The organism is Gemella sp. GH3 (assembly GCF_013415425.1).
In the GTDB taxonomy this organism is placed as follows: Bacteria; Bacillota; Bacilli; order Staphylococcales; family Gemellaceae; genus Gemelliphila.
This window is the reverse complement of sequence record NZ_JACBYC010000163.1, coordinates 1-57671: the sequence shown is the minus strand read 5'-3', so window position 1 is coordinate 57671 and position 57671 is coordinate 1. Positions and strand designations below refer to the sequence as shown.

Genomic DNA, 57671 nt, shown 5'->3' with positions numbered 1-57671 from the left:
GCTTAGTAAGTTATATAATTTTTAAGAGGATTTGTAAAATTACATTTATAGAACCTGTTGTAATTTCACTATTCCTATCATTTATAGTATTTTTAATTATTTCAAATTTATGTTACAATAGGTTGAAAGATAAGAATTTTAATTATGGAGGATATAAATAATGAAGCAAGTAAAAGTTACTAATGTAAATTCTAAGAAATTTACTGTGGAAAATGTATTAACAATTGGAAAAGTATATGATGTAGTTAATGAAACAGAAGAATATATTTTTATAAAAGATAATAGTGGAAAAATAGGGGGATTTTATAAAGAATATTTCGAGGTTGTAGAGCAGGTATGAAGAGAAAATTAAGAAATAGTTTAATAGGGATAGTTTTAATACTAATAACACCAGTTTTACTTTATTTGGTAACATTTTTGGGACAAAATATTAGTAAGAAAGCAGAGACTAAGACTAATACTTCTCAAAATGTAGCACAAGTACCTCAAGAGGAAAAGAAAGAACAACAAATTCCGAGTGCTACTACTAATTCTGTCCAAGAACAAAATACACAAAACAATAATAGTAGTTCTTTACAACAAGGACAAAGTACTTCACAAATAACTGTAGATTCTAATTATGTAGTTAAATCGGGAGATACTTTATTTGAAATTTCAGCAAAAGCTTATGGGGATTCTAATGCACAAGCAGGAGTATCTGCTATTAAGCAAGAAAATAATCTTAGTTCAGATAATTTAACAGTAGGACAATCTCTAAAAATTCCTAAATTAACATAAAGGATAGTATAATATTCAGTGTAGAGTAAAAAAATCTCTATGCTGAATATTTTTTATTTTAATCGCTAAATAGCAAATACATTAGTCTACAAAAAAAGTCCACTAATAAAAAAGTGAACTTTAAATGTTAGATTTTAATTATGTAATAATTAATTTTGAAGTAATAAATTATTTTTCATATGGAAATAGTTCGGGATGATATCCAAGTCTCAAACCACTATCAAGGCTATTTAATTTAATAATATCATCTTCAGACAAATTAAATTTTGTGCTTTGTATATTCTCTAAAATATGCTTAGGTGTAGCAGATTTTGGAATTGGATGATATCCTCTAGTTATATGCCAATTTAATAAAACTTGAGTAGCTGTAACATTATGTTTTTTTGCTATTTGTTTTACAATTTCATCATCGTTATACACTCCTCGGGCTGTAGGAGACCAAGATTGCAACAAAATACCTTCTTTCTCAAGATATCTACGTAATTCATTTTGTGCAAATTTAGGATGTGCTTCTATTTGATTTAGAAAAGGTTTAATATTAGCATTATTTTTCAAGTGTTCTAAATGTTTTATTTCAAAATTTGCAACTCCAATTTCTCTAACTACTTTTTCTTCTTTTAATTTTTCTAATGCTCTATATCCTTCTAAGTATTTATCAGGGTGAGGCCAATGTATTAGTAACATATCTATTTTACCATCTAATTTCTCATAGCTATTTTCAAATGATTTCATTGTATCATCGTAAGATAAGTCGCTCGGCCATATTTTTGTTAAAGTTTTTTATAGCTTTACCGATAATATGTTCGTTTTTATAATATGAGGCAGTATCTATAAGTTTATAATCATTTTCAAGTGCAAAGTTTATGGCATTTATTGTTTGTTCCTCATCAACTAGTTTATAAGTACCAAATCCTATTTTCCCTAAATTCATAGTATTCTCCTAATATTTAATTTTTCTTGGGTATTTTAGACTATTTAGTTTCTCTTCGAATATTGTTTTGTAAACTTCTTCTCCTCGTTTTTCGTATAGCAACAACGCCCAAGTGTACCAAAGTAAATCTGCAAATTTTAAAAATATATCTAATTTTTCAAAATTACACGCTTCTTCACTAAAGTAATTTTTTAAAAATGTTATAGTTTCTTGGTAATTTAGATTATTTTCTGATATAAAGCTAGCTATATCAAAATAATGGTCATTAAGTCCACAGTATTCAAAATCAATTAGATAAATTTTATTTTTTACAAACAAGAAATTTCCTTCTACTAAATCGTTGTGACACAGTCTATCAGGTTCATAAAACTTTTCAAATTCGTCTAATAAGTAAATATATTTATCTATATAGTTATTTTTATTTTCTATTTGTTCAAAATATTGTTTAAATTTTTTTGTAGGATTAAATTCGCTATCTACAATATATTCACTACTATGAAAATCTTTTAAAATATTTGCTATTTCAACTATTGTAGAAAGATTTTTATTAGATATAAATGTTTTAGCATTTTGCTGAAAAGGTGTTATTAATAAATTTTGGCTATAATAAATAGGTTTTAAAAAATACGATTTGTTTTTTAGTGTATTAAGTGCTTCTAACTCATTGTCTTTTTTTGATAAGAGTAAATTATCTTTAGGAATTCTACAAAAATATTTGTGTTCATTTGTTGTTATTATGTAGTTTACATTTGTTATTCCATAGCTAGTCTTTTTTATATCTATAACTTCTTCTTTTAAAATATTTTCTATTTTATTTTTAATATTCATAAAATCACCACCTACTTTAATTATATAACAGTCTTATATAAATGTAAATTCAGAAAGAACTAAAATGCTGTAATGTTTTATAATTATCTTAATTCAAATAAAATGATTTAATAATATAATTTATATAATTAATAATATGTAATTTAATTTACATTAGAAAGATAGGTTTTAAAAAATATAAAATTTAATTTAAAGGTTATACTTATTATCAAAATTGAAAAAAATACTTTCGTATGGTATAATTAATAGGTTAAGATGCAACTCTGCATCTAGTTTTAATTTTATGGAGGTTGTATGAAAAAAATTTTTATTGATAGTGAATTTATAACTTTAACACAATTTCTAAAAATTGAAGGATTTATTGGTTCTGGAGGAGAGGCAAAACATTTTTTAATGGATAATGGTGTTGTTCTAAACGGAGAATTAGAAAATAGGCGTGGAAAAAAATTGTACAATAATGATATTGTACAATTATTTGATAAAAAGTATTTAATTGTAAATGAAACTTAAGAATCTCAATCTCCTATATTTTAGAAATTATGATTTTATAAATATTAATTTACATCCATCATTAAATATTTTAGTAGGAGATAATGCTAACGGAAAAACTAATATTATTGAATCTATTTTCTTTCTATCTCTAGGAAGAAGTTTTAGAACAAAAAAGGATACAGAATGTATTAAATTTGGCGAAGAAGCTACTTGTATGTCTTGTACTCTTCAGAATAATCATACTGAGAAAGATATTATGCTTGCAATTAGTCAAAAAGGTAAAAATGCCAAAATTTCTGGAATAAAGAAATCAAAACTGACTGATTTTGTAGGGGAGTTAAATATCGTTCTTTTTTCTCCAGAAGATTTGCAGTTAGTTAAAGGATCTCCATCATTAAGACGTGATTTTATAGATAGAGAATTTTATCAAATATCTAGAATATACCATAAATATTCTTTAACTTATAAACATTTATTAAAGCAGCGTAATACTTTTCTAAAAGAAATGAGAAAAAATCGTAACGATGAAGTATCAAAAATGTATTTAGAAACTTTAACTTTACAATTATCTAAGTTGGCAATTTATATAACTAAAGAGAGAGTAAACTTTATAAAAAGAATTAATAGTTTTGCCTATGACACTATGTTAAATATCTCTGATAATAAAGAAAAATTAAGAATAATATATAAATCGTCAGTTATGGATGAGCTTAGATTAAACAATATAGAGAGTAGTGAGTTTAATGAAAATAAATTAACAGAAGCTATGATGAAAAAGATGCATGATGATATAAACAATGGTAGTACAAAAATAGGTATTCATCATGATGATTTAATATTTTTTCTAAATGATAAAGATGCTAAAAAATATGCTTCTCAGGGACAACAAAGAAGTATAGTATTATCGCTTAGGTTAGCAGAAATTTATTTTTTGAAAGAAAAAACAGGAGAATATCCAATTTTACTTCTAGATGATGTTTTAAGTGAATTGGATAAAAATAGACAAGAAAAAATGTTATCTATAATAAATAATGATGTTCAAACATTTATTACAACTCCATCAGTTAATGAGTTAACGAAAGATTTATTAGATAACTCTATAGTTTTTAGAATAAATAATGGAATTATTAGTAAAGATATGAATTAATATTGAAAGGATTCAAAATGACAGAAAAGAAATTTACACAAGAATATAATGCTGATCAAATACAAGTTTTAGAAGGTTTAGAAGCTGTTCGAGTAAGACCAGGAATGTATATAGGATCAACTTCACAAAAAGGATTACATCATTTAGTATGGGAAATTGTAGATAATTCTATTGATGAGGCATTAGCAGGGTATTGTGATAATATTACAGTAGCAATAGAAAAGGACAATTGGATTAGAGTTGAAGATAATGGAAGGGGTATTCCAGTAGACGTCCAAGAACAAACTGGGAAACCAGCGTTAGAAGTTATCTTAACAGTATTACATGCCGGAGGAAAATTCGGTGGCGGAGGATACAAGGTATCTGGAGGATTACACGGAGTAGGAGCGAGTGTAGTAAATGCATTATCTACTAATTTGGAAGCTAGAGTTCACAGAGATGGTAACATTTATGCCATGTCTTTTGAAAAAGGAGAAGTAGTAAAAAATCTTGAAATTATAGGTTCAACTACTAGTACAGGAACTACAATTAGATTTAAAGCAGATCCTACGATATTCCAAGAAACGACAGTTTATGAATACGATATACTTAGAACTCGTATAAGAGAATTAGCATTCTTAAACAAAGGTATAACAATTACTTTACGTGATGAACGTCTAGAAGAAGTAAAAGAAGAAACTTTCTATTATGAAGGTGGTATTTTAGAATATGTTGTTATGCTTAATGAAAATAAAGATCCAATCCATGAGGCAATTTATATTCAATCTGAAATGGACGGAAAAGAAGTAGAAATATCAATGCAATATAATTCAGGTTATTCTAGTAACATATTAAGTTATGCTAATAATATAAATACTCATGAGGGTGGTAGTCATGAGTCTGGATTTAAAACGGCTTTAACGAGAATTATAAATAGTTATGGTAAGAAAAATAATATTATAAAAGAAAAAGAAACATTAACTGGTGATGATGTTCGTGAAGGATTAGTTGCAATAATTTCTATTAAACATCCAAATCCTCAATTTGAAGGACAAACTAAAACTAAGTTAGGAAATTCGGAGATGAGTACAATAACTAATAAATTGTTCTCAGAAGAATTTGATAGATTTTTATTAGAAAATCCTAAAGTAGCCAAAATAATAATAGAAAAAGCAATTCAAGCTGCCCGAGCAAGAATAGCAGCCAAAAAAGCTCGTGAATCTACTAGGAGAAAAAATGCTTTAGAGTTTACTAATTTACCAGGAAAATTAGCTGATTGTTCTAGTAAAGATGCTAGTCAATGTGAATTATTCTTGGTCGAAGGAGATTCTGCTGGAGGTAGTGCAAAATTAGGGCGTGATAGTAACTTCCAAGCAATTCTTCCATTAAGAGGAAAAATTTTAAATGTTGAAAAAGTAAGAATTGATAGAGTATTAGCAAGTGATGAGATTCGTTCTTTAATAACAGCAGCAGGTATGGGTATTGGAGAAGGAATGAATGTAGATAAATTACGTTATCATAAAATAGTTATCATGACCGATGCAGATGTTGATGGAAGTCATATAAGAACATTATTGTTAACGTTCTTCTTCAGATATATGAAAGAATTAATAGAGGCTGGGCATATTTATATAGCAAGACCGCCTTTATATGGTCTAAAAGTTGGGAAAAAAGTTTATTATTCATTTAATGAAGATGAGCTTAAAAATGATATAGATAATTATGCTAAAGATAAAAAATATAGCGTTCAAAGATATAAAGGTCTTGGAGAGATGAATGCAGAAGAATTATGGGAAACTACTATGGATCCACAAACTAGACGTATGTACAAGGTTAGTATAGATGACGCTATTATTGCTGATGCAGCATTTGATACACTAATGGGAGAAAAAGTAGAACCTAGACGTAAATTTATAGAAGAAAATGCATTGAATGTTGTTAATTTAGATATATAATGAAAGGATAACAAATGGAAGAGAAAAATATTACACTACGAAATATAACTACAGAAATTGAAAATTCATTTCTAGATTATTCAATGAGTGTTATAGTTTCACGTGCATTACCTGATGTACGTGATGGATTAAAGCCTGTTCATAGACGTATATTATATGCTTTTAATGAATTAGGCCTTACATATGATAAATCATTTAGAAAAAGTGCTACTGTAGTCGGAGAAGTAATGGGGAAATATCACCCTCATGGCGACGCAGCAACTTACGGTACTATAGTACGTTTAGCTCAAGATTTTAACAGTAGATATCCTATGGTCGCAGGTCAAGGGAACTTTGGTTCTATAGATGGAGATAGTGCCGCAGCCATGCGTTATACAGAAGCGAAACTAAGTAGAATAGCTTCTGAAATGGTAAGAGATATAAATAAAGATACAGTAGATTATCAAGACAATTATGATGGTAGCTTAAAAGAACCTAAGGTTCTACCATCAAGAATACCTAATCTGTTAGTTAATGGAGGTAGTGGTATAGCGGTAGGTATGGCAACTAATATACCTCCTCATAACTTGGGAGAAGTAATAGATGGAGTTATATCTTTAGCTGACAACCCAGAAATATCTATAAACGAATTAATGACAAAAATAAAAGGTCCAGATTTTCCTACTGGAGCACTTATTTTAGGTAAAAGTGGTATAGTTAAAGCTTATAATACTGGACGTGGTTCTATAATTATGCGAGGAAAAACTTCCATTGAGAAGATGAAAAATGGTAAAGAACGCATAGTTATAACTGAAATTCCTTATCAAGTTAATAAATCTAAATTAGTGGAAAAAATAGCAGATTTAGCACGTGAAAAAAAAATAGAAGGTATTACAGACTTACGTGATGAAAGTAACTTGAAAGAAGGAATAAAAATTGTCATCGAGTTAAGAAGAGATATAAATAGTAACGTAATTTTGAACAATTTATTTAAGTTAACACCATTACAAAGCTCTTTTGGTGTTAATATGGTTGCGTTAGTAAATGGACGACCTAAAACACTGAATCTAAAAGAAGTTTTATACTATTATCTAGAGCATCAAAAAGAAGTAGTTGTTAGAAGAACTCAATTCGATCTAAAGAAAGCTAAAGATAGAGCACATATTTTAGAAGGATTAAGAATCGCATTAGATAATATAGACAAAATCATAGAACTAATTCGTGCATCACAGACTACTGATGAAGCAAGAACAGGACTTATGAGTGGTTTCAATTTAACTGAAATTCAAGCCCAAGCAATATTAGATATGAGATTGCAACGTCTTACAGGTTTGGAAAGAGGTAAAATTGAAGAAGAATACAAAAAACTTATAGAACTTATCAAAGATTTAGAAGATATTTTATCAAAAGAAGAAAGAGTAATCCAAATAATTAAAGATGAACTTTTAGAAATAAAAGGTAAGTATAATGATGATCGTCGTAGTACTATAATAGAAGGACAAATTGATGAAATAGAAAATGAAGATCTTATAGAAAAAGAACAGATAGTAATAACATTATCGTATAATCAATATATTAAACGTCTTGCTGCTAGTACGTACAAATCTCAAGGTAGAGGTGGTCGTGGAATAAACGGTATGACTACAAATGATGAAGATAACATTGAGTATATGTTGACTTGTTCAACACATGATCATATTTTATTCTTTACAGATAAAGGAAAAGTATATACGTTAAAAGGTTACGAAATCAACCAAATGAGTAGACAAGCTAAAGGTATTCCTATAATCAATCTATTAGAAATTGACAAAGAAGAAAAAGTAAACTCTATTATAGCAATTTCAGATTTGAACGAAAAAGATACAAGCTTAGTATTTGCTACGAAATATGGAGTTATAAAAAAATCTAATCTTGCAGATTATGCTAGCATAATGAAAAAAGGAAAAATAGCATTAAAACTTGATGAAAACGACACATTAATTGAAGTTCAGAAAATAACAAAAAATAATGATATAATGATTGTTACAGCGGGTGGACAGGCTATTAGAATAAATGAAGAAAAAGTTCGCCAAATGGGACGTGTTAGTAGAGGTGTTAAAGGTATCACTCTCGGACTAGACGATTATGTTATAGGAATGCAAGTTATTAATAAAGATAAAAAAATTCTTACTGTAACAGAAAATGGTATAGGAAAAATATCAAAAGAAAATGAATTTAAAGTTACAAATAGGGGCGGTAAAGGTATAAGAGTAGCCAAAGTAACTAAAAAAACAGGGAAAATAGTAGCTGTAAAAACTATAAGTGGTAATGAGGACTTGATGGTTATGACTGATCAAGGAATAATTATAAGAATAGATATATCTATGATTAATACGCTAGGAAGAACTGCAACAGGAGTTAAACTAATTAATTTAGTAGATTCTCAAAAAGTGGCTACTGTAACGTTAGCAGAAAAAGAAGAAATGACAGAAAACGAAAACTAGAATATATAATAATTATAGTGATGATATATTTGGAAGAAAACATAACTAAAACAACAAAAATAATATTTTCTTTCTTATCATCACTATTATTTATTAATTAGATTTGAAATATTTTATAGTTTGAGGTGAACTTTGGTGACAATAAAAAAATTAGAAAATAGTATGAATAAGGAAATTATAAATGAAGAAATAAATCTTCTTACTACACTTTTAGAAGAAGCTACAGAAAAAATGACATCAAAAGAAACATTGTTAAAAATTAAACATATAAAAGACTTAGCTAATAACAATGATTATGAAAAATTATATTCGGAAATAGAAAAATTAAATAATGAGGAAATAGATATAGTTTCTAGGTTTTTCTCTATTCTTCCATTATTAATTAATATTTCTGAAGATGTTGATTTAGCATATGAGATAAATTATAAGAATAATGTCAATAAAGAGTACTTAGGTAAGATTTCTAAAACTATTGATGATGTATATAAACTACCTAATGCCAAGGATATATTAGAAAAAATCAATGTTGTTCCAGTACTAACAGCTCATCCTACACAAGTTCAAAGAAAAAGTATGTTAGATTTAAATAATAAAATACATAATCTGTTAAGAAAACATAGAGATGTAAAATTAGGGCTTATAAACAAAGAAAAATGGCATAATGAATTAAAAAAATATGTAGAAATTATTATGCAGACAGATATAATTCGAGAAAAAAAATTAAAAGTTACAAATGAAATAAATAATGTTATGGAATATTACCATACATCTCTTATAGAAGCAATAATTAATCTAACTATTAAATACAAAAAACTAGCTTTAGAGAAAGGAATAAATTTGGATAAAGCTACTCCAATTACTATGGGAATGTGGATAGGTGGAGATAGAGATGGAAATCCTTATGTGACTGCAGATACTCTAGAAACAGCAGCAAAATTACAATTTGATGTTATTGTAAATTATTATAAAGAGAAATTAGATGAACTGTATCGTTCTTATTCTATGTCCAATTCATTAGTAAAAATATCTAAAAGACTAAAAGAATTAGCAAATCAATCAGATGATAATTCTGAATTTAGAGAAAAAGAATACTATAGAAAAGCAATTTATGAAATAAAAACTAAACTTAATAATACACATAAACAATTTAATAAAAAAGAAAATGTTGAAAATAAAAAAATTTATAATACTTCAAAAGAATTTTTGGCTGATTTATTAATAATAAAAGAATCATTAGAAGAAAACAGTGGTCTTGATCTTGTTGATGGAGATTTTGAACAATTAATTCAAGCAGTAGAAGTATTTGGTTTTTATTTAGCAAGTATTGATTTGCGTCAAGATTCTAGTGTTCATGAAGAATGTATAGCAGAGTTATTAAAATCTGCCAGCGTAGTTTCTAATTATAGTAATTTGTCTGAAAATGAAAAATGTAGTATTTTATTAAATCAATTAATTAATGAACCTAGATTATTATCATCTACTAACAATGAAAAGTCAGAATTGTTAATAAAAGAGCTTACTATATTAAAAACAGCTAAGATGCTAAAGGATAAATTAGGTGATGATATTATAAAACAAAGTATAATATCTCATACAACTAGCGTTTCTGATTTGCTTGAATTAGCCGTTATGCTAAAAGAAGTTGATTTGATTGGTAAAGATTTTTCTAGAATTCAAATTGTACCTTTGTTTGAAACTATTGAAGATTTAGATAATGCAGTGTCTATTATAGAAAATTATTTAGAATTAGATATAGTTAAAACTTGGGTAGCTAGTAACAATAATTACCAAGAAATTATGCTAGGTTATTCGGATAGTAATAAAGATGGGGGATACCTATCTTCTGGTTGGGCTTTATATAAAGCTCAAAACGAATTAGCAGATGTTGGAGAAAAGTATAATATAAATATTACATTTTTCCATGGTAGAGGTGGTACTGTGGGTAGAGGTGGAGGACCAAGTTACGAAGCTATTATCTCGCAGCCTCTTCGAAGCGTTAATGACAAAATTAGAGTTACTGAGCAAGGAGAAGTAATAGGAACTAAGTATGGTAATAAAGATGCAGCTTATTATAATTTAGAAACTATGATATCTGCAACTATTGATAGAATGACAGGTTCTATTGAAAGAACTAGAAAAAAAGAAGAATATATGGCAATTATGGATGAAATTGTAGAAAAAAGTCACAAAGTATATCGTGAGCTAGTTTTTGAAAATAAAGACTTCTATAATTATTTCTTTGAAGCGACACCTATAAAGGAAATTTCTAGTTTAAATATAGGATCACGGCCAGCAGCTAGGAAAGTTATTACAGATATAGGAGGACTTAGAGCTATTCCTTGGGTATTTTCTTGGTCTCAAAATAGAGTTATGTTACCTGGTTGGTATGGCGTAGGATCAGCGTTTAAAGAATTTATAGATAAAAAAGAAGGAAATATTATAATTTTACAAGAAATATACCAAAAATGGCCATTTTTCAGAGCGTTATTGTCTAATGTTGATATGGTATTATCGAAAACAGATATGGATATAGCAAGAGAATATGCTAAGTTAGCCAGTGATGAAAAAACTAGAAATGTTTTTGATGTTATCTATAATGAATGGAAAATAACTAAAGAGGTTATTTTAGAAATAGAAAACAATAGCGAATTGCTTGCAGATAATGAATATTTAAAATATAGTTTAAAAAATAGATTACCTTATTTTAATACTTTAAATTATATTCAAATAGAATTAATAAAACGTGAAAGAACTAATGCTATTTTGGAAAGTTATCAACAAATAATTCATACAACTATAAACGGAATAGCTACAGGATTAAGAAATTCAGGATAATATAAAAAAATAAAGTCAATTATAATTAATTGACTTTATTTGACTTTTATTAGAAAATATCATATTATATATTTTATAAAAAATGGCAAAGTAAGATATTATTTAGATAGGAGAATAAAATGATTAGACCAGTATTTGATAACGTAATAGTAAAGAAAATAGAAGAAAAACAATCAACGCTAAGCGGAATAGTACTAAATACTAATGATACTGATGCAAATATAGGAGAAATCTATGCTATTGGTGAAGCTAGCGTACTTTCTGTAGAAAATGGAGGAGAACTAACTAAAGGAAGTAAGGTTATTTTCTCTGATAATTATAAAAAAGTAAATTACAATAACGAAACTTTTTATGTTGTAAACGAAGAAGAATTATTAGCAATATTAAATTAATTTATAGGTAGGAATAAAAATATGGTTAAAGAAATAAAATTTTCAGAAGATGCACGTCAAACGATGAAAAAAGGTGTTGACAAACTAGCTAACGCAGTAAAAGTTACATTAGGACCAAAAGGAAGAAATGTTGTTTTGGATAGAAAATTTGGATCACCATTAATTACTAACGATGGAGTATCTATTGCTAAAGAAATAGAATTAGAAGATCCTTATGAAAATATGGGTGCAAAATTGGTTGCAGAGGTAGCTAATAAGACAAATGAAATAGCTGGAGATGGTACTACTACTGCAACAATATTAGCTCAATCAATGATAACAGAAGGATTAAAGAATGTTACTTCTGGAGCTAACCCTATTGGAATTAGAAAAGGTATGGAAAAAGCTGTTAAAGTAGCCGTAGAAAAATTAAAAGAAATAAGTGTAACAGTAGATTCTAAAGATAAAATAGCACAAGTAGGTGCTATATCTGCAGCAGATGAAGAAATAGGAAAATTTATATCAGAAGCTATGGAAAAAGTAGGTAATGATGGTGTAATTACGATTGAAGAGTCACAAGGATTAGAAACTACTTTAGAAATAGTAGAAGGAATGAAGTTTGATAGAGGATATATTTCACCTTATATGGTATCTGATACAGAAAAAATGATATCTAATTTAGAAAATCCTTATATATTAGTAACTGATAAAAAAATTACTAATATTCAAGAAATTTTACCCTTATTAGAAGAGCTTGTTCAAGCTTCTAAACCTTTATTAATAATAGCAGACGATTTTGAAGCAGAAGCTAGTCAACAATTAGTAGTAAATAAACTTAGAGGAGTTTTTAACGTAGTTGGTGTTAAAGCTCCAGGATTTGGAGACAGAAGAAAATCTATATTAGAAGATATAGCAGTTTTAACAGGAGCAACTCTTATTACCAGTGATTTAGGATATGAATTAAAAGATGCTAATATTACTATGTTAGGAACTGCTAACAAAGTTTCGGTAACTAAAGAGAATACTGTTATTGTAGATGGAAAAGGAAATAAAGATGAAATAATAGCAAGAACTAATCAAATTAAATCTTTATATAAAGAAGCAACTTCAGAATTTGATAGAGAAAAATTGCAAGAACGTCTTGCTAAACTTTCAGGAGGGGTAGCTGTAATTAAAGTAGGAGCAGCTACAGAAACGGAATTAAAAGAAAGAAAGCTAAGAATAGAAGATGCTCTAAATTCAACCAAAGCAGCAGTAGAAGAAGGAATTGTTGCAGGTGGAGGAACAGCGCTAATTCAAGTTATTTCTGAAGTAGAAAAATTAAGTGCCGAAGGAGACGTTCAAACGGGAATTAATATCATAAAAATAGCTTTAGAAGCTCCTATTCGTCAAATAGCAGAAAACGCAGGAGTAGAGAGTAGTGTAATAGTAGCTAAATTAAAAGAATCAGAGATAGGATTTGGATATAATGCTGCTACTGGAGAATGGGTAGATATGATAAAATCAGGTATTGTTGATCCAACTAAAGTTACACGATCAGCGTTACAAAATGCAGCAAGTGTATCAAGTTTATTTTTATCTACAGAAGCAGTTGTTGCAGATATTACAGAAGAAGCACCAGCTCCACAAGTGCCTATGATGTAATTTTCTTATAAAGAAATATTTTAATAAAAAACGAACTCTAAAATATAGAGTTCATTTTTTATTTTTATAGAGGTATAAATTTTTAGATAATTTACTAATTAATAGATATTTTTACATTTAGTACCTTTTTTATTTCAGGTATCTTACTTTTTATTACATCTTCTATGGCATATTTCATTGTGATGTCAGCAACAGAGCATGTAGAGCATGCACCTAGCATTCTTACTTTTAGAACACCATCCTTATAATTTATAAATTCTATATCACCGTTATCTAATTGAAGTTTAGGGCGTATTTTTTCTAATTCAAACTTAATTTTATTAATAACATATAATTCATTTTTTGACATAAGAAACCTCTTATCTTATAATTGGTTTTATTTTTTAAAAAAAATATACAAAATAAAACTTTAGACTATTATTTTACTATAAAAACGGTTATAATGATAGTATAAAAAGTAAAAGAGGGAAAAATTATGGATTTTGAAAAAAATCAATTAATATCAATTACAGATGTAGCTATTGATAAATTTAAACAAATGCTATTTAATGCAAGTGAACAAGATTCGTTTTTGAAAATTTCATTAGAACTAGATGGAACTAATATGTATTATAATATTGACATAGTGCAAGATCCATTATCAAATGATAAAATTTATAATTTTAAAGGATTAAAAGTTGTTATTAATGAAGAAGATGAGTTGTTATTACGCGGTTTAAATATTGACTACATAGTAGATGAAGCTGGAGAAAATTTTACTCTAGATAATCCTAACATAATATCGGACTTAGATGACGAACATGACGGTTGTTGCGGTCGCGGTTGTTGTTATTAACTAAATACTATATTTAAGAAGAAAAATAAAAGGAGAAAAATAAATGAAAAATGTAGTAATATTAGGAGCAGGTTATGGAGGACTTACTGCTCTAAAAGGGTTAAAAAAAGTAATAAAAGAAGGAAAAGTTAAAGTTACATTAGTAAATAAAAATTCTTATCATTATGATACTGTTAATTTACATGAATTATCTGCTGGAAATATCAAGAGAGAGGATATTTGTATAGAAATAAAAGATATTTTAGCTGAAACTGTAAATTTTGTTCAAGATGAAGTTATAAAGATAGATACAGATAAAAAAATAGTTTATACAAAACAACAAGAGCTTGATTATGATTTACTAGTGGTAGGTCTAGGGTTTGAAACACAAACATTTGGAATAGAAGGAATGTTAGAAAATGCATTGCCAATAACAGATGTAAATGCTGCAGAAAAAATATTTTATCGTTTAGAAAGTAATTTCAAGAAATATGCAGAATCGGAAGAAAAAGATATTAAAGATATATCTGTAGTAGTTGGAGGAACAGGACTAGCTGGTATAGAATTTTTAGCAGAATTAGTAGAAACTAGAAAAGAATTATGTAATAAATATGGTATTGATGAGAAATTAGTGAAAATTTACGGTCTAGATGCTGCGCCAGTTTTATTACCGATGTTTGATAAAGCATATAGTGATTATGCAAGAAAATTTTTAGAAGATCGTGGAATTGAAATTATACTAGGAGCTGGAATAAAAGGTGCTACTTCAGATAGATTTGTTGTAGAGATTGACGGAGAGCGTCGTGAATTATTAGCTAGTACGCTAGTATGGACTGCAGGAGTGAAAGGTAGTAGAATTATGGACGCTACTTTCCCTGAATTATCTAAAAATGGACGCTTAGTTACAACACAACAATTAACAGTACCAGGGTTAGAAGATATTTATATAGTTGGAGATTGTGCTGCCTTTATAGAAGAAGGACAAGAAAGACCTTATCCAACAACGGCTCAAATAGCTTGTCAAATGGGAACTTATACAGCAAAACATATTGTAAATAGACTTGAAGGAAATTCTACACCTAACTTTAAATATATTAATCGAGGAGTAGTTTGTTCTTTAGGATCAAAAGATGCTATTGCTTCTGCTATGGGACTTAAATATAAAGGATTCTTAGCAGCTAAGACTAAAAAAGCTATAGAAGCTAAAGCAATAAATGAATGTACAAATATTAAAACAGCGATTCGAAATCAAAGAATATTTTAATCATTAAAATTATTTAGGCTATAAAAGATTTAGTTTTTTAACTAAATCTTTTTAGTCGTTTATGTGAAATATTAATTTAATAATAGCTTTATTAATACATTTTTTTGAAAAATATACAATATTATGGTATTATATAGTTTAGGAAATTTTTAAATAAAATGTGGGGAAAAGTATGATTTATAAAATAGCTAATATACAAGACGAATATAATCAAATATTTAAATTAAACTATGCAACTTTTGTTGATGAAATTCCTCAGCATAAAGAAAATGATGAAAAGACACTAATAGATAAATTTCATAATAAAAATATTTATATAATTGCTAAAAAAGATAATGAAGTAATAGCAATGATTTCTTTAAATTCTAATAGACCTTTTTCTTTAGATGAAAAATTAGGAAGAATTGAAGATTTTTATAAAAAAGATTTTAAAAATCCTGTAGAAATTAGGCTTTTATCTATAAAAGAAGAATATAGAAAGACAAAAGCTTTCTTTAGATTATTAGAATGCACATTTAATTATTTAATTCAACATTCATATGATTTAGTCTTTATATCTGGAACAACTCGTCAGGAAAAGTTATATAGACACATTGGTTTTAATAGATTTCATGACAATGTTGGAACAGAAGGAGCAGAGTATATACCTATGGCTCTTGATCTTCGTGAAAGTAATAGGGTGGTAGATAAATTATCTAAACAAAAGAGAATAAATTACTTACCTGGACCGGTTGATTTACCAGATAATGTGTTGTCTAAATTTTCTAAGCAACTTTACTCTCACAGAAGTAAAGAATTTGTTAGTTTGACTCAAGACACTTTAAGAAAAATAAAAAATATATTAAAAGTTAAAAATGTTACTATTTTGCATGGATCTGGAACATTAGCTAACGAATCTATTTTGGCACAATTAGCTCAACGAAATTTAGGAAAAGGTGTTATTTTGGCTAATGGTGAGTTTGGAAACAGATTGGTTAGGCAAGCTAAGAGACATAATTTATCTTATGATAGTTATGTTGTTAATTTTGGAGAAAGTTTTGATTTAGAAAAATTACGTAAAGATGTTATAGAAAATAATTATAAATTTATATATGTTGTACATCATGAAACTAGTGTAGGAATTCTAAATAATTTGGATGAGATAATTAATATAGCAAAAGAATGCGGGGGGGACAAAGATATAGTTTTAGCAGTTGATGCTATATCAGCTGTAGGAGCAATAAAATATGACTATTCAAATGTAGATTATGTTGCGTGTTCTTCTGGAAAAGCGTTTTGTTCGATAGCAGGTTTGGCGATAGTTGGAAGTAATTGTGATTTAGTAGAGTTAGAGCAAGAAACCATTTATTTAGATTTAAAATATGCTAATGATTTAAACTCTATACCTTTTACACAACCGTCTTTATTGATAGAAGCTCTAAATGTAGCTTTGGATGAATTTGAAACAGATGAACCTTATAATAATGTAGTATCTAAATACAGATATATGAGGTCTAAATTAGAACAATTGAAATTACCTATTATGGAGATAAATAGTAATGAATTATCACCAGTTATTTTAACAGTTGAAGTTCCTAAACAATATTCTAGTGTCAACATAGGAGATTCGTTGTCAATAAATAATATATTTATTCATTATAATAGTTCTTATTTACGTGAAAGAAATATATTACAGTTTTCATTTATAAATAGAAATACTAATTTTGAAGAAATAGATTATACAATTAATATAATAAAAAATATGATAGGAGAGATATAATGGCAGTTTTTAAAGTATTTTATCAAGAAAATTCACAAGAAATACCAGTTAGAGAAAATACTGAAGTAATATATGTAGAAGCAGAGAGTATTCCAGAAGTTTTGAAATATTTAGATAATAGAAATTATAATATAGAGTTTGTACAAGAATTAGGAGAGCAATACTTAGAGTTTGAAAAAGAATCTGCTAATTTTAAATTGGAGAAAGTAAATGGATAGATTTATCAATAAACACGAAGTAGGGATAGCAGCTATAGGTGGTATGGGAGAAATAGGTAAAAATACTTATGCTATTCAATATCGTGATGAGATAATAATTATTGATGCTGGGGTAAAATTTCCTGGAGATAATATGCTAGGTATTGATTATATTATTCCAGATTACAGTTATATAGAAAAAAATATAGATAAAGTAAAAGCATTGATAATAACTCACGGTCATGAAGACCATATTGGAGGTATTCCATTTTTATTAAAAAATGTTAGTTTACCGATATATGGAGGTCCTTTAGCGCTTAGATTAATAAAATCTAAATTAGAAGAACATAATTTGTTATCAAAAGCTGAATTTCATGAAATAGATGAAGATAAAGTATTAAAGTTTAAATATTTAAAAATAGAATTTCATAATACTACGCACTCAATACCAGATGCTTTTGGAGTTATTGTTAATACTCCACAAGGAAAAGTTGTTCATACGGGGGATTTTAAATTTGACTTCACTCCAGTAGGAGAACCTGCTAATTTGTATAAAATGGCTAAAGTAGGTGAAGAAGGAGTTTTATGTTTACTTTCTGATTCAACCAACTCTGAAAGAAATGAATTTACTATGAGTGAAAAAGAAGTTGGAATTACTATTTCTAATATTTTGAGAAAAGTAAAACATAGAATTATTTTTGCTACATTTGCCTCTAATGTTTATAGAGTTAAACAGGTTGTAGAGGCTTGTATAGAGCATGATAGAAAAATAGCCGTTTTTGGACGTTCTATGGAAAAAGCTATTAAAATTGGAACAGAGTTAGGATATATAAAAGCTCCTAAAGATGCTTTTATAAATCCAAAACATTTAAAACAAGTTGACCCTAATAAATTATTAATTTTATGTACAGGAACACAAGGAGAAGAGTTAGCTGCTTTGACTAGAATAGCTCACGGTACTCACAAAAAAATAACTATAATGCCTACTGATACTGTTGTTTTTGCTAGTTCTGCTATTCCTGGAAATGCCGTATCGATAAATAAAAACATTGATTTACTTTCTAAACTCGGAGCAAATGTTATTACGTCTAGCATAAATAATGTTCATACTTCAGGACATGGAGCAAAAGAAGAACAAAAGTTAATGTTTAGATTAATAAAACCTAAGTATTTTATGCCTATACATGGTGAATATAGAATGCAAGTTATTCATGCTAAAACTGCAGTTGAATGTGATGTGAAAGAAGAAAATACATTTATTTTGAGCAATGGAGATATACTTGCATTAACTAAAGATACTGCAAGAGTAGCAGGTAAGATAGAAGCTGGGGATGTTTTTGTTGATGGATTAGGTATTGGTGATATAGGAAGTGTAGTTATTAAAGATAGGAAAGAACTTTCTGAAAAAGGTGCTTTAATAGTATCTGTAGTAATGGATTTCAAGAAAAAATTATTAATGAGTAATCCAGATATTATTTCTAGAGGATTTATACAAAATACAGACTCAAAAGAATTAATAGATAAGTGCAAAATAGTAATCAAAGAAGAAATATCATCAGTTTTGATGTCAAATGAAGATTGTACTATGTATAATATTAGACAAAGTATAATAGACAAGTTAAGTAGTTACTTAGAAAAAGAAGCTGGTAGAACACCAGTAATAATACCTACAATAATAGAGGTTTAAAAAAATAAGTATAAAGTATGACTACTTTATACTTATTTTTTATAAGGAGATGAGAAAAATATGAAATTTAGAAGTGTATTTGATATTATAGGTCCAATAATGGTAGGTCCATCAAGTTCCCATACAGCAGGAGCTGCTCGTATAGGATTGTTTACAAGAAACTTATTTAATCGTTCGCCTAAAAATATAGAAGTTACTTTATATGGATCATTTAAAGATACATATAGAGGACATGGAACAGATATAGCAATAATAGGAGGTTTGTTAGGATGTGATACCTTTGATAAAGGGATTCGAACTAGCTTAGAAGATGCTAAAAATCAAGGAATAAATTTCAAATTTATAGAAAGTGAAATTACCCCTATACATCCTAATACTGCTAAGATAGAATTAGAGGGTGATGGTGAATTTTTGGAAGTTAGTGGAAAATCTATTGGCGGTGGAAAAATGGTTATATTTGAAATTCAAGGATTTGATGTTGAGATTTCTGCAGATTTTCCAACAATATTTGTTTTCTTTGATATGACTGATGAAAATAAAGAAAAATTAGAAGATACAGTATTAAATTTTAGACAAATTTTAAAAAGTTATAAATTTTCTAGCTCAATAATAGAAGGTCGTAACTTACTTTCTATAGAAATGGAATACTATAAAGAAGAAATAGTAGAGTGTTTATTATCTTTAGGATTTGTTAGTCATATAAAATATTCACCAAAAATATAAGGAGAGTGCAGTATGTTTAAAAGTTTAGAGGATTTAATATCTCAAGCCCAGAGAGGTAACAAAAAAATTTATGAAGTTATGATAGAACAAGAGATAGAACTTAATGGTACTACTAGAGAACAAATACTTAATAGAATGGGTAGAAATCTAGATGTTATGTTATGTGCAATAGATGACGGTATTCAAGGTGTGAAGTCTAAAAGTGGTTTGACGGGTGGAGATGCAAAAAAATTACAAGATTATGTAAATAGTGGAAATTCTATATCAGGAGAAGATTTTCTAAATGGTGTAATAGCTGCTATTGCTACTAACGAGGTTAATGCATCTTTAGGTATTATTTGTGCAACCCCTACTGCAGGATCTGCAGGAGTATTGCCAGGTTGTATACATGTATTGAAGAAAAAATTTAATATTAGTTATGAACAACAAGTTAATATGTTGCTAACAGCAGGAGCATTTGGATTTGTTGTAGCTAATAATGCTTCTGTATCTGGTGCTGAGGGAGGTTGCCAAGCAGAGATAGGATCTGCAAGTGCAATGGCAGCAGCTGCTATAGTTGAAACTATGGGAGGAACACCAGAAATGGCGGGACATTCTTTTGCGATAGCATTAAAAAATTTACTAGGTTTAGTTTGTGATCCTGTTGCTGGGTTAGTAGAAGTTCCTTGTGTTAAGAGAAATGCAGCCGGAACAAGTATTGCTATTATGGCAGCTGATATGGCACTTAGCGGAATAAAAAGTAAAATACCTGCTGATGAAGTTTTAGATGCTATGTATAGAATAGGACAAGAGATGTCACCTACTCTAAAAGAAACAGCTAAAGGAGGTTTAGCTGTTACAAAAACAGGAGAAAACTATAGGAGTATATTATTAGGAAATGGATAATATATTACTTACTAATATAACATCATTAAAGGGTGTTGGTCCTAAAACTGCTAGTATATTAAATAGTATGGATATTTATAATATTAGAGATGTATTATTCAATATTCCTTATAAAGTAGTGATGTCAGCACAATTTTCTAGTAATTTAAATCAAGGTGATAGGGTTGTTACTTCTGGGATAATAGAAAATAGGGTTGTTACACAGTTTTATGAAAATAAAAAAAGTAGATCATATTTTTCCTTACAAACACCAAATGGATCTGTAAAAATAATATTCTTTAATCAAATGTACTTGAAAAAACATTTAATTGAAGGGAAAGAAGTTGTTGTTAAAGGAATATATAATAGTTCTAATAATACTATAACTGCAAATAGTATTTCTAATGCTTCAAAAGATACAAATTCTAATGATGATAGTATAGAAGTTAGTTATCATTTAAAACAGGGTGTGACTCAAAAAAAATATAGAGAACTTGTAGAGAATTGTTTTAATTATATAAAGGATAAGAATATAATTAATTTTGTTCCAGAAAATTTTAAAGGGATATGGCCTCTAAAAAAAATACTATATACTTTACATTTTCCAGAAAATAGTGTATCTTTTGATAAAGCAAAAAAAATGTTTGCTTTTCATGAATTGTTTGATTATCAATTAAAGTTACAACTACAGAGTATATCTTCTAAAGTTGAAGATAAAGATTATCAGATATTGTTAGATAAGAGTGATATAGATTATTTTATTAGTAGTTTAGCATTTGATTTGACAAATTCTCAGAAAGACGTTATCGAAGAAATATTTCAAGATTTATCTCTACCGTATTCTATGAACAGACTTTTACAAGGAGATGTTGGTTGCGGAAAAACTGTAGTCGCAGCTGCATTAATTTATGGAGTAGTAAAAAGAGGTTATCAGTCAGCTATTATGGCGCCTACAGAAATATTAGCTAATCAGCATTTTGATACTTTTTTTGAGTTTTTTAGAGATTTGGATGTAAGTTTAGCATTACTTACAAGTAGTACTCCCAAAAAAGAGAGAACAAAGATTTTAGAACTTCTAAAAGCGGGAGAAATAGATATCCTTATAGGGACACATTCATTAATTCAGGGTGATGTAGAATTTAATGATTTAAAATTTGTTATTACAGATGAACAACATAGATTTGGTGTTAATCAAAGAAAAACTTTTTTAGAAAAAGGAAAGAAAGTTAATTCATTAATGATGACTGCAACTCCCATTCCAAGAAGTTTAGCAATTACATTAATAACTGATATTAAAGTGTCTACAATAAATGAATTACCTCATGGAAGAAAAAAAGTACAAACATATAAAGCTACAAGTAAGCAGTTAAAGTCAGTTTTAGATAATATAACTTTAGAGTTAGAGAAAAATAGACAAGGTTATGTAGTTTGTCCTTTAATAGAAGAATCAGAAAAAATTGATTTGAAAAATGTAGAAGAAATGTATGAAAAAATTACTTCTCATTTAGACGACAAGTATAAAGTAGCTATATTACATGGGAAAATGTCAAACAAAGAAAAAGATTATATAGTTGAACAATTTATAAAAGGAGAAATACATATATTAATATCTACTACAGTTATTGAAGTGGGAGTTAATGTTCCTAATGCGACTTTTATGCTAATAGTTGATGCTAATCGTTTTGGATTAGCTACATTACACCAACTTAGAGGGCGAGTAGGACGTAGTAGTTATCAATCTTATTGTGTTTTAATTTGTGATGGAAAAAATGAACGCGTTGATATTATGTGTTTGGAAAATGATGGTTTCAAAATTGCAGAGTTTGACTTAAAACAACGTGGTCCTGGAGATTTCTTTGGAACAAAACAAAGTGGTATTCCTAGTTTTAAAGCGGCAAATTTATTAAATGATACAGAACTTATGTATCTTGCCAAAAAATTAGCATATAAGATAGTAGAAGTTACTGATAATAAAGAAAAATTACTTAGTTATTTAGGGATAGAAAAAAATAATTTTTAATTAGGAGAAATAATGAACAAAAAAAGATTAAAAAATATATTAATAAATATCTTGATAGTAGTTCTATTGTTCACTTCGGGTATTTTGATTTTTAAGGATAAAATTAGAGAGTATTTGACGGGAAGCGTAAATAATAAAATAATAACAGCTTATAAAAATAATGAAAATGATGTAAATATTCCTTGGTGGCAAAAGTTATTTACAGATAATTCATCTAGTATTAAACTTACAGATTCTATGTTAGGAATTTTATTAATAGATGATTTAAAAATCCAAGAACCTATATTTCAAGGAGACAGTGAAATAAATTTAATAAATGGTGTAGCTACAGTAGACCATAATCAAACGTTAGATGATCAAAATGTAGTACTTGCTGGTCATAGTGTTCAAGGAATTGATATTAGGTTCTATAATTTAAGAAAAATACAAATGGGAACTACAGTAAAAATAGCTACTAAAGATAGACTATTGACATATGAGGTATCAAAGATTTATAATGTTACAGATACACAAGTAGAAATATTAGATCAAAAACCAGGTGAACCTAAGAAATTAACAATGTTCACTTGTGATGCTTATAATTATAATACTGGTGTCTGGGAAGAACGCTTTGTAGTGGAAGCAAAATTAATTGGAGAAGAAAAAGTATAGATGAGAGTAGGATTAGATTTACGCGGAGCAGATGATAAACAGCAATTAATTAATTACATTAACTCTAATGATGAAAGTATAACTTTTGTTGTTTATGGTTTACAAGAAGATTTGGATTTATTAACAAAAAATAATGTAGAAAAAATATTATGTACAGAAGAAGTTTTGATTGAAGATGATTCAGCAAGAGTTCATAGAAGAAAAAAAGATTCTACAATGATAAAGATGTTACAAGATCAAAAAGATGGAGTTATAGATGTTTCTATATCTGCAGGTAGTACAGGTGCATTTATGGCAAGTTCTTTATTCATACTAGGAAGAATTGAGGGTGTTGCTAAACCTGCACTAGCAACAATGTTGCCTACTGTAACTGATCATAAATTTTTGCTTACAGATTTAGGTGCTAATGTAGAAGCGAAATCTAACGATTTATTAAATTATGCTAAATTAGGAAATTTATACATAAAGTATATGTACAATAAAGAAAATCCAAGTGTAGCATTATTAAATATAGGGGAAGAACCTACAAAAGGTAATAAATTATACAAAGAAACACATATTTTATTAAAAGAAAATGTTTCTAATTTTAAAGGGAATATAGAAGCTAGGAATATATTAGATCATAAGTATGATGTTATAATAGCAGATGGTTTTGCTGGTAACGTAATTTTAAAGACTATAGAAGGTGTTGCAATTTCTTTTAGTGGTTTATTAAAAGGAATATTTTTGAAAAATATTAAAACTAAAATATCAGCATTATTAGTAAAATCAGGCTTAAAGTCATTTAGAAAGAAATTTGATTACAGTGAATATGGAGGAGCTGTATTGTTAGGTTTACAGAAACCTGCAATAAAAATTCATGGTTCAGCTGACGAAAAAGCAGTACATTTTGCGGTACAACAAGCAAAAAAAATGCATAAAACAAAATTATATAGTAAAATGACGGAGATAATAAAAGGAGAATAATTATGGCAATATTTGAAGAGTTAAAAGAAATAATAACTAGACACATTCGTGTAAATGAAGAAGATATAAAATTAGAATCAAGTCTTAATGATGATTTAGATGCAGATTCTATCGAAATAGCGGAAGTTGTTATGGATATAGAAGAAAAATATGGTTTTGAATTTTCTGATGAAGATACTAGTAACATAGAAAAAATTAGTGATTTAATAGAATATATACAGAAAAATATTTAGATAGAAAAAGGTATTCGATTGTACATCTTATCGAATATCATTTTTTTATATTATTGATTTTGTATTTGATTTTTTGTATAATTACATATTATAATGGCTGTTTAAACTTAATTAAAAAAATATACTACTTTATATAAATTATCTTATGAAGTAGTATTATATTTTATTATAATAAAAAGGAGGTAGTATGTTTATATATATAATTACATTTATAATTTTTATTATTTTAGTAATTTCTATGTATAGAGATTTGAGAAGTTTATTAAATCCTATATTGTTGATAATATTTTTGTTTTTATTTTATATTTCATTATTGCAAATTTCTTTTGATAGTGATTATGGATTTATTTATAATATTCTTTTAATTTTGGGATTTGTAGGTATTCCAATAACTATACTTATTATGGGAATATTTTTAATATATAATGGAGTTATAATTTTAAGAAAAGAGGGCTATTCAAAGACTAACATTTTATCTTTATTTTTAGGTATTTCTATATTGTTTTTTTACTTTAGTATATTTGTTCAATTAAGTTCTGTGTATAATAGTGTTAATCCATATTTTGCTGTATTAAGTTTCTTTATATTTTACACATTCTTATTATTTGTTTTTAGTTTTGTTGGTTATCTACTTTACTCTATTTTATATAATCTTATTCCAAAAAATAAATCTTATGACTTTATTATTATTCATGGTGCAGGACTTATAAATGGAGAGATAGTAACTCCTTTATTGAAAAAGAGAATTGATAAAGCTATATATGCTTTTCATAAATCAAAAAATAAAAATGTTAAAATAATAGCAAGTGGAGGAAAAGGTATCGATGAAAAAATATCTGAAGCACAAGCTATTTTTAACTATATAGAAAGTAGGGGTGATGTACCTTTAGATAAGATAATTTTAGAAGATACATCTAGAACTACTTATGAAAATTTAGTAAATTCTAAAAAATTAGGCGAGCAAGAAGTAAATAATCCTAAATTTTTATTTGTTACCAATGATTATCACGTTTTTAGAACTAGTACTTATGCTAAAAGAATAAAGATGAGAGGCGACGGTTTAGGATGTAGGACAGCAGGCTACTATATTCCGAGTGCATTTATTAGAGAATATGTAGCAATAATATTTAAGCTGAAATGGTTATTTGTATTCTTATATTTAATATTCTTTGCTGTAATATTTTTATCTTATATTCCTTATAACTTCTAGACTTGAGTATAATTAATTTGTTATATTAATATTTTATGTTACAATTATAAATTATTAAGGAGGATATATTATGCAAACTTTTGAAGAAAATATAAAAAATTTTTTAAAGATAATATCAGATGATGCACAAAATAAATTATCAACAGAAGAAGGAGCAATAGTATTTGTAGGAAGATCTAGTTGTCCTTTTTGCAGAAAATTTGCACCTAAATTGAAAAATGTAGTAGATCAATTAGAAAAAAATGTTTACTTTGTAGATAGTGAGAATGTCTTTGATAATAATTTAGTAAGTTTTAGAGAAAAATATAATATAAAAACTGTACCTGCCTTACTTATATTAAAAAATAATGAAGTAAAAGTGGTTATGGACTCTTCTTTATCAGAGAAAGAAATTGAAAATTTTATTTTAGCATAATTATTGCAACTAAAAAAGATTTATTCATAATTTATGAATAAATCTTTTTTTATTTTATTTTTTAGAAAAAAATGTATAAATTTTCTATAAATAGTGGAAAAAAGTGGGGAAATGTGGTAAATTATATTAGTAAGGTGGTGAAATTATGTTTATCGGTCAATATAATAATAAAATGGATGCTAAAGGGCGTATAAGTATGCCTATAAAATTTAGAGAAGAATTAGGAGCCAAATTTATAATAACTAGAGGACTAGATTCGTGTCTTTTTGGTTATTCTTTACAAGAATGGCAAAAAATAGAAAGCAAAATAAAATCACTACCAGTAACGAAAAAAAATGCTAGGGCATTTCAAAGGTTCTTCTTTTCAGGAGCAACAGAAGTAGAGATTGATAAACAAGGTCGTATAAATATTCCACAATCACTTATTGACCACGCCAAATTAACTAAAGAATGTGTTGTAAATGGTGTTTCTAACAGAATAGAAATTTGGGATAAAGAAAAATGGGATATTCAATTAATTGATAGTGAAGAAACATTTGAAGAAATAGCAGAAGAATTAGAAAATTTTGATTTTTAGAAGAGTTAATGAGAGGTATTAGATGTTTAAGCATTATAGTGTGTTACTAAATGAAGCTGTAGATGGCTTAGTAGTAAAAGAAGATGGCATATATGTTGACTGTACACTAGGTGGTGCAGGACATAGTTTAGAAATATTAAAAAAACTTACTACAGGGAAATTATACGCTTTTGATCAAGATATATTAGCTATAGAAAATGCTAAGAAAAAATTAGAAGATTATAAAGATAAAGTAGTTTTTATTAAGTCAAATTTTGAAAATATAAAATACGAATTAAATAAATTAGGTGTAGAAAAAGTAGACGGTATTCTTTACGATTTGGGAGTTTCCTCTCCCCAATTAGACACACCTGGAAGAGGATTTAGTTATAATTTTGACAATAGGCTAGATATGCGTATGGATACAGATGCAGATATTAGTGCTTACGAAGTAGTAAACAATTATGAATATCATGAATTAGTAAAAATATTTTATAGATATGGTGAAGAAAAATTTTCTAAACAAATTGCTAGAAAAATAGAGCAAAGAAGAGCTCAAAAGCCTATTGAAACGACTTTTGATTTGGTAGAAATTATTAAGGATTCTATTCCAGCTCCTGCAAGACGAAAAGGAGGGCATCCAGCCAAAAGAGTTTTTCAAGCTATTAGGATAGCTGTAAATAATGAATTATCAGTATTTGAGAATTCTTTAGAGCAAGCTATAAAATTAGTAAATATTGGTGGAAGAATTTCAGTAATTACTTTTCACTCTTTAGAAGATAGATTGTGTAAGCAAATATTTAATTCTTATTCTAAAGAACAAAATATACCTAAAAATTTACCTATGATTCCTCTAGAATATCAAGCAAAATTAAAATTAGTAAATAAAAAACCTATAATTCCTACAGAAAGAGAATTAGAGGAAAATAATAGATCACGCAGTGCTAAGTTAAGAATAGTGGAAATTCAAAGATAATTATATTAAAATAGAAAGGATAAGAACAGTGGCTACATTAAAAGTATATAGTAGAGAATATGGTGTCAAAAAAGTAGAAGAAAAAGTAACATTAACTAGACCTGAGCTATTTGTGTATATAGCTTTGCCTCTTGTTATAATAATTTCGTTGTATTTTATGTTGAGTTATAGTGGGAAAGTATACAGCTTACAAAATCAGGAAATTAAAAATACAGCAGAAATAAAGAAAATGAAAAATGATACCGAAGAACAAAGAGTTATAATAAATGATTTATCTTCTTATGAGAGAATAAGAGGAGTAGCAGAAATATTAGGAATGGAACCACAAAAAGATAATGTAAAGGTAGTGAGATAATTGAAAAAATTTCTAAGATTAATCACACTTAGATTTTTGGCAGATCCTAAAAGTATAAAAACAAAAGACTATATATCAAGAAAAAGAACAAAAATGATATTTACAGTACTTTTTGTTTTTTTATTTGTATGGATATTAATATTTAATATCGGGCAAATGACGGTCTTAGGTACTATAAGAGGACAAAATCTTGGAGAATTAGCTCAAGAAAAATATGTTGTAGATAGAGTACTAGAGCCTAATCGTGGGAAGATATATGACCGTAACGGTAATATTTTGGCAGATAATATTGAGTCATATAAATTAGTTGCAGTATTATCAGATAAAGCATCTGAGGGGTTAGATGAATCTGCCCAAAAACTTCATGTGGTAGATAAAGAAAAAACAGCAGAAGAGTTATCAAAAATAATAAATTTGGATAAGAGTAACATTTTAGATATTTTAAATAATGATAAAGCCTATCAAGTTGAGTTTGGTAGCTATGGGAAAGATATAAGTATAGAGAATAAAAAGAAAATAGAAAGTTTAAATTTACCTGGATTAAAATTTGAAACAACTACAAAAAGGTATTATCCTAATGGGACACTTCTAGGTAATTTTTTAGGTTTTGCTCAATCTTCTGATGATAGTAATTTAATCGTGGGTCGTCTAGGTATAGAAAAAGTATTTGATTATTATTTAAGAGGAAAAAATGGTAGGATTATTTATGCCAGAGATGCATGGGGCAAAGTAGTTTCTAATGAACCTACTACTGAAATAAAACCAGTTGATGGTTCAGACGTTTATTTAACTATAGATAAAAATATTCAAAGCTTTATAGATAATAGTTTATCTGATATTCAATCTAAATATGAGCCAGAAAGTGCATTTGCTGTTGCTGTAAGTGCTAAAACAGGTGAAATTTTAGGAATAGGTCAAACCCCTGCATTTAATCCTAATACTAAAGAAAATATATCTGGAGCGTGGACTAATGCAATCTATAATTCTGCCTTAGAACCAGGTTCTACAATGAAAACTTATAGCTTAGCTATAATGATAGAAAATGGTATTTATGATCCTAATAAAACATATCTATCGGGATCTTACAGAGTAGAAGATGCAGTTATAAGAGATTATAATAGAGTAGGTTGGGGAACTATTACTTATCGACACGGTTTTCAAGAATCTTCTAATACTCTCATGTTAACTATGCTAGAATCTCTAGGAACAGATAAACTTAAGTATGGCTTAGAAAAATTTGGTTTTGGAAAAGTAACTAATTCTCTTTTTGAAAATGAATCTAGAGGAGAATTAGCTTTTGGAAATAAAGTATCTGCTTCTACAACTGTTTTTGGTCAAGGAAGTACAGTAACCCCTATACAAATGTTACAAGCAGAAACAGCTATTGTTAATGATGGAGAAATGTTAAAACCATATTTTTTACAAAAAATTCATGACAAGACAAGTGACGTTTATGTTAATAAAGGAGAACGCACAGTAGTCTCTAATCCTATTTCAAAAGAAACTGCTGAAAAAACGAGAGAAGAATTATATGGGGTAGTAAATGGAGAATGGGCTAATGGAGGATTAAAATATAAATTAGAAGGATATAGTGTCGCAGGGAAAACAGGTACTGCCGAAATAGTTAATCCAGATACTGGAACTTACTATTCTAGTCCGTATAAAGTTATGCACTCATTTATAGGGTATGCTCCAAGTGATAATCCAGAGGTTATTTTATATACAGCTATAAAACTTCCAACTAAAAATGCTGTTCAAAATTATAATAATGCCGCAAAAGAATTATTTAATCCTATTATGACTAATATATTGGATTATTTAAATGTTCAAAAAGAAAAATCAGAATCTAATAATATTATGTATAAAATGAATAATTATGTAGGTCAGAATGTTAATAGTGTTATTTCTAATTTATCGAAACATACAGAAAATACAGTATTAATAGGAAATGGAACAACAGTATTGCAACAATTTCCTAATGCAGATAGTACTGTTAATGTAAATGATAAAGTATTTGTTGTTACGAGTAGAGAAAATATTATTTTACCTAATTTTAAAGGTTGGTCGAAAGTAGATGTATTAAGATATAAAGAATTAACAGGAATAGATTTAGAAATTGAAGGAAACGGATATGTTAAAGAGCAGTCTGTAGCTGCTAATAAAATAATAAAAAGTGGAGATAAATTAAAAGTAAAATTAGAGTAAGGAGAGACTAATGAATTCATTGTATATTATAGCAGCATTATTTTGCTCTTTTATAATAACGGTAGTTATGTTACCGAGTTTAATAAAGTATTTACATAAGTTAAAATTTGGTCAAGAAATAAGAAAAGAAGGACCACAAAGTCACGCTTTAAAAAAGGGAACTCCAACTATGGGTGGAATATCTTTTATAGTAGCGATAACTATAACATTAATTATTGCATCAGTAATAGACACTAATAATCTAAAATATTATTTGTTGTATATATATACTACAATATCATTTTCTATAATTGGATATATTGATGACATGTTAATAGTTGTAAAAAAGAAAAACGATGGTTTATCGCCTAAAATGAAATTAACGTTACAAGTATTATTTTCTTTTATGTTTTATTTATTGCTAACGTTCATTTATGATAATGTTAATTATATAAAAATTCCATTTACAGATTTAAACATTAATTTATCAATTATTTATGCATTGTTTGTAATATTTTGGCAAACTGGATTTTCAAATGCAGTAAATTTAACTGATGGACTGGACGGGTTAGCTACTAGTGTAACTATAATAACTACATTATCATTTGCATTAATAAGTTACAAAGAAAATAATATTCCAATATTGATTTTTTGTTTAAGTATAATAGGAGCATTAATAGGCTTTCTTTTATTTAATAAAAAACCTGCAAAAATTTTTATGGGTGACACAGGATCACTAGCATTAGGAGGAATTTTGGCCTCAATATCAATAATATTGCACAAAGAAGTAGCGTTTCTATTTATAGGTTTAGTTTATATTTTAGAAACTTTATCAGTAATGATTCAAGTTGTTTATTTTAAAAAGACAGGTAAAAGAATTTTTAAAATGTCTCCACTTCATCATCATTTTGAATTATCAGGATACGGAGAAGTAAAAACAGTTTATATCTTTGTAATTATTGCTGTATTATCTTCAACAATAGGTTATTTCGTAGGAGTTGCATAATGAATAATAATAATAATAATATTTTAGAAGAATTAAAAAATAAGAATATTTTAATTTTAGGATTTGCTAGAAGTGGCTATAAAAGTGCTTTGATTTTGAATAAATTAGGTATTAATGTTACAGTTAATGCAGCAGATGATTTATCTAATAATGAAGATGCTCTTTATCTTGAAAGTTTAGGTGTAAGTATCATTTCAGGAGGACATCCGATAGATTTAATAGATAATGTTGATCTAATAATAAAAAATCCAGGAATACCTTATAAAATAGAATTTTTAAAAGAAGCTATTAATCGTAATATAGAAATAATAACTGAAGTAGAATTAGCTAGTATATTATATGATTATAATATACTAGCTATAACTGGAACTAATGGAAAAACAACAACAACTACTATGCTTTATGAAATATTAAAATTAGAAAATGAAAATGTTAAATTAGCGGGTAATATAGGTTATCCAGCAATAGAAGTTGCATATGATAACAGAGATAATTCCTCAATAGTTATGGAAATATCATCATTTCAATTAAATGGTGTAGATAAATTCAGACCACACATTGCTACCATTACAAATTTAGGAGTAAGTCACTTAGATTATCATAATAATGTTGAAGAATACCATAATATAAAAAAGAGAATTTTTAAAAATCAAACAGAAGAAGATTATTTAATTTTAAATATTAAAGACAAGGAATTATACTTAGAAGATGATATTAAATCTAAAGTAATATATTATAGTACTTTTAATAACAAAGAAGCGCAGGCATATGTAGAAGATGGTATATTAAAATATGATGGAATGAATATTTTTGATGTAAAAAAATTAAGCTTACCTGGTGAGCATAACTTAGAAAATGCAATAACGGCATCTTTAATGGCAATATTAGAAAATGCTAGTGTAAACAGTATTCAAAAAGTTTTATATAATTTTAAAGGTGTAAAACACAGACTTCAATTTTTAGGGACGATAGATGGTATAAAATATTACAATGATTCAAAAGCTACTAATCCTTCTTCAACTCTAAAAGCACTTAGTGGTTTTGATAGAAATGTCATTTTAATATGTGGTGGTCAAGAAAGAAGTATAGATTTATCAGAACTTGAATCTGGATTTAATGTAGTTAAGGAATTAATTTCCATTGGAGAAACAAAGGATACCTTATACAACTTAGGGTTAGCAAACGACATTCCTTCACATAAATGTTATAATGTAGAAGAAGCAACTGAATTAGCAACTAAATTAGCTAATAAAGGAGATGTTATACTATTGTCTCCAGCATGTGCTTCTTGGGATCAATATAAAAATTTTGAAGTCAGAGGACAGGAATTTATTGATACCTACAATAAAATAAAAAAAGAGTTGATATAAATGAATTTAAAGAATAAAAAATTACTACAAAAATCTAGAGATAAAAATCATAAAACAGCTTTATCTAGATATAAGAAAAAGAGAAATATAGAAATAATTATATTTTCATTAGTTGTTGTATTTGGGATTTTAGTTTTTATTTTTCTAAATAGTTCATATGTAAAATTAAAAAATATTAATATTACAGGATTAGTTCAATTGACAGAAGAAGATATACAAAATACAACTGCAATAAATAATGATGTTAAAATTTGGGATGTTGACGAAGATAAGTTTGAGAATAAAATAAAAGAAAATTATAACATAGTAGAAAGTGTATCCGTAACTACTAAATGGTTGCAGACTATAAATATAGATATAAAAGAAAAAAGATTAATAGCAAGAGAAAAAGCAGATAATAATTATAATATTATTATGAGTGATGGAAATATACATAATGGTAAATTAAGTAAACAACTTGATCTTCCTATTTTAACAAACTTTGAAAATGCCACTAAAAAACAAGAACTACTGAAAAATTTAATAGAATTAAAAGAAGAAATATTAATGCAAATTTCAGAAATTGTAGACGATAGAGATAATGAACAAGTTGCACTGGTTTATATGAAAGATGGACAACGTGTAAAAATAAATGTTAGCAATTTTTCGTCCAAGTTAAATTATTATTTCGAGATGTCGCAACATATTGATGATAAAAAAGGTACTATATTGAATTTAATAAATGGATCTTATTTAGAGACAGAAAAAAGTAATAAATTAAAAGAGAATAAAATAAAAGATATTTTACAAAAAAGCAAAGATGTAAAATCGGAAAATAACGAAGATAACAATAAAGAAAAAAGAAATAATTAAATAAGTGAAAATTTAGACCTGTACACAATGAATATCAATAAGAACATATAATAAAGTATTATTTATAGAAAAATGTTTTGTAACAAAATTTTAATCAAAAAAATTCAATTTTTTCTATATTTTAATACTTTTTTTTTGGATTTTATGTTATAATCTTACATAGTAATCATAATTGGCTGTATATTGCCAGCTTTACTAGTAAACATATAGAATTTATAGGAAGGGGTGTTTAGCTTGAGTTCACAATTATATACTGCACTTGATTTGGGATCTTCTAGCATAAAGGTAATTATAGCAGATGTGGCATATGAAAAATTGAACATATTAGGTGTAGGAATTGTTAAAACTAATGCTATAAAGCGAGGAAATATAGTTGATGTTGAGAATGCATCTAGAGATATTGAAAAAGCATTAGAAATAGCTAAGAATGAAGCTAATAAAGAGATAAGGTCACTTTATATCGCTGTTCCAAGCGTACACACTCATATTAAAAAAAGTGTAGCAGAGATTAGATTTGATAATAAGCATGATATTGATGGTAGAGATATAGAAGAAGTAGTAGAAGAAGCAAAAATATTACCATTACCTAGAGAACGAGAAGTAGTACAAGTAATTCCAGATTATTATCGAATTGATGATATAGAGAAGATAAATAAGCCAAAAGGTATGACTGTACATAACTCTTTTGAATTAACTGGAAATAGAGTATTGACTTCAAAGACACATTTACATACTATATATAAAAGTATAGAGAAGTTACGAGTAGATTGTAATGAAACTTTCTGTACGTCACATTGCTTGGGAGAGTTGTTGCTTAGTGATGATGAAAGAGATTATGGTTCTGTAATTATAGACATTGGAGCAGGTATTACTACCATAAGTTACTTTGAAGATAATATTTTACAACTATCTCAATCTATAGACTTAGCAGGAGATGATATAACAAGAGTTATTTCTGACGTTTTAAATGTATCTAACAAAAAAGCAGAAGAAATAAAAGTAACTCAAGGTCATAGTTTTTATGATATGGCCTCTGATGATGTAATTATACATTTAGATAATTTGGCAGAAGATGAAGAACCATTTACACAAAAAGAATTATCAGATTACATAGAAGAGGTTGTTGAAGAAATTATTTTAAGATCTTTTGATGTTCTTAGAAAAGCTGGTATTAATAGAATTAAAGGAAATGTAGTGCTGACAGGTGGAACTACCTTAATGCCGGGTGTATTAGAACTTACTAGAGATATGTTGAAAAAAATGAATGTTCGTATAGGAACTCCAAAAATTATAGGAGCTAATTCTCCAGAACTAGCAGTAGCTGTAGGAACTTTAACTAGTAGTTATAATATAGAAACATTGTTTGGATATCAAAGTTTTGGAGATGCAATAGTTGCTAATGAAACTCCAAATACTGATTTTGAGAAAATAGAGAATATAGAAGAAATAAATATAGATCAAGAAAATTTTTCGGATAAAGAAGATTATTTAGAAGAAGATGATGATCAAATTGAAAAAGATGGATTATTTGATAAATTAAGAAAAAGATATAGTTCGTTATTCGAATAAAATTAGGAGGAAAATAAATAGTTATGAATATGTTATTTGACAGTGAATTTACACAATCAGCAGTTATTAAAGTAGTAGGAGTAGGTGGTGGAGGTGGAAACGCCGTAGACCGCATGGTAGAAAGTGGTGTTCAAAACGTAGAATTTATCGCAGTTAATACAGACGCTCAAGCACTTAGAAAATCAAAAGCTGATGTAAGAATACAAATAGGTGAAAAATTAACAAAAGGCTTAGGAGCAGGAGCTAATCCAGAGGTAGGACGTAAGGCTGCTGAAGAAACTAAGGATAAAATTGAGGCTGCTTTAGAAGGTGCTGATATGGTATTTGTTACTTCTGGTATGGGAGGAGGAACAGGTACAGGAGCTGCTCCTATAGTTGCAAGCATAGCAAAAGAGCTAGGAGCTTTAACTGTAGGTGTAGTTACTCGCCCATTTAACTTTGAAGGGAAAAAACGTCAAGTTCAATCAACTGCAGGTATTAATGCATTAAAAGGAGCAGTTGATACTCTTATAGTTATACCAAATGATAGATTACTAGATATTGTTGATAAATCTACGCCTATGATGCAAGCATTCGTTGAAGCTGATAATGTTCTTCGTCAAGGGGTTCAAGGTATCTCTGATTTAATCAATGTTTCTGGAGCAGTTAACCTTGACTTTGCTGATGTTAAAGCTATAATGTCTGATCAAGGTTCTGCACTTATGGGAATAGGTGTATCATCTGGAGAAAACAGAGCTATTGAAGCAGCTAAGAAAGCTATATCTTCACCTTTATTAGAAACTTCAATTGTTGGAGCAAAAGGTGTATTACTAAATATAACAGGTGGACCTTCATTAAGTTTATTTGAAGCTCAAGCTGCAGCAAGTATTGTTCAAGAAGCTAGTGATGAAGAAGTAAATATGATTTTCGGTACAGTAATTAATGAAGCATTAGAAGAAACTGATGAAATTGTTGTAACTGTTATAGCAACTGGTTTTGATAGTGATAGTTCTTCTGAGAGAGAAGCTATGCAAAGAGTTCAACCAACAGCTACTTCAACATTTACAAGTAATTACGGGAAAGACGAAGCAGATTCAGAAATGTTTCCACGTCCTCGTAGAACAAGAAGAAGAGATATTTAATAAACGTTATGTAGGAAAGTGAAGGTATTTATATCTTCACTTTTTTGTTTTATTATGCTATAATAATTTTTATAAACTAGGGGATGTTTAGGATTCGACAGGGATGCTAGTCTGTCTAGTGGCACGTAAGAGGGTTGTCTCTTCAAAAACACAACAGTTTAAATATAACTGACAACAATAAATCATTAGCTTTAGCAGCTTAATTAGCTAAAGGCTGATTACTTTATTTGGTTGTGATAAAGATAATCGGTTCATTAAATAACAACCTACGTTTTAATTCTTCAGCTTGTAGAATTAAAGAATAAGATAATCAAGCTCGTTTTTTACAGCCTGTTTGTTGGCTTATATAAAAAATTAAATTTAATAAATAAACTAAACGTGTAGAAGCTAGGGAGAGGTGTTTTTGGACGCGGGTTCAAATCCCGCCATCTCCATTTTATTTATAAGTGTATATTGTATTTTTATTTATGAATGTTTCCTAGAATAGTGGTAAATCGCTAGATTAGGAAATATTTTTTAATATTATTTGTAGAGGTACTAATGATAAAAGATGTATTAACAGAATTAGAAAATAAATCTAACAAATCAGTAATTAAAAGATATGAAAAAAATAATGAACCTAAACCATATTATGGTGTGTTAAAAGGTGAAATAAATAAAATAGCTAAAAAATTAAAAATTAATAATAAATTAGCAAAGCAATTATGGGAAACAAAAAATTTAGATGCAATGTTATTAGCAGTTCAATTATTTGATTCACAGAAATTAAATATAAACGATATTGATTTTTTGGTGAATAAAAATATATCTTTGACAGTATTGGATTCTTTTACAGAAAAAGTTATATTTAATAGTCTTTGTTGGAAAGACATAATGAATAATTTCTCAACTATGGATTCTATTATTTATAATCGACTATCTTGGAAGTTGAGAGTAAAATATTTTGCGAGTAAACAAGCAACTAACGAAGAAATAGAATTGATTTTAAAAGAAATAAAAGAAAATTTAGTCAGTTCTCCTGATTTAGTTAAATGGGTAATGAATCACTGTTTAGTAACTATAGCAATTAACTATGATAACTATTTAGAATATTGTATTTCTTTGGGAGAAGAATTGTCAGTTTATAAAGATCAAAAAGTATCTAAAGGTTGTACATCAGCTTATGCACCAGATTGGATAGCAGCTTTATTAAATAGGAAAAATAAATAAGAGGGGTATTCCATAATGAAAAAAGAAGATTTAAGAAAACGTATAGGAGATTTATCTTATGAGGTAACTCAAAATAATGCTACTGAAGCACCGTATTCAGGAGAATATAATGATTTTTATGAGAAAGGGATATATGTTGATGTGGTTGGGGGAGAAGTTTTATTTTCTTCACAAGATAAATTTAATTCTGGTTGTGGTTGGCCAGCATTTTCTAAACCAATATCTACAGATATGTTAAAAGAGTATAAAGATTATTCTTATGGAATGAATAGAATAGAGGTACGAAGTAAAGATAGTAATTCACACTTAGATCATGTATTTCCAGATGGACCAGAAGAAAAAGGTGGGTTACGCTATTGCATTAATTCAGCTTCTTTGAAATTTATTCCTTATGATAATATGGATGAAGAAGGATACGGAGAATATAAAAAAATTTTTGATAATGAATAAGGAGAGACATTATGAACGATATAAAATGTCCTAGCTGTGGAACAGCATTTACTATTGATGAAATGAAATATGCTAATATAGTTGATCAGATACGTAATAAAGAATTTGAAAAAGAACTATCTAAAAGAGTTATTCATATAGAAGAGCAACATAAAAATGAATTAAAATTGATGGAAGAAAAATTTAAAAATTCTCTTAATGAAGATATTTCAAAAAAAGAAATAATAATATCTAAGCTTAAATCGGAATTAGAAAATAGTGATAAAAATAAAGAATTGGAGTTAACTAAGCTATCTAATAAAATAAAAGAGGAATTAGAAGAAAATAAGAGAAAAATAATTGAATTAGAATCAAAAAATAGGGAATTAGAAGTTAAGAAAAATTTTGAACTAGATAAATTATCAAAAGATAAAGATCAAGAAAAAGCTATAGAAATTACAACAATACTATCAGAAAAAGATAAGCAAATTTTTGAGATAACAAATAAATTAAACAATAAAGACTTGGAAGCAGAATTAGAGAAAAAAAATATTAAAGAGAAATATGAACTAGAATTAAAACAAAAAGAGGATTTAATTGCTTTTTACAAAGATTTTAAAGCTAAACAATCGACAAAGATGATAGGAGAAAGTTTAGAACAACATTGTGAAATTCAATTTAATCAAATAAGAATGTCTGCTTTCCCTAATGCAGAATTTGGTAAAGATAATGATGCCAAAACAGGAAGTAAAGGTGACTACATATATAGAGAATACGATGAAAATGGTATAGAGATTATTTCTATAATGTTTGAAATGAAAAACGAGGGTGATGAAACTGCGACTAAAAAGAAAAATGATCATTTTTTCAAAGAATTAGATAAAGATAGAAGAGAAAAAAAATGTGAATATGCTATTTTAGTTTCTATGTTAGAGGCAGATAATGATTTTTATAATAATGGAATAGTGGATGTATCTTATAACTATGAAAAAATGTATGTCATAAGACCTCAATTTTTCATACCTATAATCACACTTCTTAGAAATGCAGCTTTAAATTCATTATCTTACAAAAAAGAGTTAGCCTTAATTAGAGAGCAGAATATTGATATAACTAATTTTGAAAATGATTTAGATAAATTTAAAACAGCATTTAGTAAAAACTATGAATTAGCTAGTCGTAGATTTAAAGAGGCTATAGAAGAAATAGACAAAACTATAAATCATTTGGAAAAAACAAAAGATGCTTTATTATCGTCTGATAGAAATTTACGTTTAGCTAATAATAAAGCAGATGATTTAACTGTAAAAAAATTAGTTAGAAAAAATCCAACAATGAAGGCCAAGTTTGAAGAGCTAAAAAATAATGGAGATAACTTAAATTAATATCTATGGATAAACAAAATAATATATTTTTAGGTGTAATATGTATTTTATTGTCAGGGATAGGATTTTCTTTTATGGCAGTATTCGTTAAACTTTCAGGTGACTTACCCGTTATGCAAAAGTCTTTTTTTAGAAATTTTATTTCGTTAATAGTTTCAGCTATACCGATAATTAATAATTATAAAAATGTTGTTTTTCCAAAAAATAAAAAAGACTTTTTTGTACTTTTATTAAGGTCTTTTTTCGGAACTATAGGTTTACTTTTTAATTTTTATGCTATTAGTAATATTAATTTAGCCGATGCTTCAGTAATTCAGAGATTGTCGCCTTTTGTTGTTTTAATCTTATCTTATTTTCTTTTTAATGAAAAAATGACATTTAAAGAAATACTAGCAATTTTATGTGCTTTTTTAGGTATATTGTTAGTAATAAAACCAGGATTAGGAAATTTTATATCATTAGGTGCATTATTTGCCCTTTTGGGAGCTTTTTGTGCTGGTGCAGCATATACATCAATAAGATATTTGGGTGGAAGAAAAATTTCACCAGAATTTATAATTTTTTCATTTTCTTTATTTTCTTGCATAGTAGTTTTACCTTTTGTTGTATTTGACTTTAGACCTATGACTACGTATCAGTTTATTATGTTGTTACTTGTTGGTATTTTTGCTACAATAGGACAATTTGGAATAACTTATGCTTACAGATTCGCCGCTGCAAAAAGTATTTCTGTTTTTGATTATAGTCAAATAATATTTGCAGGATTATTAGGATATATATTTTTTTTAGAGGTTCCTGATTTTTATGCTATAATCGGTTATATAGTAATAATTTGTATGGGATTATTAATTTCTGTAAAAAAATAAATCATTTTAAGAGGAGTAATTTTAGTATGTTTAAAAAATATTTTTTATTTATTGCTACTGTCGTAGTTATGTTAATTTATAGCATAGGAGTTAAAGATATTTATGATAACAGCAATATTTATAATAATGTTACTGAATCTGCAAAAGCTGAAGTAATTTATCGTGATAATATTAAAGGAGTTGAACAACCTTATCCTTTTTTAACTTCTGATATAGATATTAATAATGACTTAGAGCAATATTCTCATAATAATGATAAAGGAAAGTATATATATGATAATATAAATAGATTACCGTTTACTCAACAAAAAATGTTAGCAAATAATAAAGACATTACAGAGTATATAGTAGGTTATCTGAATAATGAAAGAGTAAATTTTGAGTACGGAGAAACAGTGACTTTAAGAAGAAAATATCCATATTATATTCAATGGGATAGAAGATGGGCACATGATTCTTTAGGAAATGACGATATTGCAGTAGGTGGATGTGGACCAACTTCTGTAGCTATGGCATTTAGTGGACTTTTAAATGATGAAACTATAACACCTAATGTAATAGCAAAAATTGAAAATGAAGCGGGTTATTATACAAAGTATGGAACTAGTTGGTCGTTTTTTGATTACATTGCAAATTACTATAATATAAAAACTAAACGCCTTACTTTGAATAAGGATTCTTTAGATAAATCTTTAAATAGTGGTAATCCTGTTATTATGTCAGTAAATCCTGGAAAATTTACTACTGTAGGGCATATAGTTTTAATAGTAGGTATTGATGATAATGGACAATATATTATCAACGATCCAAATAGTCTAGGAAAATCACTGAAGTCGTGGACTTATGAAGAATTAAGAGAAGATATGAAAGCTTTGTGGGAATTTAGTAAATAAGAAATAAAAAGAATTACATTTATTTTCAGCGATAAATGTAATTCTTTTTTTATTTAATTTTATTTTACTTTATGAACCCAATTAAATGAATCTTCTACTTTACCTAATTGAATACCTGTTAATTGATTATATATTTTTGTAGTAGCTTCTCCAGTTTCAAAATTGTTAATTACAACTTTCTTTTTACCATCGAAAAGTTCTCCAACTGGAGAAATAACAGCAGCAGTTCCTGTTCCAAATACTTCTTCTAATTTATTATTATCAGCAGCCTCATATATTTCATCTATAGAAATTTTACGTTCTTCGACTACTTCTCCATTATGTTTAAGAAGTTTAATAATAGAATCTCTAGTAATTCCAGGAAGAATAGAACCATTTAATTCAGGAGTTACATATTTTCCATCAATTTTGAAGAAAATATTCATAGCTCCAACTTCTTCTACATATTTTTGTTCTACTCCATCAAGCCAAAGAGTTTGCGCATATCCATATTTTTCTGCCTTTTTTTGTCCAAGTAATGATCCTGCATAATTACCTGCAGCTTTGGCATAACCTGTTCCTCCACGAACTGCGCGAACATATTCGTCTTCAACAAATATTTTATTTGGTTGTAGACCATCTTTGAAATATGCACCAGATGGAGATAGGATTATTATGAATTTTACATTGCTACTAGCTTTAACTCCTAAAAACTCATCAGCACCAAACATAAATGGTCTAATATATAGAGATGTTCCTTCAAGAGTAGGGATCCAATCTTTTTCTATTTCTAGTAATGTTTTTAGAGCTGTTAGTGCAAAATCTTCGTCAATTTGTGGTAATGCTAGACGTTCAGCAGATTGATTTAATCTTTTAAAGTTTTCTTCAGGTCTAAATAGTACAGGTTCTCCATTAGCTATATATGCTTTCATACCTTCGAAAATACTTTGTCCGTAATGAAGTGAAATAAGTGCAGGAGACATGGGAATATAAGCATATTCAACTATTTGTGGATTATACCAACCTTTATCAACGTTCCACTCCATAGTAAACATATGATCAGTAAAATGGTTTCCAAATCCTAAATTACTTTGATCAGGTTTTTGTTTTGGATTTTTTGTTAATGAAATATTAATATCTTTTTTTTGAAGTTTTGTCATTTTTTTACCTCTCTGTAATTTATTACAACCATTATAATATTTATGCAAACTAATTGCAAGATTTTTCTAGTCTTTTGTCTGAAAAATTAAATAAATCATTTGTAGTATTGATTAAAAATTATATTATTTATATTAGTAAAATCTTATAATACTAGTATTTATTAGGGTTTTATGTTATTATAGTATAATTAGAATAAATTTTTGAAAGGTGGGTTTTTATGAACTTAGAATATCCATATTCTTTCGAAGATGTGTTTAAACTTTGTAAAGAGTATTTATCAGAAAAACAATTAGAAGTTATAGAGAAGGCTTATCTACTTGCTAAAAAAGCACATGCTGGACAATATAGAAAATCAGGCGAAGAATATATTTTACATCCTATTCAAGTTGCAGGGATATTAGCTGAGTTAAAATTAGATTATGCAACTATTTGTGCAGGATTTCTACATGATGTAGTAGAGGATACTAATTATTCATTTGAAGATATAGAAGAGGAATTTACAGAAGATATAGCTAAAATTGTAGATGGGGTAACTAAACTAGATAAAGTTAAGTATACTTCAAAAAAAGAATCTCAGGCAGAAAATCATAGAAAATTGTTTATGGCAATTGCGAGTGATATAAGAGTCATATTTGTAAAGTTAGCTGATAGACTACATAATATGCGAACATTAAAGCATATGAGAGAAGAAAAACAACGAGAAATTTCAAGTGAAACTTTGGAAATTTATGCACCTCTTGCACACAGACTAGGTATTAGTTCTATAAAATGGGAACTAGAAGATACATCATTAAGATATTTACACCCAGAAAAATATTTTTCTATTGTAAGACAAATGAAACAAAAGAGAAGTGTTAGGGTAGAAAGTATAAAAAATGCTTGTGAGGAAATAGTTTCTGTACTAGAAGAAAATAATATTGTTGGTGAAGTTAACGGTCGTCCAAAACATATATATAGTATTTATAAAAAAATGCAAAAACAAAATAAAAGTTTTGATGAAATATATGATTTGTTGGCAGTTAGAGTATTAGTTAATACAGTATCAGACTGCTATGCTACATTAGGATTAGTTAATAATATGTGGTTACCGATACCTGGTAGAATGAAAGACTATATAGCTATGCCTAAACCAAATATGTATCAATCTCTACATACTACTTTATTATCGCCAGCAGGACAACCGTTGGAAGTTCAAATAAGAACATATGAAATGCACGAAATTGCAGAAAAAGGTATTGCTGCTCACTGGGCTTATAAAGAAGGACGTAAAGCAGGAAAGCAAGATAACTTTTATCAAAAATTAAATTGGTTTCAAAAAATAGCAGAAGGTGATGAAACTGAAGATACTGCCGAAGGCTTTATGGATTCTTTAAAAGTTGATTTACTAAGTGATAAAATATATGTATTTACTCCTAATAGCGATATAATAGAATTACCTAAAGGATCATGTGTTGTAGATTTTGCATATGCAATTCATTCTGAAGTAGGAAATAAGATGATTGGAGCCACTATAAATGATAAAATAGTTCCTTTTGATTACATACTTTCTACTGGAGAAATATGTGATGTTCGTACTAGCAATAGTTCATCTGGTCCTAGTAGAGATTGGTTAAAAATAGCTAAATCTTCACAAACTAAATCAAAAATAAAATCATTTTTTAAAAAAGCTGCAAGAGAAGAGAATTTAGAAAAAGGAGAAGTTCTTTTAAAAGATGAAATAAAACTTAACGGCTTTGATATTGATGAAGTAATGACGCAAGAAGCTATAGAAAATGTTTTACAAAGGTATAAATACTCTAGTATAGAAGAATTATACAGAACAATAGGTTATGGAGCTATATCTGCTAATCAAGTTTTTATGCGTTTGACCGAAAAAATTCGAAAAGAAAAACAAACGAAAGAAAAATTAGATAAATTACTTAGTGGCTCTGAGGATAAAAAGAAAATTGTCACAGAAACAGGTGTTTATCTAAAAGGTGTTGATAATATTTTGGTAAGACTATCAAAATGTTGTAAACCGATACCAGGAGATAATATAGTAGGCTTTATAACTAAAGGTAGAGGTGTTACTGTTCATAGAACAGAATGCCCAAATGTTCAACATGAAGATGAAAATAGACTACTTGAAGTAGAATGGGTTGACAGTATAAAAAGAAGAGACTATGCTGTTAGTTTGCAAGTTCACTCTTTTGATAAAGAAATGTTATTAAATGAGGTTTTATTAAAACTTAATGAAAGCAAAATAGTTATAAAGAAAATAAATTCTGAGTTGAAATCTGATAAAACTTGTATTATAGAACTAAGTATTTTAGTTAAAAATGTTGATGAGTGTGATTTTATAATAAAAAAACTACGTCAAATACCAGATGTTTATAGTGTAGAAAGAATTGTAAAATAGGAGGACTTATGAAAGTAATTTTGCAAAAAGTAAAAAGAGCTTCAGTTGTTGTAAATAACGATATAGTAGGTAAAATTGATAAAGGTTATTGTTTACTAGTAGGTGTTCATAAAAATTCGGTAGAAGAAGATGCTAAACTATTAGCAAAAAAAATTGCTGATGCAAGACTATTTGAAGATGATAATGGCAAAATAAACTTAGGTCTAAAAGATATAGGCGGAGAAATTTTGTCTATATCACAATTTACACTATACGCAGATACTAGAAAAGGTAAAAGACCTAGTTTTACAAATGCAGCTACAGCTGAAAAAGCAAATGATTTATACTTAAAATTTAATGATTATTTAAGAGCTGAAGGCATTAAAGTTGAAACAGGTATATTTCAAACACATATGGAAGTTAGTATTATAAATGACGGTCCTATAACAGTTGTATATGAAAAATTAACTAACGGTAATTAATTATGAGAATAAAGAGAAGAAAAAAAATAAACTTTTTAACTGCTTTAACAATAGTAATGGCATTACTTTTAATGGCTGCCACTATAGTATATTATACTTATAATAAACAAGTTATAAGTCAAGCTAAAAATGTTGTAAACGAAGTTGTAGCTTCTAAAGACGTAGACTTAAGAACAGGCCCTTCGGAATCATACCCACTTATTAAGACAATAAAGTCTAGTGATATTTTGAACAAAAAATCAGAAAGCGGAGATTGGATAGAAGTTAGTACGGAAGATGGTAATGTAGGTTGGATACCTGGTTGGAATATAGTAGGTTCTACAATTAAAAGTCCAGAAGATAGGTTAAAAGAACAATTAAAAAATTATACTGTCTTAATAAATCCTACTTATATTGAAGATAAAGATGATAAATCTTTGTATATAGCGAATAAAATAAAACAAGAATTGGAAAAATCTAATATCAAAACAATTATAACAAGAGAAGAATCTAAAAAAGTAGAAAGCTCAGATATTTCTCAGTTAATAGCAGATAATAAAGCTAATATAGTTATTAATTTAGGGTTTTCTAATAATGATAATTCTAGCATATCTCCGATAATATATTATAATAATACATCGTCTAAAATATTAAGTAAGTATCTAGAAAAAAGTATTTATAATAATTTTATTTTGAAAACTAAAACATCTGAGAAAAAAGAGAATTTAGTAAAATCTACAAATCCAGATGTACCAGAAGTGTTAGTGTTAGTAGGGAATGTAAATAGTAATGTAGATATTGATGTTTTGTCTAATGATATTTATGTTAAGCAATACGCATTAGCAGTAAAATCTGGAATAGAGGAATATTTTTATTATTTAATTAATTTAGATAATTACAGCGAAAAAAGAAAAGAACAATTAGTAAATATGCCACAAAAGGGAATGAATATTCCATTCTATTATACAAAGCAAGATGATTTTAAAAATATAGGTTATGGAACAGATAATAGTAAAAAAATTAGTGATAATGGTGATGCTATAATAGCGTTAGCTATGATAATAAATTATATGGAACCATCTAAAAATATTACGGTAAGTAACATAGTTGACTGGGCTGGAGTAAAATATTATACTTCGGGTCAAGGAACAAATGATAATATAGTAACATCTTTTGCAGATAAATATGGATTAAAAACAGAAGTTGTTAAAAAAACAGATATTGATAAAATTAATGAGGCTTTAAAAAACAATAAGCCAGTTCTAGTTCAATTTAATAGAGGATTATTTGGTAATAAAATTACTTATAAAGTTATTAGGGGTCTAGAAGATAATAAATATTATATAAATGATCCAGATGATGACGATTTAAAATTAAATAATTATACTGGATTCACAAAAAATGATATTGAAAGAAACATGAATAAAGCATGGATTTTTTCTAAATAACTATTGACTATAAAATATGAATGTGATAGAATTGTAATGTTGAAGTAGCTCCTTGCTACTACAACCGCACGAATAGGGTAAATAAGAGAGTAATCCACCTTATTTGGCGAGTCTTAGTAAAAATTTAAGGAGGTGCAAATATGTACGCAGTTATCGAAACAGGTGGAAAACAACTAAAAGTAGAAGAAGGACAAACTATCTTTGTTGAAAAATTAACAGCAGAAGAAGAGTCAACATTCACTTTTGATAAAGTTTTATTAGTTGGTGGAGAATCTACTAAAATCGGAAGCCCATACGTAGCAGGTGCTACAGTAACAGCAAAAGTTGTTGCTCATGGTAAAGGGAAAAAGATTACAGTATTTAAATATAAACCTAAGAAAAACAGTCACCGTAAATTAGGTCATCGTCAACCTTTCACTAAATTGGTTGTTGAAAAAATTAATGCATAATTATGATAAATGTATTAGTTGAAAAAAAAGAAGATAGAATTAAGTTAATTACTGTTGACGGTCATGCAAATTTTTCTGAACAAGGTTCTGATATTGTGTGTGCAGGTGTTTCAGCAGTAGTAATAGGTATTATAAACTCTATAGATATTCTTGATGATAATGTAGTTTTTGATGTTTCTGCTAATGAAGATGAAACAGGACATATAACTTATCGTTCTATAGACTCTACGAATGAAGAGCAACTTCTTTTAAAATCAATGATTTTATCATTAAAAGCTATAGAAGAAAATTATTCTGAATTTATTAATATTGAAACAAGAGAGGTGAAATAGTGATGATGTTAAAATTAAATTTACAATACTTCGCATCTAAAAAAGGGGTTGGATCTACTAAAAACGGTCGTGACTCAGAATCAAAAAGATTAGGTGCTAAACGCGCTGACGGACAATTTGTTACAGCAGGTTCAATTTTATATAGACAACGTGGAACTAAGATATATCCAGGAACAAATGTTAAAAAAGGTGGAGATGATACTTTATTCTCACTAGTTGACGGAGTTGTACGTTTCGAAAGATACGGACGTAGTCGTAAAAAAGTTTCTGTATATCCACAAGCTTAATAAATGAAAAAAGATATAGAAATTTTAATTTCTATATCTTTTTTCATTTCTAGATTTAAATATAGAATAAAAAATAGAATTAATGTTATCAATTCTATTTTTTATTCTATTGATTTTTCTTATTTTAATTGTTTGAAGATTTATTAGTAGAAGATGAGGAATTAGAGTTGTCATCTTTATCTTTTTGAGTTATTGTAGCTCTTTGAGTTTCACTCGTTTTAGAAAAATCTACAGGAACGTAAGTGCCATTTGTAATATGATATATTAATCTATTGTTAGATGATATACTCATACCAGATATGTTTAGAGTAACACCTTTATAAACCGTAGATTTAGAACTAGTTAATTCAAGGTTACTATAACTTTCAGTATTATCTAATATTTTTATAGCAATAGGTTTACTAATAAATTGTGTGTTAATAGCGTCATTTTGATTTTCAATAGTTACAAGGTTATTATTAGCTGTAATATATTTTCCTGTATATTCTCCATCTGAAATTCTGTACATCATATAACCACCTGGTGAAGTTAGCAAATCAACTTTTACAGTTGTTCCTTCAGCTAATATATTAGATATATCACTCCAGTTTGGAGAAGAAAAAGTATGCAATTTTTCTTTTATTTTTATAGTTCTATTAACTGTAAAATAATAAGATATGGATTTAGAAGATTGTTGAGCTTCAATTTCTTCTTCTAATGCTTTATTGCTTATTCTATCTACAGAATTTTCGTTTTGATTGTTTTCTGTTTTCTTTTCTTCTACTGGTTGAACATTATTATTTTCTTGTTGATTTGAGTAATTATTTTCACTGTAGCTATCTTTACCAGGGATAACTATAGCAAATAAGGCTATAGTTATAATAGTTAAAAACATTGATAACATTAGTGAAATAGTAATTTTAATTTTAATATTAGAAGATATATCTTTTATGTATTCTCTATTTTTAGTTTTTCTGAAAATATAATATATTATATAATCAAAAGATACTTTAAATATGTTATGTTTTTTTCCTTTTTTGTCAGTTACTTGTACTAATGTTTCATCATCTTTAACGACTTCTTTTTTTACATTATTAAATTCATTTAAAATATCATCTATTTTTTCTTCACGAATTAAAGATTTTTTTTGTCTTTCAAGTTCTTTTTTTCTAACAGAAATATTTTTTATTAATTCTTGTTTTTGATTTAATAAAGTTTTTATACGTTCTTCTTTTTTTATAATGTTATTTTTAGTTTTTTCATCTGCATTTAATTTGTTTAGGTTTGCAAGTTTTAGTTTTTCCGAATTTATTTCTAAATCTTTTTCAAGAAGTTCTTCTTGAGCAGATAATAAGTGTTTCTCATTATCAGAAATTTGTAATTTTAATTTTCTAGCTGCACGTTCTTCTTTTTTTGTATGTTCAGATATAGTTTCTATTTGTTTTAGTATAGCTTTTCTTTCTTCTTCAATTTTATTTTTTTCTTTTTCTTGTTCATAAATTTTATTTTTACGTGCTTCTTCTTCTTTTTTTAACTGTTCTTCAATTTTTTTTCTTTTTAGTAATTTTTCTTGTTCAAGTCGTTCTTGTTCAAGACGTTTACGCTCACGAGCTTCGGCTTTTTCTTTTTCGATACGCTCTTGCTCAAGACGTTTACGTTCACGAGCTTCGGCTTTTTCTCTTTCAATACGTTCTTGTTCAAGTCTTTTCTTTTCTAATTCTCGTTCTTCTTCTTGCTGTTTACGAATTAACTCTTCTTCTTGTTTTTTTTGTTGTTCTTCTAATATACGTTTTTTTTCTTGTTCAAGACGTTTTCTTTCTTGATCAATACGTTTAGAGTTAATATTAGTTTGTTCATTAATAGATTCTAGTTCTTGTTTTTCTTTTTCAAGCTTTTGTTTAGTAATTTTATCTAGTTCTAAAGCTTTATCTAGCTCTTTTTTTATTTTTTCTAATTTAGCTTGAGCAGCTCGTTTTTCTTTAATTATTTTTTGTTCTTTATTATTTATTTTATATTTTTTTATTGAATATTTAATTTTTTCTAATAAAGATAATTCTTCATATAAGCTATCTTTTTTGTCATTAATATTATTCATAATCAAATCCTTCTAAAAAAATTAGTTACTACTTATTATAACATATATCTATGTTATAATTACATTAATAATATTATTTTTTTGTGAAAAAGTAAAAATAGTTAATATTTAGATAAGTCTAAATATTAACTATTTTCTTTTTCATCATTCCAAATTTCTATTTGTCGAATTTGCTGATCATCAATAGTTCTAACTTTAAAAGTTATATTTTGTATTTTGTAAGTAGCTCCTACTTTTGCTTCATATTTTTGCATATAAACAAAAGCTCCAATAGTGTCTACTTCCTCGTGTGGTATATTTACGTGAAATAGTGCATTAATATCTTGAATAGGTACCCAACCATCAACTAAGTAGTGTCCATTTTTAAGTTTTTTAATTAGGCTTTGTTCATCTTCATCAAATTCATCTCTAATTTCTCCTGTTAGTTCTTCTACAATATCTTCTAAAGTAACTAATCCACTAGTACCACCATATTCATCTGTAATAATAATCATATGCTCTCTGTTTTGTTTTATTACTTTTAGTACTTGAGATATAGGAGTATGCTCAAAAATTTTGATTGCAGGAGTAATAAATTCTTCTAAATCTTTTGTAGTTTCGATTTTATTGTCTGCAAATAACAATTTTTTGACATTTAATATACCGATTATATTGTCTTTATCACCGTCATTAACAACGGGGTATCTAGTATATTCCTCTTGTTTCATTTGTCGCATTATCACTGCTAATGAATCTTCTAAATCTATAGCTTCAATTTCTGTTCTAGGAGTCATTATTTCTTTTGCTATTTTGTTATCAAATTCAAAAACTCTTTCAACATATCTATATTCTGTATCGTTTATTTGTCCGTGAGCACGAGAAGATTTCATAATAGTTCTTAATTCTTGTTCACTATGAATATCTCCGTGACCAGCAACAGAATCATATCCTAAAGCTTTTGTTATTAAGTTAGCTAGTGCATTTAGCAACCATACTACTGGTCTTGTAATTTTGTAGAAAATATATATTGGTCTTGCAACTCTAAATGCTGATTTTTCTGCATCTTGTATAGCCATAGTTTTAGGTACTAATTCTCCTAAGACAACATGTAAAAGTGTCATAAATGAGAAAGAAATAACATATGCTAGTGTATGACTAAGTGCCTCATTTATATTAAAAAAATTGAAAATTGGACTAAATAATACAAAAAATGTTGATTCTCCAATCCACCCTAAACCAAGCGATACTATAGTTATACCTAATTGCATTGCAGATAAATAGCTGTCTAAATGCTCAACCATTCCTAATAATAGTTTTGCTTTTTTATTACCATTTTTGGCAAGCTCTTGAATTCTTGTAGGGCGTAGTTTTACTAGTGCAAATTCTGCCATAACGAAAAGTGCAGATCCTACTAGTAATAAAATAATTAACAATATTTTAATTGAGATACTGAGATCCATATATTTTATATTTTTCCTCTTTCTTTCAAAATTATATATTTAAGATAAATTTTACTATAAAATAAATTAATAATCAATAAATAGATGTATAATAAGGAAATATTTAATGTATTAGAGTAAATATACGTGTTTTTATAATAGCATATATACTATAAACTAAGTATATTTTTCTATTATATACTAGTATTAGTTATATAAAAATATAAATTAGCTGTTTTTTTACTTTACTATTCCGAACAATCGTGATATTATTTTCTATATAATTTATAAAAATTATAATTAATAAAATGGAGAAGTGTATGAAACTAAAAAGAAGCGAAAGGATAGTAGTAATGACAGAATACTTATTACGAAATCCGAACAAATTAATTCCGCTAACATATTTTGTTTCTAAATTTAATCAGGCAAAATCATCAATTAGTGAAGATATACATATAATAAAAACAAGTTTTCAAGAAGAGAGTATAGGAGATATTAAAACTCTTTCTGGAGTTAACGGAGGGGTCATTTTTCAACCAGTTCTTAGTCCAAAAGTAGCAACTGAAATTGTTGATGAATTTTTAGAAATGTTAAAGGCAAATGACAGATTACTAGCAGGTGGCTATGTATATATGTCTGATATATTAGGAAATCCCTCAATAATGAATAAAATTGGTGTTTTGATATCAAATATTTATCAGAACAAAGAGATAGATGCTATAGTTACAGTAGCTTCAAAAGGTATTCCGGTCGCATATGCGGTAGCTTCTGTATTAAATAAACCAGTAGTTATTATAAGAAAAGACAATAAAGTTACAGAAGGAACTACATTGGCTATAAATTTTGTGTCTGGTTCTAGTAGGAAAATAGAGACTATGGCGTTATCCAAAAAAAGTTTAAAAGAAGGGTCTAAAGTATTACTTGTTGATGACTTTTTGCGTGGTGGTGGTATAATAACTGGTATGCAAACTTTAATGAGAGAGTTTGATGCTGAGGTAGTAGGTATAGCAGTATTATCACAATGTTTTAATGCAGAACAATTTTATGATGAAAGGTATACTTATTTATCAAAAATAACTAATATTAATGAATATACTGGAGAGTTTGAGATAGAAAATGGAAATGCTCTAGAACAATTATTGAATAAAGACAATATAAAAGAGGTTAGAAATGAATAATAGATTTGCAATAGTATTAGCTGCAGGAAAAGGAACGAGAATGCAGTCGAAATTATATAAAGTGTTACATAAAGTTTGTGACAGAACTATGGTAGAGTTAGTATTAGATAGTATTCAAAATCTAAATATGCAACGTGTTATTACTGTAGTTGGGTGTGGAGCAGAAAAGGTAAAAGAAGCTGTAGGTAATAGAAGTGAATTTGTTTTACAGGAAAAGCAATTAGGAACAGCACATGCAGTAAAAGTGGTAAAAGAAAAATTAGTAGATAAAGAAGGAACTACTATAATAATGTATGGAGATACACCACTTATTAGGGCAGAAACAGTTGACAATATGTTAACACATCATGAGAATAGCGAAGCAAAAGCTACAGTTCTTACAGCATTTGCAGATAACCCTTTTGCTTATGGAAGAATTATAAGAGATAATGATAATAAATTTTTAAAAATAGTAGAAGAAAAAGATGCAACTGAAGACGAAAAGAAAATAAAAGAAATTAACTCAGGTATATATTGTTTTGACAATAAATTATTATTTGATTTAATAGGTAAGGTACAAAATGATAATAAACAACAAGAATATTATTTACCAGACGTATTAACATTAATTAGAGAAGCAGGAGAAAAAATAGAAACATATTTGTGTGAAGATTTTGATGAAACATTTGGAGTTAATGACAGAGTATCTTTATCTTATGCAGAGAATGTTATGCGTGATAGAATAAATACATTGCATATGTTACAAGGGGTAACACTAGTTGATCCAGCAAATACTTATATAGCACCGAATGTAAAGATTGGAAAAGATACAACTATCTATCCTAATGTTACTATAAAATCAAATACTATTATAGGAGAAGATTGTAAAATAAAGCCAAATACATATATAGAAAATTCTATTATAGGAGATGGGGTAAAAATATTACAATCAACTATAACAGATTCTATAGTTGGAGACAATTCTTTTGTAGGGCCATATGCTCACTTAAGAAACAATACTAAATTATCAGATGAAGTAAGAATAGGTAACTTTGTTGAGTTAAAAAATACAACATATGACAAAGGCTCAAAAACAGCACACCTTAGCTACTTAGGAGATGCAACAGTAGGGTCAAATACTAATATTGGTTGTGGAACTATTACAGTAAATTATGATGGTCAAAATAAATATAATACTACAATAGGAAATGATACATTTATAGGATGTAATTCTAACTTAATAGCTCCATTAAAAATAGGAAATGGAGTTGTAGTGGCTGCTGGAACAACTGTTACTGATGATGTTGAAGATGATAGTTTGGTAATAGCTAGAGTAAAACAAGAAAACAAAGAAGGATATGCAAAAAAACTACCAGCTGGTAGAAAATTATAAATAAATATAATAAAAAGGATAGTATCAAAACTATCCTTTTTATTATATATTATGTAACAAGAAAAAAAAGTTTTAATAATATTTTTGTATTGTATTATATTTAACAGTAATTATAATACAATACAGTATAATTCTTGCATTAAGCAAGAAAAAAATATATAATATACTAGAAAAATTATAATATTACAGAAATGTTGGAGGGATTGCTATATTATGAAGACTAAACATCAAAAAATTTTAGAGTATATAAAAAGTCTACCAATAGGAAATAAAATATCCGTTAGACAAGTAGCCAAAGATTTGAAAGTTAGTGAAGGAACTGCATACAGAGCAATAAAAGAATCAGAAAATAGAGGTTTTGTATCTTCAATAGAGCGAGTAGGGACAGTAAGGATACAGAAAAAAGAAAGAGATAATGTGGAAAAGTTATCTTATTCTGAGATAGTTAATATAGTTGGTGGTCAGTTAATTGCTGGGCGAGGTGGTATTCACGAAATAGTCCAAGATTTTGCAATAGGAGCAATGGATACAGAACAAGTTAGCCAACATATTAGAAAAGGTACATTGTTGATAGTAGGTAATAGACCAGATGTTATATCAATGGCATTAGAGAAAAATTGTGCTATTCTTGTAGCAGGTGGATATGTACCTAGTGATGACATAAAAAAAGTAGCAGATTCTAAAAATTTACCTTTAATAATTACACCTCATGATTCATTTTCGGTAGCGCATTTAATAAATAGAGTAACAAATGATCAAATTATAAAGAGAGATATTGTTACAGTAGATAGTATCTACTTACCAAAAGATCATATATATACAATAGGTATTAATGCAACAGTAGAAGATTGGTATGATTTACAACTTAAAGTTGGTCATACAAGATTTCCAGTAGTTAATGAATATGGGAAATTAGTGGGTATAGTAACTGCTCGTGATGTATTTTTACAAGATAGATCAACATCAATAAAAGATGTAATGGAAAGAAGAGTAACTACTACAGAATTAAATGATCCTGTTTCTTCAGTAGCTAATACTATGCTTTTAGAAGGATTCGAATTGATGCCAGTAATAGATTCAAAAAATACATTACTAGGAGTTGTTACTAGAAAAATTGTTATAAATTCTATGTTAACAAACAATAGATATCAAGAAAATCAACATAGTGATACTTTTGATGAAATTATTCGTAAAGGTATAGTGTCAAGGGCAGATGGACTGCAAATCAAAGTAATTCCTCAAATGTTAGATCAGTTCGGAACATTCTCACGCTCTGCACTTCTTAGTATAATTGATGAATCTGTGCATATTACTAGTTATAATTACAATAGAAGTGAAGTATTAATGCAAAGTGTTAATGTGTACTTTATTCGTACAGTACCTTTAGATAGAATTATTACTACAAAAACTATGATAATGGACATAGGAAGAAAATCTGCAAAATTTGATGTAGAAGTATATGATAAAAATGATTTAGTGGCAAAAGCTTTAGTAACTTGTCAAGTATTCCAAAGAAACTAGAAAAGAGAATAGAGTTTAATGATAGAAAATTTAGAAGAATTGTACGATAGTATATATTTAAAAATAAAAGAAAATAAGAAAATAATAATACATAGACATGAAAGACCTGATCCAGATGCGTATGGATCACAAGGAGCATTAGCAGAAATAATAAAGTATAATTTCCCAGATAAAGAAGTTATTTTAGTAGGAAAAGAATCTCCTTCACTATCATTTTTGTTTTCTACAAAAGAAGTAGAAGAATTAGACTATAATAATGCATTAGTTATAGTTACAGATACAGCTAATTATCCTAGAATAGATGGTAAATTATTTAGTGATAATAATTTTTTAATCAAAATAGATCATCATCCGCCTTTAGATAATTATGGAGATATTAATTTAGTAAATATTAATGTATCTTCTTGTAGTGAATTAATATACGATTTTTATGATTATCTTAATAAAAAATACGATATAAGACTAAATGATACGGCGGCTAAATTGCTTTATGTAGGTATAGTAGGAGATACAGGAAGATTTTTATTTCCTAATACTAGCTCAAAGACTATGCTAATTGCTTCTAGGTTACTAACATACAATTTTGATATGGTAGAATTAATAGAGAAGATAGATATTACATCAGAGAAAATGATGCGATTTAGAGCATTTATTTTTGAAAATTATGTTGTCTATCATGAAGGTGTAGCTTATTTGAAAATAACTAAAGAAGATATGGACAAATATGAAATAGAACCTGGTGAAGTTTCCAGTGGTGTTAATTTGATAAGAAGTCTAGAAGGACTTTTAGCATGGTGTTTCGCTATAGATGAGGGTAATAAAATAAGAGTTCGTATAAGATCAAAAGGACCTGTTATTAATGGTATAGCTGAAAAATATAATGGCGGTGGTCATAGATTAGCAAGTGGAGCAACTGTTAAAGATTGGAATGAATTAGATGATTTACTTGATGATTTGGCAAATGCAGTATTTAAATATAAAAAAGCAACTAAGTAATATTATATAGTTATAAATAATATTAGGATATAGAAATATTTAATAATTAAGAAAGAAAGTATATTTTATATATTTTCTTTCTTCTCTGTATATAACTTAATTATTTTAGTATTGCTATATTATATTTTTAGATAAAGAAAGGAGTATTATTGTGGATTTAGAATTATTAATTTCTCCAAGTGGCTTAGGTAAAACTGAGCATATAATTAATGAAATAGCGAAAGAAAAAGATAATAGCAAAATTATTGTTTTGACTCCGGAACAGAATGGTTATAACTTTGAGAGAATATTGTGTGATAGATTTAATGGTACTTTTAATATAGACGTAGCGAACTTTAATTCTTTATCAAGAAAACTTGTAAAAGAGATTGATAACAATAAGTTAATTTCCGATGAAATCAATTTATTTTATTATCTACAAATTGCAGAAGATTTAAAAGAATCTAACAATTTTTTAGTTAATAGAATGATTAATGATGTTAATTTTATAGAAATTGTAGACAATATAATAAAAGAATTAAAAGAATATAATATAGATTTAGACCAATTAGATGATTATATAAATAATCTAGATAATGATTCCCATAAAGAAAAAGTAAAAGCTATAAGTGAAATTTACTTTAATTACAATTTAAAATTACAAAATAATAAAAAGTTAGATAAAACGGACTATATAGATAATATATTGCTTTGTTTAGATTATATAGATTTATCTAATTATATTTTTTATATAGACGGCTACTATAACTTTACTCCAAAAGAATATCTTTATATTGAGAAATTAGTGAAGAATAGTAAAAAAATGGTAATATCTATAATTTCAGATATAAGTAGATATGTTAATTGTAATCTAGAACAATTAATTAAAGGGTATGATATTTTGAATTTAAAATATTATAATCTTTCTCTTAATGATGTCTATAAAAATGTATCTTATAGTTTAGATATATACAGAAAATCTCATGAAATTATAGCACATATAAATAATATAATAAAAAAACTTAAAATAACTAGATATAATATATTAACTATAGTTCAAGATAATAATAAAGCTAATAAAATACTACTAGAATTAGAAAATAATAAAATACTAGCGCGTAAAAATTTAGAAAATTATGATAATAGATATAAAGATAATTTTTCTTTAGCTTATTTAGTAGATCAATATCCTAAAATTTTGAAATCACAAACAAATATTTTTGATGATAGTGTTCAAGTGTTTGAAGCAGACGATATGGAGCTAGAAATAAAGCAAGTAGCTAGAAATATTATAAAGATAAAAAAAGAATATGAAGACAAAGAGTTAAAATTAAAAAATGAAGATATTGCTATTCTTTATCGTAATAGTGATTATGAAAAATATAAATATATATTTAAAAATTATAATTTAAATGTTCATATAGATAAAGATTTATCAATAGAAAATCATAGATTAATTAAACTACTAGAAAATATTTTAAAATTTGATGATAATAATTTAGCCGTAGAAGTAATGAATATATTAAAAACTAAATTAACTAATTTTGATAATATCTATAAGCAACACGTTCTGAACTATATTTGTTATGATACTTTCAAAGTTACCAAAACTTTAGAGAAAAAATCTTTATCAACTACTATAGG

The 57671-nt window shown here is 27.4% G+C and carries 53 protein-coding genes, 1 other RNA gene, 1 pseudogene and 1 other annotated feature (1 of these 56 running past the window's edge); of the genes and pseudogenes, 49 read left to right on the top strand and 6 right to left on the bottom strand.

Annotated features, from left to right (window positions below; all coding sequences use genetic code 11):
- The 3 genes in view from panF to HZY83_RS06490 are tightly spaced (each overlapping or abutting the next) and all read left to right on the top strand, a layout consistent with a single transcriptional unit that may run on beyond the window.
- A protein-coding gene (panF, locus tag HZY83_RS06500) for a sodium/pantothenate symporter (RefSeq protein WP_179943241.1) crosses the window boundary here: on the top strand, window positions 1-161 show its final stretch. 1321 nt of this gene lie to the left of the window's left edge; 161 of the gene's 1482 nt are visible here — the last part of the coding sequence; its start codon lies beyond the left edge, outside the window; the stop codon is at window positions 159-161.
- Window positions 161-340 carry a DUF6501 family protein gene (locus HZY83_RS06495; RefSeq protein WP_179943240.1) on the top strand — a complete coding sequence of 60 codons (180 nt, stop codon included), beginning with the start codon at window positions 161-163 and terminating at the stop codon, window positions 338-340. The genes panF and HZY83_RS06495 overlap by 1 nt, the downstream gene beginning before the upstream one ends.
- A complete protein-coding gene (locus tag HZY83_RS06490) occupies window positions 337-777 on the top strand; it encodes a LysM peptidoglycan-binding domain-containing protein (protein WP_179943239.1) in 441 nt (146 codons plus the stop codon). Before HZY83_RS06495 ends, HZY83_RS06490 begins: the two co-directional genes overlap by 4 nt.
- A gap of 168 nt (window positions 778-945) precedes the next feature.
- Here the strand turns inward: HZY83_RS06490 and HZY83_RS06485 are convergent.
- Window positions 946-1708, bottom strand: a pseudogene (locus tag HZY83_RS06485) (aldo/keto reductase).
- 9 nt (window positions 1709-1717) lie between these two features.
- Window positions 1718-2536, bottom strand: coding sequence for a phosphotransferase (locus tag HZY83_RS06475; RefSeq protein ID WP_179943236.1), 819 nt, complete (start codon window positions 2534-2536; stop codon window positions 1718-1720).
- A 294-nt stretch (window positions 2537-2830) separates the two neighbouring features.
- On the opposite strand from HZY83_RS06475, the gene yaaA reads away from it, so the two are divergent.
- The 7 genes from yaaA (at window position 2831) to groL (ending at window position 13421) form a co-directional block, all read left to right on the top strand.
- A complete protein-coding gene (gene yaaA / locus HZY83_RS06470; RefSeq protein WP_179943235.1) occupies window positions 2831-3046 on the top strand; it encodes a S4 domain-containing protein YaaA in 216 nt (71 codons plus the stop codon).
- Window positions 3036-4175 carry a DNA replication/repair protein RecF gene (gene recF / locus HZY83_RS06465; protein ID WP_179943234.1) on the top strand — a complete coding sequence of 380 codons (1140 nt, stop codon included), beginning with the start codon at window positions 3036-3038 and terminating at the stop codon, window positions 4173-4175. Before yaaA ends, recF begins: the two co-directional genes overlap by 11 nt.
- Before the next feature lie 17 nt (window positions 4176-4192).
- Window positions 4193-6109 carry a DNA topoisomerase (ATP-hydrolyzing) subunit B gene (gene gyrB / locus HZY83_RS06460; protein WP_179943233.1) on the top strand — a complete coding sequence of 639 codons (1917 nt, stop codon included), beginning with the start codon at window positions 4193-4195 and terminating at the stop codon, window positions 6107-6109.
- A gap of 14 nt (window positions 6110-6123) precedes the next feature.
- On the top strand, window positions 6124-8571 hold the full coding sequence (gene gyrA, locus HZY83_RS06455) for a DNA gyrase subunit A (protein WP_179943232.1): 2448 nt from the start codon (window positions 6124-6126) through the stop codon (window positions 8569-8571).
- A gap of 135 nt (window positions 8572-8706) precedes the next feature.
- A complete protein-coding gene (gene ppc / locus HZY83_RS06450) occupies window positions 8707-11406 on the top strand; it encodes a phosphoenolpyruvate carboxylase (RefSeq protein ID WP_179943231.1) in 2700 nt (899 codons plus the stop codon).
- A gap of 119 nt (window positions 11407-11525) precedes the next feature.
- The gene (locus tag HZY83_RS06445; protein WP_179943230.1) at window positions 11526-11798 is read left to right on the top strand and encodes a co-chaperone GroES; all 273 of its coding nucleotides are present in this window, start codon (window positions 11526-11528) and stop codon (window positions 11796-11798) included.
- A 21-nt stretch (window positions 11799-11819) separates the two neighbouring features.
- Window positions 11820-13421: a chaperonin GroEL gene (gene groL / locus HZY83_RS06440; RefSeq protein ID WP_179943229.1), complete on the top strand. Its 1602-nt coding sequence runs from the start codon at window positions 11820-11822 to the stop codon at window positions 13419-13421.
- A 94-nt stretch (window positions 13422-13515) separates the two neighbouring features.
- Here the strand turns inward: groL and HZY83_RS06435 are convergent, their stop codons facing one another.
- The gene (locus HZY83_RS06435; RefSeq protein ID WP_179943228.1) at window positions 13516-13770 is read right to left on the bottom strand and encodes a NifU family protein; all 255 of its coding nucleotides are present in this window, start codon (window positions 13768-13770) and stop codon (window positions 13516-13518) included.
- A gap of 126 nt (window positions 13771-13896) precedes the next feature.
- On the opposite strand from HZY83_RS06435, the gene HZY83_RS06430 reads away from it, so the two are divergent.
- From HZY83_RS06430 to HZY83_RS06295, 28 genes are all read left to right on the top strand, one after another.
- Window positions 13897-14256, top strand: a complete 360-nt coding sequence (locus tag HZY83_RS06430; RefSeq protein WP_179943227.1) for a HesB/IscA family protein — start codon at window positions 13897-13899, stop codon at window positions 14254-14256.
- Between the two features lie 43 nt (window positions 14257-14299).
- Window positions 14300-15499 carry an NAD(P)/FAD-dependent oxidoreductase gene (locus tag HZY83_RS06425; RefSeq protein ID WP_179943226.1) on the top strand — a complete coding sequence of 400 codons (1200 nt, stop codon included), beginning with the start codon at window positions 14300-14302 and terminating at the stop codon, window positions 15497-15499.
- 172 nt (window positions 15500-15671) lie between these two features.
- Complete coding sequence (locus HZY83_RS06420; protein WP_179943225.1) at window positions 15672-17258, top strand: aminotransferase class V-fold PLP-dependent enzyme; 1587 nt, start codon at window positions 15672-15674, stop codon at window positions 17256-17258.
- Entirely contained in the window at window positions 17258-17476 is a 219-nt protein-coding gene (locus tag HZY83_RS06415) for a DNA-dependent RNA polymerase subunit epsilon (protein ID WP_179943224.1), read from the top strand. The genes HZY83_RS06420 and HZY83_RS06415 overlap by 1 nt, the downstream gene beginning before the upstream one ends.
- Entirely contained in the window at window positions 17469-19142 is a 1674-nt protein-coding gene (gene rnjA, locus HZY83_RS06410; protein ID WP_179943223.1) for a ribonuclease J1, read from the top strand. Before HZY83_RS06415 ends, rnjA begins: the two co-directional genes overlap by 8 nt.
- A gap of 60 nt (window positions 19143-19202) precedes the next feature.
- Window positions 19203-19865: an L-serine ammonia-lyase, iron-sulfur-dependent subunit beta gene (gene sdaAB / locus HZY83_RS06405; RefSeq protein WP_179943222.1), complete on the top strand. Its 663-nt coding sequence runs from the start codon at window positions 19203-19205 to the stop codon at window positions 19863-19865.
- Between the two features lie 12 nt (window positions 19866-19877).
- Window positions 19878-20750: an L-serine ammonia-lyase, iron-sulfur-dependent, subunit alpha gene (gene sdaAA, locus HZY83_RS06400; RefSeq protein WP_179943221.1), complete on the top strand. Its 873-nt coding sequence runs from the start codon at window positions 19878-19880 to the stop codon at window positions 20748-20750.
- A complete protein-coding gene (gene recG / locus HZY83_RS06395) occupies window positions 20743-22749 on the top strand; it encodes an ATP-dependent DNA helicase RecG (RefSeq protein ID WP_179943220.1) in 2007 nt (668 codons plus the stop codon). Before sdaAA ends, recG begins: the two co-directional genes overlap by 8 nt.
- Window positions 22750-22761: 12 nt before the next feature.
- On the top strand, window positions 22762-23400 hold the full coding sequence (locus HZY83_RS06390) for a class A sortase (protein WP_179943219.1): 639 nt from the start codon (window positions 22762-22764) through the stop codon (window positions 23398-23400).
- Window positions 23401-24366: a phosphate acyltransferase PlsX gene (gene plsX, locus HZY83_RS06385; protein ID WP_179943218.1), complete on the top strand. Its 966-nt coding sequence runs from the start codon at window positions 23401-23403 to the stop codon at window positions 24364-24366.
- 2 nt (window positions 24367-24368) lie between these two features.
- Window positions 24369-24599, top strand: a complete 231-nt coding sequence (locus HZY83_RS06380; protein ID WP_179943217.1) for an acyl carrier protein — start codon at window positions 24369-24371, stop codon at window positions 24597-24599.
- 187 nt (window positions 24600-24786) lie between these two features.
- Window positions 24787-25809, top strand: a complete 1023-nt coding sequence (locus HZY83_RS06375) for a YdcF family protein (protein ID WP_179943216.1) — start codon at window positions 24787-24789, stop codon at window positions 25807-25809.
- 70 nt (window positions 25810-25879) lie between these two features.
- On the top strand, window positions 25880-26224 hold the full coding sequence (locus HZY83_RS06370; protein ID WP_218925360.1) for a DUF6568 family protein: 345 nt from the start codon (window positions 25880-25882) through the stop codon (window positions 26222-26224).
- 145 nt (window positions 26225-26369) lie between these two features.
- Complete coding sequence (mraZ, locus tag HZY83_RS06365; RefSeq protein ID WP_179943215.1) at window positions 26370-26801, top strand: division/cell wall cluster transcriptional repressor MraZ; 432 nt, start codon at window positions 26370-26372, stop codon at window positions 26799-26801.
- Between the two features lie 22 nt (window positions 26802-26823).
- On the top strand, window positions 26824-27756 hold the full coding sequence (rsmH, locus tag HZY83_RS06360; protein WP_179943214.1) for a 16S rRNA (cytosine(1402)-N(4))-methyltransferase RsmH: 933 nt from the start codon (window positions 26824-26826) through the stop codon (window positions 27754-27756).
- A gap of 28 nt (window positions 27757-27784) precedes the next feature.
- A complete protein-coding gene (locus HZY83_RS06355) occupies window positions 27785-28111 on the top strand; it encodes a cell division protein FtsL (RefSeq protein ID WP_179943213.1) in 327 nt (108 codons plus the stop codon).
- Window positions 28112-30316: a penicillin-binding transpeptidase domain-containing protein gene (locus HZY83_RS06350; RefSeq protein WP_179943212.1), complete on the top strand. Its 2205-nt coding sequence runs from the start codon at window positions 28112-28114 to the stop codon at window positions 30314-30316. It begins immediately after the preceding gene.
- Between the two features lie 10 nt (window positions 30317-30326).
- On the top strand, window positions 30327-31301 hold the full coding sequence (gene mraY, locus HZY83_RS06345) for a phospho-N-acetylmuramoyl-pentapeptide-transferase (RefSeq protein WP_179943211.1): 975 nt from the start codon (window positions 30327-30329) through the stop codon (window positions 31299-31301).
- Window positions 31301-32671: a UDP-N-acetylmuramoyl-L-alanine--D-glutamate ligase gene (gene murD, locus HZY83_RS06340; RefSeq protein ID WP_179943210.1), complete on the top strand. Its 1371-nt coding sequence runs from the start codon at window positions 31301-31303 to the stop codon at window positions 32669-32671. The genes mraY and murD overlap by 1 nt, the downstream gene beginning before the upstream one ends.
- On the top strand, window positions 32672-33523 hold the full coding sequence (locus tag HZY83_RS06335) for a cell division protein FtsQ/DivIB (protein ID WP_179943209.1): 852 nt from the start codon (window positions 32672-32674) through the stop codon (window positions 33521-33523).
- A 225-nt stretch (window positions 33524-33748) separates the two neighbouring features.
- Window positions 33749-35092: a cell division protein FtsA gene (ftsA, locus tag HZY83_RS06330; protein ID WP_370520055.1), complete on the top strand. Its 1344-nt coding sequence runs from the start codon at window positions 33749-33751 to the stop codon at window positions 35090-35092.
- 29 nt (window positions 35093-35121) lie between these two features.
- Window positions 35122-36213: a cell division protein FtsZ gene (gene ftsZ, locus HZY83_RS06325; protein WP_179943260.1), complete on the top strand. Its 1092-nt coding sequence runs from the start codon at window positions 35122-35124 to the stop codon at window positions 36211-36213.
- Window positions 36214-36292: 79 nt separating this feature from the next.
- Window positions 36293-36650, top strand: a transfer-messenger RNA (tmRNA) gene (gene ssrA / locus HZY83_RS06320).
- Between the two features lie 103 nt (window positions 36651-36753).
- On the top strand, window positions 36754-37422 hold the full coding sequence (locus HZY83_RS06315) for a DNA alkylation repair protein (protein WP_179943207.1): 669 nt from the start codon (window positions 36754-36756) through the stop codon (window positions 37420-37422).
- A 15-nt stretch (window positions 37423-37437) separates the two neighbouring features.
- A complete protein-coding gene (gene msrB / locus HZY83_RS06310) occupies window positions 37438-37872 on the top strand; it encodes a peptide-methionine (R)-S-oxide reductase MsrB (protein WP_218925359.1) in 435 nt (144 codons plus the stop codon).
- An 11-nt stretch (window positions 37873-37883) separates the two neighbouring features.
- Complete coding sequence (locus HZY83_RS06305; RefSeq protein WP_179943206.1) at window positions 37884-39236, top strand: DUF2130 domain-containing protein; 1353 nt, start codon at window positions 37884-37886, stop codon at window positions 39234-39236.
- A gap of 5 nt (window positions 39237-39241) precedes the next feature.
- A complete protein-coding gene (locus HZY83_RS06300) occupies window positions 39242-40102 on the top strand; it encodes a DMT family transporter (RefSeq protein ID WP_179943205.1) in 861 nt (286 codons plus the stop codon).
- A 26-nt stretch (window positions 40103-40128) separates the two neighbouring features.
- The gene (locus HZY83_RS06295; RefSeq protein WP_179943204.1) at window positions 40129-40995 is read left to right on the top strand and encodes a C39 family peptidase; all 867 of its coding nucleotides are present in this window, start codon (window positions 40129-40131) and stop codon (window positions 40993-40995) included.
- Window positions 40996-41054: 59 nt separating this feature from the next.
- Here the strand turns inward: HZY83_RS06295 and HZY83_RS06290 are convergent, their stop codons facing one another.
- Entirely contained in the window at window positions 41055-42134 is a 1080-nt protein-coding gene (locus HZY83_RS06290) for a branched-chain amino acid aminotransferase (protein ID WP_179943203.1), read from the bottom strand.
- 218 nt (window positions 42135-42352) lie between these two features.
- Between HZY83_RS06290 and HZY83_RS06285 the strand changes: the two genes are divergently transcribed.
- From HZY83_RS06285 to rpmA, 6 genes are all read left to right on the top strand, one after another.
- Window positions 42353-44533, top strand: coding sequence for a RelA/SpoT family protein (locus HZY83_RS06285; protein ID WP_179943202.1), 2181 nt, complete (start codon window positions 42353-42355; stop codon window positions 44531-44533).
- 8 nt (window positions 44534-44541) lie between these two features.
- On the top strand, window positions 44542-44994 hold the full coding sequence (dtd, locus tag HZY83_RS06280; protein ID WP_179943201.1) for a D-aminoacyl-tRNA deacylase: 453 nt from the start codon (window positions 44542-44544) through the stop codon (window positions 44992-44994).
- Between the two features lie 2 nt (window positions 44995-44996).
- The gene (locus tag HZY83_RS06275; protein WP_179943200.1) at window positions 44997-46421 is read left to right on the top strand and encodes an N-acetylmuramoyl-L-alanine amidase; all 1425 of its coding nucleotides are present in this window, start codon (window positions 44997-44999) and stop codon (window positions 46419-46421) included.
- Between the two features lie 52 nt (window positions 46422-46473).
- Window positions 46474-46545 (top strand) — a sequence feature (ribosomal protein L21 leader region).
- A gap of 16 nt (window positions 46546-46561) precedes the next feature.
- Entirely contained in the window at window positions 46562-46870 is a 309-nt protein-coding gene (rplU, locus tag HZY83_RS06270) for a 50S ribosomal protein L21 (protein WP_179943199.1), read from the top strand.
- 2 nt (window positions 46871-46872) lie between these two features.
- Entirely contained in the window at window positions 46873-47202 is a 330-nt protein-coding gene (locus HZY83_RS06265) for a ribosomal-processing cysteine protease Prp (RefSeq protein WP_179943198.1), read from the top strand.
- Window positions 47203-47207: 5 nt separating this feature from the next.
- Window positions 47208-47489, top strand: a complete 282-nt coding sequence (gene rpmA / locus HZY83_RS06260; RefSeq protein WP_179943258.1) for a 50S ribosomal protein L27 — start codon at window positions 47208-47210, stop codon at window positions 47487-47489.
- A 124-nt stretch (window positions 47490-47613) separates the two neighbouring features.
- Here the strand turns inward: rpmA and HZY83_RS06255 are convergent, their stop codons facing one another.
- Both HZY83_RS06255 and HZY83_RS06250 read right to left on the bottom strand, forming a co-directional pair.
- Window positions 47614-49563 (bottom strand): coiled-coil domain-containing protein, encoded by a 1950-nt coding sequence (locus tag HZY83_RS06255; RefSeq protein WP_179943197.1) that lies wholly within the window; start codon window positions 49561-49563, stop codon window positions 47614-47616.
- A gap of 125 nt (window positions 49564-49688) precedes the next feature.
- Complete coding sequence (locus tag HZY83_RS06250) at window positions 49689-51002, bottom strand: hemolysin family protein (RefSeq protein ID WP_179943196.1); 1314 nt, start codon at window positions 51000-51002, stop codon at window positions 49689-49691.
- 299 nt (window positions 51003-51301) lie between these two features.
- Here HZY83_RS06250 and purR point away from each other — a divergent pair, with 299 nt between their 5' ends.
- The 5 genes from purR to HZY83_RS06225 all read left to right on the top strand — a co-directional run.
- Window positions 51302-52159, top strand: a complete 858-nt coding sequence (gene purR / locus HZY83_RS06245; protein WP_179943195.1) for a pur operon repressor — start codon at window positions 51302-51304, stop codon at window positions 52157-52159.
- On the top strand, window positions 52152-53531 hold the full coding sequence (gene glmU / locus HZY83_RS06240) for a bifunctional UDP-N-acetylglucosamine diphosphorylase/glucosamine-1-phosphate N-acetyltransferase GlmU (protein ID WP_179943194.1): 1380 nt from the start codon (window positions 52152-52154) through the stop codon (window positions 53529-53531). The genes purR and glmU overlap by 8 nt, the downstream gene beginning before the upstream one ends.
- 213 nt (window positions 53532-53744) lie before the next feature.
- Window positions 53745-55052 (top strand): DRTGG domain-containing protein, encoded by a 1308-nt coding sequence (locus HZY83_RS06235; RefSeq protein WP_179943193.1) that lies wholly within the window; start codon window positions 53745-53747, stop codon window positions 55050-55052.
- A gap of 18 nt (window positions 55053-55070) precedes the next feature.
- On the top strand, window positions 55071-56048 hold the full coding sequence (locus tag HZY83_RS06230) for a DHH family phosphoesterase (RefSeq protein WP_179943192.1): 978 nt from the start codon (window positions 55071-55073) through the stop codon (window positions 56046-56048).
- Window positions 56049-56199: 151 nt separating this feature from the next.
- A partial coding sequence (locus HZY83_RS06225; RefSeq protein ID WP_370520054.1) for a PD-(D/E)XK nuclease family protein occupies window positions 56200-57671 on the top strand: 1472 nt, incomplete at its 3' end.

Excerpts from the sequence above, each read along its gene's own strand:
- HZY83_RS06495 (WP_179943240.1), top strand. The coding sequence starts at position 161 with ATGAAGCAAGTAAAAGTTACTAATGTAAATTCTAAGAAATTTACTGTG.
- HZY83_RS06490 (WP_179943239.1), top strand. The coding sequence starts at position 337 with ATGAAGAGAAAATTAAGAAATAGTTTAATAGGGATAGTTTTAATACTA.
- HZY83_RS06475 (WP_179943236.1), bottom strand. The coding sequence starts at position 2,536 with ATGAATATTAAAAATAAAATAGAAAATATTTTAAAAGAAGAAGTTATA.
- yaaA (WP_179943235.1), top strand. The coding sequence starts at position 2,831 with ATGAAAAAAATTTTTATTGATAGTGAATTTATAACTTTAACACAATTT.
- recF (WP_179943234.1), top strand. The coding sequence starts at position 3,036 with ATGAAACTTAAGAATCTCAATCTCCTATATTTTAGAAATTATGATTTT.
- gyrB (WP_179943233.1), top strand. The coding sequence starts at position 4,193 with ATGACAGAAAAGAAATTTACACAAGAATATAATGCTGATCAAATACAA.
- gyrA (WP_179943232.1), top strand. The coding sequence starts at position 6,124 with ATGGAAGAGAAAAATATTACACTACGAAATATAACTACAGAAATTGAA.
- HZY83_RS06445 (WP_179943230.1), top strand. The coding sequence starts at position 11,526 with ATGATTAGACCAGTATTTGATAACGTAATAGTAAAGAAAATAGAAGAA.
- groL (WP_179943229.1), top strand. The coding sequence starts at position 11,820 with ATGGTTAAAGAAATAAAATTTTCAGAAGATGCACGTCAAACGATGAAA.
- HZY83_RS06435 (WP_179943228.1), bottom strand. The coding sequence starts at position 13,770 with ATGTCAAAAAATGAATTATATGTTATTAATAAAATTAAGTTTGAATTA.
- HZY83_RS06430 (WP_179943227.1), top strand. The coding sequence starts at position 13,897 with ATGGATTTTGAAAAAAATCAATTAATATCAATTACAGATGTAGCTATT.
- HZY83_RS06425 (WP_179943226.1), top strand. The coding sequence starts at position 14,300 with ATGAAAAATGTAGTAATATTAGGAGCAGGTTATGGAGGACTTACTGCT.
- HZY83_RS06420 (WP_179943225.1), top strand. The coding sequence starts at position 15,672 with ATGATTTATAAAATAGCTAATATACAAGACGAATATAATCAAATATTT.
- HZY83_RS06415 (WP_179943224.1), top strand. The coding sequence starts at position 17,258 with ATGGCAGTTTTTAAAGTATTTTATCAAGAAAATTCACAAGAAATACCA.
- rnjA (WP_179943223.1), top strand. The coding sequence starts at position 17,469 with ATGGATAGATTTATCAATAAACACGAAGTAGGGATAGCAGCTATAGGT.
- sdaAB (WP_179943222.1), top strand. The coding sequence starts at position 19,203 with ATGAAATTTAGAAGTGTATTTGATATTATAGGTCCAATAATGGTAGGT.
- sdaAA (WP_179943221.1), top strand. The coding sequence starts at position 19,878 with ATGTTTAAAAGTTTAGAGGATTTAATATCTCAAGCCCAGAGAGGTAAC.
- recG (WP_179943220.1), top strand. The coding sequence starts at position 20,743 with ATGGATAATATATTACTTACTAATATAACATCATTAAAGGGTGTTGGT.
- HZY83_RS06390 (WP_179943219.1), top strand. The coding sequence starts at position 22,762 with ATGAACAAAAAAAGATTAAAAAATATATTAATAAATATCTTGATAGTA.
- plsX (WP_179943218.1), top strand. The coding sequence starts at position 23,401 with ATGAGAGTAGGATTAGATTTACGCGGAGCAGATGATAAACAGCAATTA.
- HZY83_RS06380 (WP_179943217.1), top strand. The coding sequence starts at position 24,369 with ATGGCAATATTTGAAGAGTTAAAAGAAATAATAACTAGACACATTCGT.
- HZY83_RS06375 (WP_179943216.1), top strand. The coding sequence starts at position 24,787 with ATGTTTATATATATAATTACATTTATAATTTTTATTATTTTAGTAATT.
- HZY83_RS06370 (WP_218925360.1), top strand. The coding sequence starts at position 25,880 with ATGCAAACTTTTGAAGAAAATATAAAAAATTTTTTAAAGATAATATCA.
- mraZ (WP_179943215.1), top strand. The coding sequence starts at position 26,370 with ATGTTTATCGGTCAATATAATAATAAAATGGATGCTAAAGGGCGTATA.
- rsmH (WP_179943214.1), top strand. The coding sequence starts at position 26,824 with ATGTTTAAGCATTATAGTGTGTTACTAAATGAAGCTGTAGATGGCTTA.
- mraY (WP_179943211.1), top strand. The coding sequence starts at position 30,327 with ATGAATTCATTGTATATTATAGCAGCATTATTTTGCTCTTTTATAATA.
- murD (WP_179943210.1), top strand. The coding sequence starts at position 31,301 with ATGAATAATAATAATAATAATATTTTAGAAGAATTAAAAAATAAGAAT.
- HZY83_RS06335 (WP_179943209.1), top strand. The coding sequence starts at position 32,672 with ATGAATTTAAAGAATAAAAAATTACTACAAAAATCTAGAGATAAAAAT.
- ftsZ (WP_179943260.1), top strand. The coding sequence starts at position 35,122 with ATGTTATTTGACAGTGAATTTACACAATCAGCAGTTATTAAAGTAGTA.
- HZY83_RS06315 (WP_179943207.1), top strand. The coding sequence starts at position 36,754 with ATGATAAAAGATGTATTAACAGAATTAGAAAATAAATCTAACAAATCA.
- msrB (WP_218925359.1), top strand. The coding sequence starts at position 37,438 with ATGAAAAAAGAAGATTTAAGAAAACGTATAGGAGATTTATCTTATGAG.
- HZY83_RS06305 (WP_179943206.1), top strand. The coding sequence starts at position 37,884 with ATGAACGATATAAAATGTCCTAGCTGTGGAACAGCATTTACTATTGAT.
- HZY83_RS06300 (WP_179943205.1), top strand. The coding sequence starts at position 39,242 with ATGGATAAACAAAATAATATATTTTTAGGTGTAATATGTATTTTATTG.
- HZY83_RS06295 (WP_179943204.1), top strand. The coding sequence starts at position 40,129 with ATGTTTAAAAAATATTTTTTATTTATTGCTACTGTCGTAGTTATGTTA.
- HZY83_RS06290 (WP_179943203.1), bottom strand. The coding sequence starts at position 42,134 with ATGACAAAACTTCAAAAAAAAGATATTAATATTTCATTAACAAAAAAT.
- HZY83_RS06285 (WP_179943202.1), top strand. The coding sequence starts at position 42,353 with ATGAACTTAGAATATCCATATTCTTTCGAAGATGTGTTTAAACTTTGT.
- dtd (WP_179943201.1), top strand. The coding sequence starts at position 44,542 with ATGAAAGTAATTTTGCAAAAAGTAAAAAGAGCTTCAGTTGTTGTAAAT.
- HZY83_RS06275 (WP_179943200.1), top strand. The coding sequence starts at position 44,997 with ATGAGAATAAAGAGAAGAAAAAAAATAAACTTTTTAACTGCTTTAACA.
- rplU (WP_179943199.1), top strand. The coding sequence starts at position 46,562 with ATGTACGCAGTTATCGAAACAGGTGGAAAACAACTAAAAGTAGAAGAA.
- HZY83_RS06265 (WP_179943198.1), top strand. The coding sequence starts at position 46,873 with ATGATAAATGTATTAGTTGAAAAAAAAGAAGATAGAATTAAGTTAATT.
- rpmA (WP_179943258.1), top strand. The coding sequence starts at position 47,208 with ATGTTAAAATTAAATTTACAATACTTCGCATCTAAAAAAGGGGTTGGA.
- HZY83_RS06255 (WP_179943197.1), bottom strand. The coding sequence starts at position 49,563 with ATGAATAATATTAATGACAAAAAAGATAGCTTATATGAAGAATTATCT.
- HZY83_RS06250 (WP_179943196.1), bottom strand. The coding sequence starts at position 51,002 with ATGGATCTCAGTATCTCAATTAAAATATTGTTAATTATTTTATTACTA.
- purR (WP_179943195.1), top strand. The coding sequence starts at position 51,302 with ATGAAACTAAAAAGAAGCGAAAGGATAGTAGTAATGACAGAATACTTA.
- glmU (WP_179943194.1), top strand. The coding sequence starts at position 52,152 with ATGAATAATAGATTTGCAATAGTATTAGCTGCAGGAAAAGGAACGAGA.
- HZY83_RS06235 (WP_179943193.1), top strand. The coding sequence starts at position 53,745 with ATGAAGACTAAACATCAAAAAATTTTAGAGTATATAAAAAGTCTACCA.
- HZY83_RS06230 (WP_179943192.1), top strand. The coding sequence starts at position 55,071 with ATGATAGAAAATTTAGAAGAATTGTACGATAGTATATATTTAAAAATA.